Source organism: Streptomyces humicola, from assembly GCF_024436035.1.
In the GTDB taxonomy this organism is placed as follows: Bacteria; Actinomycetota; Actinomycetes; order Streptomycetales; family Streptomycetaceae; genus Streptantibioticus_B; species Streptantibioticus_B humicola.
In genome coordinates, this window is the sequence record NZ_JANFNG010000027.1 from 1 (window position 1) to 57391 (window position 57391).

Annotated in this window: 46 protein-coding genes and 5 pseudogenes (1 of these 51 cut by a window edge); 24 read left to right on the plus strand and 27 right to left on the minus strand. The window is 68.7% G+C overall.

Going from position 1 to position 57391, the window contains the following annotated elements; all coding sequences use genetic code 11:
• Positions 1 to 17 precede the first annotated feature (17 nt).
• Positions 18 to 173: a hypothetical protein gene (locus NGB36_RS25690; RefSeq protein WP_255922886.1), complete on the minus strand. Its 156-nt coding sequence runs from the start codon at positions 171 to 173 to the stop codon at positions 18 to 20.
• On the opposite strand from NGB36_RS25690, the pseudogene NGB36_RS33905 reads away from it, so the two are divergent.
• The 4 genes and pseudogenes from NGB36_RS33905 to NGB36_RS25710 all read left to right on the plus strand — a co-directional run bounded on the left by NGB36_RS33905 (position 145) and on the right by NGB36_RS25710 (position 4138).
• Positions 145 to 502, plus strand: a pseudogene (locus NGB36_RS33905) (universal stress protein). The gene NGB36_RS25690 and the pseudogene NGB36_RS33905 overlap by 29 nt on opposite strands.
• Positions 503 to 1011: 509 nt before the next feature.
• Positions 1012 to 1785: a PspA/IM30 family protein gene (locus NGB36_RS25700; protein WP_255922887.1), complete on the plus strand. Its 774-nt coding sequence runs from the start codon at positions 1012 to 1014 to the stop codon at positions 1783 to 1785.
• Between the two features lie 896 nt (positions 1786 to 2681).
• Positions 2682 to 2888: a hypothetical protein gene (locus NGB36_RS25705; protein WP_255922888.1), complete on the plus strand. Its 207-nt coding sequence runs from the start codon at positions 2682 to 2684 to the stop codon at positions 2886 to 2888.
• Between the two features lie 221 nt (positions 2889 to 3109).
• Positions 3110 to 4138 (plus strand): 6-phosphofructokinase, encoded by a 1029-nt coding sequence (locus NGB36_RS25710; RefSeq protein ID WP_255922889.1) that lies wholly within the window; start codon positions 3110 to 3112, stop codon positions 4136 to 4138.
• An 18-nt stretch (positions 4139 to 4156) separates the two neighbouring features.
• On the opposite strand, the gene NGB36_RS25715 is transcribed toward NGB36_RS25710, so the two are convergent.
• On the minus strand, positions 4157 to 5047 hold the full coding sequence (locus NGB36_RS25715) for a universal stress protein (protein ID WP_255922890.1): 891 nt from the start codon (positions 5045 to 5047) through the stop codon (positions 4157 to 4159).
• Positions 5048 to 5504: 457 nt separating this feature from the next.
• Here NGB36_RS25715 and NGB36_RS25720 point away from each other — a divergent pair, with 457 nt between their 5' ends.
• On the plus strand, positions 5505 to 6194 hold the full coding sequence (locus tag NGB36_RS25720) for a class I fructose-bisphosphate aldolase (protein ID WP_255922966.1): 690 nt from the start codon (positions 5505 to 5507) through the stop codon (positions 6192 to 6194).
• Positions 6170 to 6304 carry a hypothetical protein gene (locus tag NGB36_RS25725; RefSeq protein WP_255922892.1) on the plus strand — a complete coding sequence of 45 codons (135 nt, stop codon included), beginning with the start codon at positions 6170 to 6172 and terminating at the stop codon, positions 6302 to 6304. The genes NGB36_RS25720 and NGB36_RS25725 overlap by 25 nt, the downstream gene beginning before the upstream one ends.
• A gap of 296 nt (positions 6305 to 6600) precedes the next feature.
• Here NGB36_RS25725 and NGB36_RS25735 read toward each other — a convergent pair whose 3' ends face one another.
• From NGB36_RS25735 to NGB36_RS25770, 8 genes are all read right to left on the minus strand, one after another.
• Positions 6601 to 7521: an N-acetylmuramoyl-L-alanine amidase gene (locus NGB36_RS25735; protein ID WP_372509533.1), complete on the minus strand. Its 921-nt coding sequence runs from the start codon at positions 7519 to 7521 to the stop codon at positions 6601 to 6603.
• A 362-nt stretch (positions 7522 to 7883) separates the two neighbouring features.
• Positions 7884 to 10229 (minus strand): glycoside hydrolase family 65 protein, encoded by a 2346-nt coding sequence (locus tag NGB36_RS25740; RefSeq protein ID WP_255922893.1) that lies wholly within the window; start codon positions 10227 to 10229, stop codon positions 7884 to 7886.
• A gap of 48 nt (positions 10230 to 10277) precedes the next feature.
• Entirely contained in the window at positions 10278 to 11555 is a 1278-nt protein-coding gene (locus NGB36_RS25745; protein ID WP_255922894.1) for a CaiB/BaiF CoA transferase family protein, read from the minus strand.
• 164 nt (positions 11556 to 11719) lie between these two features.
• Positions 11720 to 13174 carry an HAD-IB family hydrolase gene (locus tag NGB36_RS25750; RefSeq protein WP_255922895.1) on the minus strand — a complete coding sequence of 485 codons (1455 nt, stop codon included), beginning with the start codon at positions 13172 to 13174 and terminating at the stop codon, positions 11720 to 11722.
• On the minus strand, positions 13171 to 15141 hold the full coding sequence (locus NGB36_RS25755; protein WP_308288924.1) for a glycerol-3-phosphate 1-O-acyltransferase: 1971 nt from the start codon (positions 15139 to 15141) through the stop codon (positions 13171 to 13173). The genes NGB36_RS25750 and NGB36_RS25755 overlap by 4 nt, the downstream gene beginning before the upstream one ends.
• Positions 15123 to 16613, minus strand: coding sequence for a wax ester/triacylglycerol synthase domain-containing protein (locus NGB36_RS25760; protein WP_255922896.1), 1491 nt, complete (start codon positions 16611 to 16613; stop codon positions 15123 to 15125). The genes NGB36_RS25755 and NGB36_RS25760 overlap by 19 nt, the downstream gene beginning before the upstream one ends.
• 1 nt (position 16614) lies before the next feature.
• Positions 16615 to 17640, minus strand: a complete 1026-nt coding sequence (locus tag NGB36_RS25765) for an NAD(P)H-dependent glycerol-3-phosphate dehydrogenase (protein ID WP_255922897.1) — start codon at positions 17638 to 17640, stop codon at positions 16615 to 16617.
• A gap of 20 nt (positions 17641 to 17660) precedes the next feature.
• On the minus strand, positions 17661 to 17873 hold the full coding sequence (locus tag NGB36_RS25770) for a hypothetical protein (RefSeq protein WP_255922898.1): 213 nt from the start codon (positions 17871 to 17873) through the stop codon (positions 17661 to 17663).
• Positions 17874 to 18096: 223 nt separating this feature from the next.
• On the opposite strand from NGB36_RS25770, the gene NGB36_RS25775 reads away from it, so the two are divergent.
• On the plus strand, positions 18097 to 20490 hold the full coding sequence (locus NGB36_RS25775) for a phosphoketolase family protein (RefSeq protein WP_255922899.1): 2394 nt from the start codon (positions 18097 to 18099) through the stop codon (positions 20488 to 20490).
• A gap of 192 nt (positions 20491 to 20682) precedes the next feature.
• Positions 20683 to 22796: pseudogene (pta, locus tag NGB36_RS25780) on the plus strand (phosphate acetyltransferase).
• Positions 22797 to 23697: 901 nt separating this feature from the next.
• On the opposite strand, the pseudogene NGB36_RS25785 reads toward pta, so the two are convergent.
• Positions 23698 to 24575: pseudogene (locus tag NGB36_RS25785) on the minus strand (IS5 family transposase); the annotation flags it as partial.
• A gap of 835 nt (positions 24576 to 25410) precedes the next feature.
• On the opposite strand from NGB36_RS25785, the gene NGB36_RS25790 reads away from it, so the two are divergent.
• Positions 25411 to 27129, plus strand: coding sequence for a sensor histidine kinase (locus tag NGB36_RS25790; RefSeq protein WP_255922900.1), 1719 nt, complete (start codon positions 25411 to 25413; stop codon positions 27127 to 27129).
• Between the two features lie 70 nt (positions 27130 to 27199).
• On the opposite strand, the gene NGB36_RS25795 is transcribed toward NGB36_RS25790, so the two are convergent.
• The 6 genes from NGB36_RS25795 to NGB36_RS25820 form a co-directional block, all read right to left on the minus strand.
• Positions 27200 to 29350 (minus strand): adenosylcobalamin-dependent ribonucleoside-diphosphate reductase, encoded by a 2151-nt coding sequence (locus NGB36_RS25795; RefSeq protein ID WP_255922901.1) that lies wholly within the window; start codon positions 29348 to 29350, stop codon positions 27200 to 27202.
• 38 nt (positions 29351 to 29388) lie between these two features.
• Positions 29389 to 29817 carry a DUF2267 domain-containing protein gene (locus NGB36_RS25800; protein ID WP_255922902.1) on the minus strand — a complete coding sequence of 143 codons (429 nt, stop codon included), beginning with the start codon at positions 29815 to 29817 and terminating at the stop codon, positions 29389 to 29391.
• Between the two features lie 216 nt (positions 29818 to 30033).
• Positions 30034 to 30462 (minus strand): Hsp20/alpha crystallin family protein, encoded by a 429-nt coding sequence (locus NGB36_RS25805; RefSeq protein WP_255922904.1) that lies wholly within the window; start codon positions 30460 to 30462, stop codon positions 30034 to 30036.
• Positions 30463 to 30535: 73 nt separating this feature from the next.
• A complete protein-coding gene (locus tag NGB36_RS25810; protein WP_255922906.1) occupies positions 30536 to 30991 on the minus strand; it encodes an avidin/streptavidin family protein in 456 nt (151 codons plus the stop codon).
• Complete coding sequence (locus NGB36_RS25815; RefSeq protein ID WP_255922907.1) at positions 30988 to 31182, minus strand: sigma 54 modulation/S30EA ribosomal C-terminal domain-containing protein; 195 nt, start codon at positions 31180 to 31182, stop codon at positions 30988 to 30990. The genes NGB36_RS25810 and NGB36_RS25815 overlap by 4 nt, the downstream gene beginning before the upstream one ends.
• A gap of 45 nt (positions 31183 to 31227) precedes the next feature.
• Complete coding sequence (locus tag NGB36_RS25820) at positions 31228 to 31380, minus strand: sigma 54 modulation/S30EA ribosomal C-terminal domain-containing protein (protein WP_255922909.1); 153 nt, start codon at positions 31378 to 31380, stop codon at positions 31228 to 31230.
• Positions 31381 to 32076: 696 nt separating this feature from the next.
• Between NGB36_RS25820 and ftsH the strand changes: the two genes are divergently transcribed.
• From ftsH to NGB36_RS25855, 7 genes are all read left to right on the plus strand, one after another.
• On the plus strand, positions 32077 to 34050 hold the full coding sequence (gene ftsH, locus NGB36_RS25825) for an ATP-dependent zinc metalloprotease FtsH (protein WP_255922970.1): 1974 nt from the start codon (positions 32077 to 32079) through the stop codon (positions 34048 to 34050).
• Positions 34051 to 34098: 48 nt separating this feature from the next.
• The gene (locus NGB36_RS25830; protein WP_255922911.1) at positions 34099 to 34302 is read left to right on the plus strand and encodes a hypothetical protein; all 204 of its coding nucleotides are present in this window, start codon (positions 34099 to 34101) and stop codon (positions 34300 to 34302) included.
• Between the two features lie 134 nt (positions 34303 to 34436).
• Positions 34437 to 34871: an archease gene (locus tag NGB36_RS25835; RefSeq protein WP_255922913.1), complete on the plus strand. Its 435-nt coding sequence runs from the start codon at positions 34437 to 34439 to the stop codon at positions 34869 to 34871.
• A gap of 92 nt (positions 34872 to 34963) precedes the next feature.
• Complete coding sequence (locus tag NGB36_RS25840) at positions 34964 to 36403, plus strand: RtcB family protein (RefSeq protein WP_269470578.1); 1440 nt, start codon at positions 34964 to 34966, stop codon at positions 36401 to 36403.
• A gap of 30 nt (positions 36404 to 36433) precedes the next feature.
• Entirely contained in the window at positions 36434 to 37774 is a 1341-nt protein-coding gene (locus NGB36_RS25845; RefSeq protein WP_255922914.1) for a phosphoribosyltransferase family protein, read from the plus strand.
• A gap of 435 nt (positions 37775 to 38209) precedes the next feature.
• Entirely contained in the window at positions 38210 to 39148 is a 939-nt protein-coding gene (locus tag NGB36_RS25850; protein ID WP_255922915.1) for a ribose-phosphate diphosphokinase, read from the plus strand.
• A 182-nt stretch (positions 39149 to 39330) separates the two neighbouring features.
• On the plus strand, positions 39331 to 39813 hold the full coding sequence (locus tag NGB36_RS25855) for an Hsp20/alpha crystallin family protein (RefSeq protein WP_255922916.1): 483 nt from the start codon (positions 39331 to 39333) through the stop codon (positions 39811 to 39813).
• Positions 39814 to 41056: 1243 nt separating this feature from the next.
• Here the strand turns inward: NGB36_RS25855 and NGB36_RS25860 are convergent.
• From NGB36_RS25860 to NGB36_RS25870, 3 genes are all read right to left on the minus strand, one after another.
• The gene (locus tag NGB36_RS25860) at positions 41057 to 41905 is read right to left on the minus strand and encodes a universal stress protein (protein ID WP_255922917.1); all 849 of its coding nucleotides are present in this window, start codon (positions 41903 to 41905) and stop codon (positions 41057 to 41059) included.
• 20 nt (positions 41906 to 41925) lie between these two features.
• Positions 41926 to 42852 (minus strand): class I fructose-bisphosphate aldolase, encoded by a 927-nt coding sequence (locus NGB36_RS25865; RefSeq protein WP_255922919.1) that lies wholly within the window; start codon positions 42850 to 42852, stop codon positions 41926 to 41928.
• Positions 42853 to 43165: 313 nt separating this feature from the next.
• On the minus strand, positions 43166 to 43339 hold the full coding sequence (locus NGB36_RS25870) for a hypothetical protein (RefSeq protein WP_255922920.1): 174 nt from the start codon (positions 43337 to 43339) through the stop codon (positions 43166 to 43168).
• Between the two features lie 326 nt (positions 43340 to 43665).
• Between NGB36_RS25870 and NGB36_RS25875 the strand changes: the two genes are divergently transcribed.
• Entirely contained in the window at positions 43666 to 44082 is a 417-nt protein-coding gene (locus NGB36_RS25875) for a CBS domain-containing protein (protein WP_255922922.1), read from the plus strand.
• Between the two features lie 520 nt (positions 44083 to 44602).
• Here NGB36_RS25875 and NGB36_RS34080 read toward each other — a convergent pair.
• Positions 44603 to 45669, minus strand: a protein-coding gene (locus tag NGB36_RS34080; protein ID WP_443741613.1) for an IS630 family transposase whose coding sequence is annotated in 2 segments (ribosomal slippage) — positions 44603 to 45189 and positions 45189 to 45669 — 1068 coding nt in all. Because the reading frame shifts where the segments join, the coding sequence is not laid out codon by codon here.
• A gap of 438 nt (positions 45670 to 46107) precedes the next feature.
• Between NGB36_RS34080 and NGB36_RS25890 the strand changes: the two genes are divergently transcribed.
• From NGB36_RS25890 to NGB36_RS25900, 4 genes and pseudogenes are all read left to right on the plus strand, one after another.
• Positions 46108 to 46983, plus strand: a complete 876-nt coding sequence (locus tag NGB36_RS25890; RefSeq protein WP_255922925.1) for a universal stress protein — start codon at positions 46108 to 46110, stop codon at positions 46981 to 46983.
• Between the two features lie 176 nt (positions 46984 to 47159).
• Positions 47160 to 47216 (plus strand): annotated as a pseudogene (locus tag NGB36_RS33910) (hypothetical protein); the annotation flags it as partial.
• Entirely contained in the window at positions 47193 to 47567 is a 375-nt protein-coding gene (locus NGB36_RS34140) for a CBS domain-containing protein (protein ID WP_505016750.1), read from the plus strand. The pseudogene NGB36_RS33910 and the gene NGB36_RS34140, both read left to right, overlap by 24 nt.
• A gap of 7 nt (positions 47568 to 47574) precedes the next feature.
• Complete coding sequence (locus NGB36_RS25900) at positions 47575 to 47727, plus strand: BON domain-containing protein (protein WP_255922928.1); 153 nt, start codon at positions 47575 to 47577, stop codon at positions 47725 to 47727.
• A 600-nt stretch (positions 47728 to 48327) separates the two neighbouring features.
• Here the strand turns inward: NGB36_RS25900 and NGB36_RS25905 are convergent.
• The 5 genes and pseudogenes from NGB36_RS25905 to NGB36_RS25925 form a co-directional block, all read right to left on the minus strand.
• Positions 48328 to 49461, minus strand: a complete 1134-nt coding sequence (locus NGB36_RS25905) for a site-2 protease family protein (protein ID WP_255922930.1) — start codon at positions 49459 to 49461, stop codon at positions 48328 to 48330.
• A 732-nt stretch (positions 49462 to 50193) separates the two neighbouring features.
• The gene (locus NGB36_RS25910) at positions 50194 to 50319 is read right to left on the minus strand and encodes a hypothetical protein (RefSeq protein ID WP_255922931.1); all 126 of its coding nucleotides are present in this window, start codon (positions 50317 to 50319) and stop codon (positions 50194 to 50196) included.
• A 501-nt stretch (positions 50320 to 50820) separates the two neighbouring features.
• Positions 50821 to 53127, minus strand: a complete 2307-nt coding sequence (locus NGB36_RS25915) for a sodium-translocating pyrophosphatase (protein WP_255922932.1) — start codon at positions 53125 to 53127, stop codon at positions 50821 to 50823.
• 225 nt (positions 53128 to 53352) lie between these two features.
• Positions 53353 to 53888, minus strand: a pseudogene (locus tag NGB36_RS25920) (6-phosphofructokinase); the annotation flags it as partial.
• A gap of 134 nt (positions 53889 to 54022) precedes the next feature.
• Entirely contained in the window at positions 54023 to 55207 is a 1185-nt protein-coding gene (locus tag NGB36_RS25925; protein ID WP_255922933.1) for a lysophospholipid acyltransferase family protein, read from the minus strand.
• Between NGB36_RS25925 and NGB36_RS25930 the strand changes: the two genes are divergently transcribed.
• Positions 55206 to 55334 carry a hypothetical protein gene (locus NGB36_RS25930; RefSeq protein ID WP_255922976.1) on the plus strand — a complete coding sequence of 43 codons (129 nt, stop codon included), beginning with the start codon at positions 55206 to 55208 and terminating at the stop codon, positions 55332 to 55334. The two genes, NGB36_RS25925 and NGB36_RS25930, sit on opposite strands and share 2 nt — an antisense overlap.
• Before the next feature lie 248 nt (positions 55335 to 55582).
• Here NGB36_RS25930 and NGB36_RS25935 read toward each other — a convergent pair whose 3' ends face one another.
• A complete protein-coding gene (locus NGB36_RS25935; RefSeq protein ID WP_255922934.1) occupies positions 55583 to 55915 on the minus strand; it encodes an SPFH domain-containing protein in 333 nt (110 codons plus the stop codon).
• Here NGB36_RS25935 and NGB36_RS25940 point away from each other — a divergent pair.
• Both NGB36_RS25940 and NGB36_RS25945 read left to right on the plus strand, forming a co-directional pair.
• Positions 55896 to 56246 (plus strand): SPFH domain-containing protein, encoded by a 351-nt coding sequence (locus NGB36_RS25940; RefSeq protein WP_255922935.1) that lies wholly within the window; start codon positions 55896 to 55898, stop codon positions 56244 to 56246. The genes NGB36_RS25935 and NGB36_RS25940 overlap by 20 nt on opposite strands.
• A gap of 289 nt (positions 56247 to 56535) precedes the next feature.
• Positions 56536 to 57391 carry the 5' portion of a patatin-like phospholipase family protein gene (locus tag NGB36_RS25945; RefSeq protein ID WP_255922936.1) on the plus strand. Its footprint extends 197 nt past the window's final position, so only the first 856 of its 1053 coding nucleotides appear in the window; the start codon lies at positions 56536 to 56538; its stop codon lies off the right edge, out of view.

Consider the following 57391-nt stretch of genomic DNA (forward strand, 5'->3'; position numbering starts at 1 on the left):
TCCACCCAACCCGAAGATCACGACAGACGAACAATCACATCAGCCAACAAGGTCCAACGGGCGTCTGTTCCGCGAATCGTGGTGGGGATCGACGGCTCCGAGCCGTCGAAGGCGGCGCTGCGGTGGGCGGTCCGGTAAGCCGAGCTGACCGGCGGGGCGGTCGAGGCGGTCATCGCCTTCGAGCTTCCGACCGCCTTGCACGGCTTGGTGCCCGACGTCGTGCAACCACTGGAGTGGCAGAAGCAGGCAGAGCAGACCTTGGACCAGGCGATCGAGGAGGCCCTCGGTGGCCCGGACCGGCCGGTCGAGATCCGCAGCCGGGTGGTTAAAAGACATCCGGCAACCGTGCTGGTTCAGGCCGCCGAAGGCGCGGTGCTCCTCGTCGTGGGCAACCAGGGGTCACGGCGGATTCACCGAGGCACTGTTGGGCTCGGTCGGCCAACACTGGGTTGCGCACGCCGCCCCCTGCCCGGTCCTCGTCGTCCGCGGCCCCGTCGCGTGATCATCGCGCCCTCGGCATCGTCCGCCGAACGGATGCCCTCGACCGTCTCGCCGGGAGGGCCGAATGTCCCAGCAACCAGGACCAGCCGACCCCTGCTCTGCGGATCGGGACGGAGAGAACGTGACTGCAACAGCAGGCATCGGGCCGGGTGCCGGTCAGGAGCTCAAGGAAGAGGCCGCAGACGCTGACCGCCTCCCCGCGTACGGCGATCACGGATGGCGCTGCATGGGTGCAGGTGCGACTGCGCGGCGACGCTGCATCCGTGACGTCGTCAGGACGGGAAGGCCATGATGAGGCGACCCGTCCCGCTGCCTGCCCGTTGCCGGCTCGGTCACACCATCGCCTCACCGAGCGCAACGGTCGCGGCCTCGTTGGCCCTGGCACCACGCCCCTGCCCGCCTGCAGCTCGCCTGTGTGGGCGCCGGGCAGTCGCCATGGTGGCCCCGCGGCGGCTCGCCGGGCGGGTTTGCCCACCGGCTGTGCGTCGAGAGAGGAAGGACGTGGGTGAGATGAGCTTGGCGCGCCGCATCGCTGCCCTGTTCAGGACGAAGGTGGGCAAGGCATTGGACCGTGCCGAGGATCCTCGGGAGGTGCTGGACTACTCCTACGACAAACAGCTGGAGATGCTGCAGCAGGTACGGCGTGGCGTGGCCGACGTGGCCACCAGCCGTAAGCGCGTCGAAATGCAGCTGGCGCAACTCGGCCGGTCGGCTGACACGTTGCAGGGCCAAGCCCAACAGGCGGTCGCGGTCGGCCGGGAAGACCTGGCCCGTGAGGCGCTCACCCGCCGCACCGCTGTTCTCGCACAGCGCGGTGAACTGCAGGCCCAGGAGACCTCGCTGCAGGCCGAGGAGGAGAAGCTGACCCTGGCCGCACAGCGGCTACAGACGAAGGTCGATGCCTTCCGTACCCGCAAGGAGACGATCAAGGCCAGTTACACTGCAGCCGAGGCCGAGACGCACATCAGCGAGGCCGTTACCGGCATCTCCGAGGAGATGGGCGATGTCGGCATGGCTATGCAACGGGCCCAGGACAAGACCGAGCAGATGCAGGCCCGGGCCGGCGCGCTGGACGAGTTGCTCGCCTCCGGTGCACTGGAGGACGCCACCTCGCCCGTCGCTCACGACGACCTGCAAAGCCGACTGGACGCCATCACCGCGGGCGGCGAGGTGGAGGCGGAGCTGGCCCGGATGAAGGCCGAACTGCCGGCGACGTCCGCCGCGCCCTCCCCGCAGGACGAGACCGCCGAACGCTCCGGTCCCGAGCAGGAAGCTACGCCATGAACGGGCCGCGGGCCGAAAGCACCATCAGCCCTGAGCGGGCACGCGCAGTGCTGACCGATGAAGGACTGAGCCCAGGGTGAGCGCGATGCGAAACCGACTTTGCCCCGGCCGGCAGCTCACCGCGCACGCCCCCGATCCCCAGGCCTCATCCACGCGCCGCACCACTGCGGCCAGGAGTCCGCAGGGTGACGTAACGACACGCATCACACGCCGCCCGCCACCTCGGAGGCCGAGATGACCGCCGCCTTGGACACCGCCGATGTCCTGACCACAGATGAACTGGCCGCTATGCGGCCTCTGCCTGGTCACGGGTGGGGCGGGTGGCTCCCCGCCGCATTGGTGCCAGGAGCGCTGAACCGGCGCGGAGCGCTGTGGTCCGGGAGGACCGGACAGCTGCTCACGGGCCCGGGCCCAGTCGAACCGCGCGCATTCGCGCTCGTAGTCGCCGAGATTAGGCGCCACGCGCGGGTGCGATGCCTTGCGGATGATCGTCTGCTCCGCCATGGCGAGCCTCCTCCCCTGCGCATAGGACCCACGTCCTCGCCACCAAGCGTCCGACGACGATCGCCCGCGGGGCAGGGGCCGAACGTCCCCGGCCAGGGCCGATCGACGCTAGCCGGTGAGGAACCGACGCCGTCGGCGGGTGCTGTGCAGTCCGTGGCCCCACTACTGGCCGATGCCGTCGGCCGCCTGCACGACAACAGGCCCCTGGACTGACCGTCGAAGCCACTGGCACCGCGGGCCCGCCTTCGAAGTAGTCCAGGTGTCCCAAGGCTCTGTCGGGCACCTGAAACCACGTTCGCCCCCGGCATGCCTATGCGTTGAGGGGGTACGTCTACGTGCCGACGGTGGAATTGACCCTCTCGGCTTCCCGATACGCAGGAAGGGAGGTCGCCATGAGCATCTTCGGACCGTTCGGCAGAAGCAGCAAGGTGCACTGCAAGAAGCACCAAATGAGCGCCGACCCCATCCGCATCAGGCGCCGGCATCAGCACGTGGCCGCCCAGGCCTACACGCACTACCGCGCGCATGGGTCGGCCGACGCATCGGCCCGCCAGATGTCAGGCGATGCGTGGGAACGTGCTGCTGCCGGACGTCTGTGATCAAGGATTGGGCTTCCGCGCACCGGGGCTCTGCATGGCCTCCCGCCTTTCTCCGCGAGCGCCAAACGGGGACACCGTGCGTTCCGCCTTCTAGGGGTTCAAGCTGTAGATAGATCTGCATAACGCCCGGCGGTGCTGCCAAAGGCTGGGCCGAAGCCGTGGCACGTCGCTGCGACGCGATATGCGCGATCACGGTGTGGGCAGGGCAAGGGAGAGAGACCATGCGGGTTGGAGTATTGACCGGAGGGGGCGATTGCCCCGGTCTCAACGCGGTGATTCGCAGCGTCGTACGCAAAGGCGTACAGGATTATGCCTGGAGGTTCGTCGGGATCACGGACGGGTGGCGCGGTGCCCTCAACGACGTGACCATGCCCCTGGACGTCCCGGCTGTGCGCGGGATCCTGCCGCTCGGCGGCACGATTCTCGGTTCCTCTCGAACCAACCCGCTCCGGCTCGAGGACGGTGTCGATCGCATCAAGAACACTCTCAGCGCGCACAAGCTCGACGCTCTCATCGTCATCGGCGGCGAGGACACGCTCACCGTCGCAACCGCGCTGTCCGATGCGGGCGTCAACCTAGTCGGCGTGCCTAAGACCATCGACAACGACGTCGGCGGCACCGATTACACCTTCGGTTTCGACACCGCCGTCAATATCGCGACCGAGGCCATCGACCGCCTGCACACCACCGCGGAGTCGCACAAGCGCACGCTCGTCGTCGAGGTGATGGGGCGCCACTCCGGATGGATCGCTCTGCACGCGGGCGTCGCCGGAGGGGCAAATGCCATCCTCATCCCGGAGCTGGAGTTCGACCTGGACCAGGTGTGTGCCTGGGTGGAGAAACGGTTCGAGATCAACTACGCGCCGATCGTCGTGGCGGCGGAGGGAGCGGTTCCCAAGGCCGGCCAGATGGTGGTCAAGGACGAGTCGCGCGACGAGTTCGGGCACGTGCGCCTGTCCGGGATCGGTGACTGGCTGGCCCAGGAGATCGAGAGCCGTACGGAGAAGGACGCCCGCATGACGGCTCTCGGCCACGTCCAGCGCGGCGGCACACCGACCGCGTACGACCGATGGCTCGCCACACGCTTCGGCCTGCACGCCATCGCAGCGGTCAAGGTCGGCGACTTCGGCACGATGGTGGCCCTGCACGGCACGGACATCGTACGTATCCCGCTCGCGGTAGCGACGAGGGCGACCAAGCGGGTGCCCCCGGAGCTGTACGCGGAATTCGACGTCTTCTTCGGCACCTGACGGTGCCGCGCGTCGACATCAATCGTGGGGTACAACGATCACCGGGCAGTGGGAGTGATGGAGCACCGCGTGGGCCACCGGGCCAAGCCGACGCTCGGCCGCCCGCCGGCTCGAGCGGCGGCCCAGGACGAGCAGGCCGGCTCGGTGGGAGGCGTTCACCAGCGCGTGCGCCGGATGGAGGAGCACGACATCAGGCACCACCGGGACCTCGGGGTACTTGGCCTCCCAACCATGGAGGACGTCGGACAGCCCTTGGACCTCCTGGTCCTCCCACACCGCTCGGTCCTCTTCCGACACAGCAAGCGGAGTCCACGGCGAGGCGAACGGGAGTGTCCACGCGTGCACGGACCGCACACGGGTGCGGCGCAGCTGAGCGGCACTGAACGCGAAGTCCAGCGGCGGGTCGGCGGGATGCCGCGCGTCGACGCCCACGCATACCTCCAAGGGCACGGCTCCAGTGCCCGTCTCCTCCTCGTCGTCCCTTGCCACGGACGGACCACTGGACACCACAGCGACGGGGCAGCACGCGGTGCTCGCTGTCGCCAGCGCCGTTGAGCCCACTGCGAGGCCGTTGAAGCCGCCTTCCCCGCGCGCGCCGACGACGAGGAGTTCGGCCGACTCGGCGGCCGAGAGCAAGGCGGCCACGGGGAAGGCGTCGACCTGGATGCCGTTCATCGCCATGTGTGGATGCCGTGCGGCAATTTCGGCCTCTGCTCGCCGGAGTACGTCCTCGGCTGTCTGCCGCCATGCGGCGGCAACCGGCAGCTCAGCAACATCACGGGCAGGGGCCGGCACGGCGTGCACGAAACGCAGCGGGAGACCTCGAAGGGCGGCCTCCTGCGCAGCCCATTCACCCGCAACGAGGCTGTCCCGGGATCCGTCGATCCCCACCACGAGAGGGCGGGTCATGAGCGCTCCTTCGCGCCGACGCAGATATTCCAGGCCATGTACACCTGAGGTGCGCCTCGCCGCACGTCAGGTCGCCGAACGTTTCGCGTTGCCCGGCCAGGTGACCATTGTGAAACCGGAACCTCAGCGACACCACCGGAGGCGCGACAGGCCCCGGGACTGGCGCCACACGATCTCGAGGGAACGTCCTCGTCGATATGCCCCATACCTCGCCGCGATCAGCGACAGCTTCTGGTCCCGGCATCGTGTCTTCGCCGAGTGGGCGGCCGACCTGTGCGGAGCCGTGCGGTCCCGCCAGCGGGGCCGAACGGCTCTGACGGGCCGGTGGCGCCGCATGTGACCCTCGGGGCATGAAGACGCAACCAGTCATGAACGGCGCAGGGCTCAGCACGGGGAAGAAGACCCGCCTGGCAGGATTCTTCACCAGAACGGCCTGCGCAACGGCACCGCGATCTTCCTGCCCTACGACCATGGTCTGGAACACGGCCCGCGGGACTTTTTCGCCAACCCCGCCGTGAGCGACCCCGGCTACATCATCCGGCTCGCGCTGGAAGGGGGCTTCAACGGCATCGCCCTCCAGATCGGGCTGGCCGAGAAGTTCTACCGGGACTATGCCGGCGAGGTTCCGCTGGTGCTGAAGCTGAACGGGAAGACCGACATCCCCTCCGACGCCGAGGCGCTGTCCCCGCTGCACGCCTCCGTCGCCGACGCCGTCCGCCTGGGCGCTGACGCCGTGGGTTACACGCTGTACGTCGGCAGCCCTGCCCAGGAAACTGACTTCCGGCAGCTGCGGCAGGTCCGGGAGGACGCGCAGCGGTTCGGCATGCCGCTGATCGTGTGGGCCTACCCGCGCGGCGCCGCGGTCGAGGCGAAGGGCGGCAGAGATTCGTTCTACGCGGTCGACTACGCGGCGCGCACCGCCAGCGAACTCGGCGCCGACATGGTCAAGGTCAACTTTCCCCACCCGGAGAAGATGTCCGGGGTCAAAGAGGCCTACCAGCGCGACTTCTCCCCCCAGCAAGCCATCGAAGCGGTGGTGCGGTCGGCGAACCGCACCCTCCTGCTGGTCTCCGGGGAGAGAAGGCAGGCGACGAGGCCATGCTGGACAAGGCACGACAGGCGATGGATGCAGGTGCCACCGGGCTGATCTTCGGCCGCAACGTCTGGCAGCGCGAGCACGACGAGTCGCTTCGGTTCGTGGCCCGCCTGCAGGAAATCCTCGCCAAGTACCCCCAATCCGGTCCCTCCGGCCCCTGAGCGTTCGGCCGAAGGGCGGGGCTTGCCTGTTCCGACGCCATCGGCGGTGATGGGCTACCTCCACCGGCCAGCGCTTTCCTGCGGCTCATCTCAAGCCGCACCGGTCGGGCACCTTCAAGATTTCGAAGGACCCGGCGTTCGCGCAGAAGGTCGCCGACGTGATCGCTCTCTATCTGGACCCGCCGGGCGGCGCGGTGGTGCTGTCGATCGACGAGAAGACGCAGGTGCAGGCGCTGGACCGGACCCAGCCGGTGCTGCCTGTGGCGTTCGCGGCCACCGAGAAGCGCACCCCACGCCTATGTGCGGCATGTCACGACGAACCTGTTCGCCGCCCTCGGCGTCGGCACCGGGGAAGTCATCGGCGAGTGCAAGCCGAACCGGAACGGCGCGACCCTGGCTTTCTTGAAGAAGGCGGTGAAGCACGCGGGCAAGCTCGCTCGCACTGCGGGGAGCACGCCGCAGCGCAACAGGTGCGGGTTACGACACCCGCCGAACGGGTGCGGCCCTGGAGGCGGGCTGCCGTCGCACGGATGCGCGGGAGCAGCGCGTACAGCGCCGGGCCGGGGCAGTCGGTGTAATCGACGTCGAGGTAGCCCAAGATCGCGTCGACGCTCGCGCGGCCGTCCCTGCGGTAACGGCTGCCGGCATCGGTGCAGGTGAGGGCCACTCTGGCGCGGGGGTCGATCCCCGTTGAGCATCGGCTCGGGTACGGCTGCTCCTGCCCGGTAGGTACCGATGGCGGCGATGCCGACGGTTGCGATGTTGAAGCCGCTGGTGTGTGCGCCGATCACCGGCCGGTCGATGCCGCCGCGGCGCCCCTCGTAGAGGGTGCCTTCCTTGTCGACAAGGAAGTTGTAGCCGATGTCGTCCCAGCCGCGCCGGTAGACGTGATCGGAATAGATGTTCCCGATGATTTCGGGGACGTCCCGCCAGCGGTAGTCGTTGCCGCTCTCGGACTGATGGATGATCACCGCCTGGACGGTGGGAGCGTAGTGGGCGGGCGGCAGATGGCGGGGCGCGGGACCAGCTTGCCATTGGTCGCGGGGAACCCCCATGGGTCTGGGCCCGGTCTTCCCCCTGACCGGCGCCTCCGCTGACGGGGCGGCGGTGGGCCGCCGAGAAAGGGCTCCCCCGCAGCCGGCCGTCAGCGCGCTGACGGCCACGGCGGTGGTCGCCTGAGCGAGGCGGTACACCACCTGGCGTCGGCCGAAGGACATGACCTGGACCATAAGCGCGACGCGTCCCACCCGCATCGGCAGCGCCCGTCCGCCACCCGTTCACGTGTGCTTCGGGATGCCCTTCGGTCTGGCATCACCACACCGTCGGCTCATGCGTAATTCGAATGCGGTGAGCGAGGGCATACGCCGGGTGAACGTAGGCCAGTTCCACCCCGTCTGGCGGGCATCCGGATGGGGCAGGAAAATCGGAAGCAATGTGGACTGGCAAACGGCCAGCAAACAGTAGAGTCGTTACCGGCTCGGCCATCGCACTGGCCGCAGCGGGTCTCGCTCACCTGTATGTGGTTCGCCTACGCAGGTGGGAGCCACGTGCCCGCCACAGTGAGCGCCGACTTGGCAGGTCAGTGGGGACGCTCAGGGCGGCGCCCTGGGGGTTGGGTGGGCTCGGGCAGGATGGTCGGCGGGTTAAGAGGGCGGGTTTGCACTGTGCTGTGGGATACCGTGACGGTCTCTCCGAAGTGTCGGATCTGTATCGGTTCTCCCTCTTGCAAGGTGTACGAGGCATGGGAGCCCGTGATCTCGACCCGCAGGCATCGCTGTCGCACGTGTACCGAGAAGGCGAGTCGGCTAAGTTTCTCGGGCAGTCTGGGGGCGAAGTGCAGGGTGCCGGCGCGCCAGCGCATGCCGCCGAAGCCGCATACCAAGGCGATCCAGCTGCCGGCGAGGGAGGCGATGTGCAGGCCGTCCCTGGTGTTGTTCTCCAAATCCGCCAGGTCCATCAACGCAGCCTCGCCCAGGTAGTCGTAAGCGAGTCGTAGGTGGCCGACCTCGGCGGCCAGGGCGGCTTGAACGCAGGCGGAGAGGGAGGAGTCCCGGACGGTCAGCGGCTCGTAGTAGGCGAAGTTGCGCGTTTTCTGTTCCTGGTCGAAGGCGTCACTGAAGATGTACATCGCCAGCACCAGGTCCGCTTGCTTGATCACTTGCTTGCTGTAGAGGTCGAAGTATGGGAAGTGCTGCATCAGCGGGTAGTCATCGGCACGGGTGTCAGCAAAGTTCCATACCTGGCGGCTGGTGAAGCCCCGGGACTGCTCGTGGATTCGCAGTGCGCTGTTGTACGGCAGGGTCATCGCCTTCGCGGCGTTCCGCCATGCCGCGGTCTCCGCTTCATCAACGCTAAGCGCTGCTGCCTGCTGCGGGTGGCGTTGGGCAGCGTCGGCAGCGGCGCGCAGGTTTGCCTGGGCCGTGAGGTTGGTGTAGGCGTTGTCGTCCGCGAGCGCACTGTACTCGTCGGGCCCGGTGACACCGTCGATGTGGAAGCGGCCGTGCGGGTCGTAATAGCCCCGGGAGTACCACATCCGGGCTGTTTCCACCAGCAACTCCACCCCTGTCGCACGTTCGAACTCCTCATCACCTGTGAGAGAGATATAACGTACGACGGCATTGGCGATGTCGGCGTTGACGTGGAATGCGGCGGTCCCCGCCGGCCAGTAGCCGGAGCACTCGGCGCCGTCGATGGTCCGCCAAGGGAAAGCGGCCCCCTTCAGACCGAGCTGATGGGCACGGTCGCGTGCGGCTGGCAGTGTGAGCTGGCGCCAGCGCAGTGCCTCGGCGACGCAGCGCGGATGGGTGAAGGTGAGCATCGGCAGGACGAAGGTCTCTGTGTCCCAGAACGCGTGCCCGTCGTACCCCGAGCCGGTCAGGCCCTTGGCTGGGATCGCACGACGCTCGGCCCGGACGGCGGCCTGCAACACATGGAAGAGTGCGAAGCGGACGGCCTGCTGGATCTCCGCATCACCGTCGATCTCGACATCCGCGTGTTTCCAGAAGTCGTCCAGGAATTCTTGCTGCTGGCCGACCAATCCTTGCCAGCCGACGTGGCGTGCTCCGGCGAGTGCGGCCTCCACCTGATCGCGGAGGGCTGGCAGGGAGCGCGTTCCCGACCAGCCGTAGGAGACCAGCTTTTCCATTCGGAGGGTTTCGCCGGGCTTGAGGTCGGTGATGACGGTGAGCCGGGCGACGTCGTCCACGCTCTCGCTGGAGGTCTGGGTGAACGCCGGCCCCTGCACGGTGTGGTCGGCGGCAGCCGTGATCCGCAGTCCGCTCCGGGCGGTGCGGTGCACCAAGCGCAGCTGCATGCCGCGGGCGAAGTTCTCCTCAGGCTGCAGCGGGGATCCCAGGGCAGCGGCGACCCGGGGATCGCCATTGAGGTGGGGCATGGGCTCATTGGCGACGAGTTCGGACTGGATGACGAGTTGAACCTCGTTGTCCAGCGGCTGCACCTCGTAAGCGATCGCGGCGATCGCCCGATGGGTGAAGGAAACGAGACGGGTGGTGCGGATGCGGATGGTCTTGCCAACGGGCGAGGTCCACTTGCATTTACGGTGCATCAGCCCGTTTCGTAGATCAAGGACCCGCTCATGGGAGTGGGTCTGCCCGTACCGCAGGTCCAGCTGCTCGTCGTCGACCATGAGGCGGATGAGCTTGCCGTCGGTGACGTTGATGACCGTCTGACCGGACTCCGGATATCCGTAGCCCGCCTCCGCGTAGGGCAGCGGATGCAGTTCGTGGACGCCGTTGAGGTAACAACCAGGCAGGCCATGCGGCTCGCCCTCCTCGAGGTTGCCTCGCCATCCGATGTATCCGTTGGACAGGGCGAACAGCGATTCACTCTGTGCCAGGACGTCCCAGTGGAGACCGGTTTCGCGTAGGCGCCAGGGTTCGACCCTGTAGGCGGAATGAGTGATCACGTTCGGTCCCTCCTGCCGAGGCGTTGCGGGTCGGCATTGACCGGTCTCTCAGGTCGTATGTGTGCGCATGGTGGGTTCCGTCAGGGGGTTGTCCGGTTCGCAGTGGTGTGGCGGGATCGCTCCGGCCCCGCGCAGGTTATCGATTCCGGCTGCGTCGAAGCCGAGTTCGCGGAGTATGGACTCGGTGTGTTCGCCCAGGTCCGGGGCCGGACGCGGGCTGACCTTCCGTTCCTGGTCGAGCCGCACGGGGCTGTCTATGGTCAGGTGCGGCTTGGCGCTGCTGTCGTCGATCGGCACGAGAATCTGGTTGGCGAGGAGCTGGGGGTCTTCGGCGCATTCTTCGAGAGTCTGGACGACTCCGTAGGTGACGTCGGCGGCGTCGAGCACCTGGCGCCAGTCGGCGAGGGGATGAGTGGCGAAAGTCTTGTCCAGCAGAGCGGCGATCTCGGCGGCGTGGGCGCGGCGGCTCGCGGTGTTGGCGTAGTGCGGGTTCTCTGCCGCCTCTGGGTGGCCTATGGCCCTGAGGAACAAGGGAACCTGCTTGTCCTCGTTGACGAAGGCCAGCAGCAGCCAGCGGTCGTCCGCGGTGCGGTAGGCGTTTGCGAGCGCGTTGGGCGGGTTCAGCCGGTCGACCGGGCGTGGGTTCTGCGCACCGGCGAGTACGGCTTGCAGCCAGACCCCCGCTGCCCAGGCGCCTTCGGCGATCAGCGAGGCGGTGACGTGTGCGCCCTGGCCGGTCTTCTCCCGGCGGTACAGCGCCGTCATGATCCCGGCGTACAGGCTGACGGCCGTCGCGTGGTCACCCGAGCCCGGCACGTTGATTCCCGGTGGCGTGTCACGCTGGCGGGTCACGTCCATCAGGCCGGTACGCGCCCAGTAGGCGGTTGCGTCGAAGCCGGGCAGGTGTGCGTCCGGACCGGATTCGCCGAAGCCTGTGACGTCCGCGTAGATCAGCCGGGGGTTGAGGGGGGCGAGGTCTGCGTACTCCAAGCCCAGCTTGGCCCGTGTCGGGGGCGGAAAGTTCGTCACCACCACGTCCGCCCACCGCACCAGCCGCTCGAGAACGGCCCGCGCGTCGGGGCACTTGAGGTTCAGCTCGATGCTGCGCTTGTTGCGGTTGGTCAACTGCCAGGCGTAGTTGGCACCTTCAACCTTCGGGTTGGGGGGCAAACGGCTGAAGGCCCTGTATGTGTCTCCGGTGCGTGGCGGTTCGACCTTGACGATGTCGGCACCGAAGTCCCCGAGCACGGTGGCCGCTGCAGGTCCGGCGATGAAGCTGGCCAGATCGACGACGTGCACTCCTTCGAGCAGAGGCGTGTTCTCCATGAGTGACTCTTCCCTTCCGATCTTCGACATCCGCTCGTGAACTTCCCTTACATGAGGCATGAGTCGCGGCCACGGACCCACCGGTGCTGGGTTGAGGACGGGCAGTGTGTGGACTTCCTCGGCTGTACCCGCGTGCGGCCACGCAGCGAGACGAGCACTCACTTTCAGTAATGCATATGGGAGATGTCTCCTGGCCAGTCGGCCAGGGTGTCGAGGAAGCGCTGGCGGACGTATGCGACGTGGTCGTCGAGGTCGTCCGGGCTCCAGCCCGATGTCGGGACGGGCTCGAGCGCCGCGACGTCCACGGTGCCCGGATGCAGCCAGAGCGAGTTGCGCCACATGAGTTCCCCGGTGTTGCGGATGACGATCGGCACGATCGGCACGCCCGCCTGGACGGCGATGTGAAAACCTCCCTTCTTGAACGGGCCGAGCGTCGGGCTGGGGGAGCGGGTGCCCTCCGGTGCGATGGCGATCGAGATGCCGTCGCGTAGCTTGCTGACCGCCGGCTGCAGGGCCTCCTTCGCCTGCTGGGTGTGGGCGCGGTCGATGTAGACGATGTCCACCAGCCACCCGATGGGGGCGAAGCGTGGGTCGTGGGCCAGCTCCTTCTTCGCCACGCCGGTGACGTCGCGGCGGAGGAGGTCGCCGATCACCAGCATGTCGAGGCTGCTTTGATGGTTGAACATGAACACGGCCGGGCGCTGGGCCCACAGGTTGTTCTCGCCGGTGACGTTGAGCGTCACGCCACCGAAAGCCAGGGCGAGGCGACAGCCCGCTCCGGTGCCGACGTTCGCACCGGCCTGCCGGTTGCGGTTGAGCAGGCCGACGCCGATACCCAGCGTTGCGGATGTGCTCAGCGCGGTGAGTGCCGCGCCGGTGCGTAGGGCGGATGAGAGCGTGACACCGCGGCGGGGCGGTTCGAGCCGCACGATCGGCCAGCCTCGCATGTGTGCCATGTCGACGAGTCCCGGCTCGGGGTTCAGCGGCCGTGGGTGGCCGACTGCTTTGAGCATCGGAACGTCCTCGGCGCCGTTGCTGTAGGCGAAGCTGTCGGAGAGGTGGATGCCCTCCTGCTTGGCGTAGTCGGTGATCGCTCGCGCCTTGCCGGGGCCCCAGAGGACGTCGCCGTCCACATCGCCGGTGAGTGTCCCGGCCCGCACCTTCGGGCGCGTGCACAGCACGGTGTCGAAAACCATGTCGATGGCGACGGGATCGGCCTGGAACGGTGTCGCGGACGTCGCCATGACGACCCGGTGCCCGGCCTTGCGGTGCGCGTGGACCAGTTGGCGCGCCTGTGGATAGATCCGGCTGGCGATCTCCTGCCGGAACAGTCGCTCGCCGAGTTCGCTGAGTTCGTCCTCCGTGCGTCCGGCCAGTGCCTCGAAGGCGACGCCGACGAGCGTGTCGAGGGGAGCCTGCCGGAACCGCATGTCCAGTGCGGCGAGTGCCAAACGGCTGAACTGGCCTGGACTGATGTCGGCATGGCGCGCCCGGTCGCGGTAGACGGTCTCTACCGTGTAGCCCTCGATGATCGTTCCGTCGAGGTCGAAGAACGCCGCGGTCGACGGTCCCGGTGGCGCGTCGGCGATGGACGCGAGGAGTGCGGCCACGCTTGTCATGGCCGCCCCCCGGATGCTGGCGGCGACGAGGTTGCCGCGCCGATGTCCCTCAGCGCCAGCGCGCGGGACCGGTGCACCCGCCCGACGAGCGTCTCCAACTCGCGTACGAACGCTGCTCGCCGGTCCGCGACCTGCTTGCCCCCGGGATCGGCCAGCCCCCGGTGGCGGGCGAGTTGCAGCCCGGTGGAGAACAGCTCGACGGACAGCGATTCGCTGCTGGTGATGCGCTGCTGCAGCAGCAGCTGGCGCCCGACACCGAGACATTCAGCCAGAAACGGTCTTTCCTCCACCGGCTCGTGTGACGGGCGAGCGGCGAGCCGCTCCGCCACGACGAGGTATGCCTCCAGAAACGACGTCAGGACCCGGTGGGCCAGGTGCGGACTGACGCGCTCCAGCAGCTCAGCAGCGGCATACGGCGACCGCAACAGCTCGGGCCACTGCTCGTCGATGAGGGAAAGTTCGGATCGCATCTCGTTACGGAAGATCCGCTTGTCGCTGAAGAAGAACTCGAACTTCAGCAACTCCCGCAGCCGAAGCGCTTCTTGCCAGCCGACCGCAACGGGATCCCGGTAGTGCTCCTCGGCCGCGGCCTGAAGCACCAGCTCGGCCACGGCCCGGTTGACCAGGAAGTGGATGATGTTGTTCCGGTAGAAGGCGGCAACCAGATCCTGGTTCTCGGCGACCTGGTACACCGGGTGGGTGCCCTCGCCGTAGCAGGTGATCACGCCACTGGAGATCAGCACCTCCAGCACGCGTTCGATGCCGCCAGCATCCCCAAGGGGCAGTTCGGCGACGCTTGGCAGGTTGCGACGCCGGACATAGTCGAGCAGCGGGCCGAGCTCGGCTTTGATCTCGGCGACCGTCAGGGCCCGGCCGTCGATGCCCAGCAGACACAGCGTGACAAGCCCCATCGCCGTGACCGGTGTGACGGAATCGATGCGGCGCATCACCGCGATCCCCAGCTTCTGGATGGCGCGGCGCCGCTGCACCGGAGGCAGCGTCGCCCAGTGGCGCCCCACCTCACCTGCGAGCGACAACGGCTCCCCGAAAGCCAGGTGCACCTGACCACGCTGCCTACCCTGCGCCCGGATGTACTGCACCACCCAGGACAGGCTCTCAGGCCGCTTAGTCCCGCCGCGCGCCTCCTCCTCCATGGCGCCGACCTCGTACAACTGGTCGTAGGTGATCGAGACCGGGACGATGTAGATGTCGTCCACGCCCCGGTCGCAGAAGGCCTCGGTCAGGTAGGTCAACATGCCGTAGCGGGGAGGACGCAGCTTCCCGGTCCGGCTGCGACCGCCCTCGACGTACCACTCGAGATTGCACCCGTTGAGCAACAGGTGGCCCAGGTACTGGCGCAGTACCCACTTGTAGATCTCGTCCCCCGCAAAACCGCGGCGGATGAACACGTACCCGCTGCGCCGCGCCAGCGGGCCCAGCGGCCAGAAAGAGAGGTTGATCCCGGACAGGACGTAGTTCGGCGCGAAGCGGTTCCGCAGCAGCGCCGGGCGCAGCACCAGCGGATCGAGATAGGAACGGTGGCTGGGAAGGAACACCAGCGGGTGGTGCTGACCGAGCCGCCGCAGTTCGCCCAGGCGCGCACGGGCGATGTCGATCCTGTAGGCGCGGGAGACGTATGCGCCGAACCGACCCCAGCTGTCGATGGCGATCCTGTTCTGGCCGGCCACCATTTCCCGCAGGTACGCGCGGGCGCCTCGGTCGACTTCGTCGCGCGGAAGGCGCAGCCTGTCGGCCAGTTCCCCGACGCCGGACCGGTAACGGACGCTTCTGATGATGTCCTCGCACACCAGGAACGGGATGTCCTGCCGGCCAGCCACGGGATGGTCCTCACGACCCCGGGCCGGCGCGCTGTGCCGCCGCAGGAGCCATGGCAGCGATCCGGCCCTGGACCCGGCCAGGCGGTCCCGCAGCATACTCACACCAACGATCACGACGATGCCTCCCATGCCTTCCGCCACGTGGGCAGGCCCTGGGACGCCGTCCCGCCGCCGACGCGCAGCACCTCGTCCAGGCCCGCCCGCATGCAGTGCAGGAACAGGTCGGGCTCGGTGACCGCGGCCGGGTCCGCGTTGATCCCGATACAGCACACGCCGCAGTGCGACCCCAGGACAACCATGACCGCACACCCGGGCAGCGGCCCGAAAGGGAACATCCGCTCGATACGGGCGCCGGCGATGTAGACCGGCACGGGTATTCCCCGGAAGTTGCTGGCTTGCAGGTCAAGCTGGGCGGACTGGCCGGCGTACCAGTCGGTGAGCAGTGCCGTCGGGATCCGGCTCAATACCGGCGCGAGCACCTGCAGGGAGTCCAGCGCCGGTTCGTGGCGCACGCCCAGGATGGTTTCGTGGATCGCCGCGATCCGTTCGGCGGGATCTTCGACGTCGACCGGGCCGGCGAAGCGCGCGCCGGCGAAGCGATTGCCGCCCATCGGGTTGTCTTCAGCACGCATGCTCACCGGCATCGCCATCGGAATCCGCCCGACGGAGCTGCCCATCGCCCCGTGGTAACGGCGGAAGCCGCCGAGAAGCGCAGCGATGTAGGCATCGTTGAGCGAGCCGCCCCCTGCCTTCCCCGCCCGTTTGAGGGCGTCCACCGTGGTCTCCAGCACCGAGAACCGGTAGGACAGACTCCGACCGCGCAGCAGCGGCGAAGGCGGGCACGTCGGCGGGGCCAGCACACGGCCCAGCGAGCGCGCATACCGGACCGCCGCTGCCGCGCCGGCCGGGCGCGTGGCGAGGGCGGCCAGCGTCCCGGGCGCACGCAGCGCCGTAGTCGCCAGGCGGACCGGCGCGGCACGCACGCCCCTGGTCACCTGCTCGCCCAGCGCGCCCCACGATCCGATCGGCTCAGCCGCTGGCGCCTCGCACCGCCACTTGTGCGGAGTGTGTCTGCGCCGACGGCTGTGCAGCAGGGCCAGCAACTGAATGCCGCCCAGCCCATCGGTGAGGCTGTGATGCGTCTTGAGCAGGTAGACCGCCGGCCCCCCGTCCGGGCCTTCGACCAGCAGCGCCTGCCACGGCGGGCGAGCAGTGTCGAAGGGCTCGCTCACCACGGTCTGGCACACCTGCAGCGCCTGTTCGAACGTCGAAGGCGACGGCAGGTGCTGCCGCCGCACGTGGAAGCTCAGGTCGAAGTTCGGGTCCACCGCCCAGACCGGATTGCCCAGGTGCAGCGGCGTGTTCACAACGCGCATCCGAGCCCGGGGCAGGACCCGGGTGACCCACTCGTGCGCCGCCATGAACCGGTCCCAGTCGGGAGTGCGGTCAAGGACTTCCACCGCGGCCACCGGCGACCGCAGCCGAGGGTCGGCCTCCATGCGCCAGATCGTCGCCTCGAAGTCCGTCATCGTGCGCTGGACGCCCCACTCGACTGGCGTACCCGTCTCGACCGCACTGGCCGGAGGGTCGATCGCGCCCATGTCAGCCGGCCTCCCCCTCGGTCGCGGGCTCGACGTGAAGCAGCCCGCGGAAGGCTTCCCGTGGGGTCCTCCCCTCGTTCACCACGGCATCGATCTCACCGATGATGGGAGCATCCACACCGAACTTCTCCGCGAGCTCACGCGACGCCCGCGAGGCGCGAACGCCCTCCGTCACCATGCGCGAGCTTCGAGTCACCTCGTCTACTGTCTTGCCCTGCGCGAGCTGGACCCCCAGGGTGCGGTTGCGGCTGAGCGGGCTGATGCTGGTCGCGATGGCGTCACCAAGGCCGGTCAGCCCGGCGAATGTGGCCGGATCACCGCCCATGGCGACACCCAGTCGGGTCATCTCGGCCACCCCGCGGCTGATCACCATGGCCCGCGTGTTGTCCCCGGTTCCGAAGCCGTCCGCCATCCCGGCGGCGATCGCGACGACGTTCTTCACAGCTCCACCGACTTCCACACCGATCACGTCGGTGCCCGTGTACACCCGGAACAAGCTGGTCCGCATCAGGCTCTGCAGGCGCTGGGCGACGGAAAGATCCGGCATCGCGATAACGGCCGCCGCTGCCAGTCCCGCAAGAACCTCCTTCGCCAGGGTCGGCCCGGACAAGACGCCTGCGGGATGGCCGGGAAGCTCCTCCGTGATCACCTCAGTCATCCGGTTGTTGGTGCCTTCCTCGAAGCCCTTCGCGAGGCTCACCACCGGGACCCAGGGACGCACGTGAGGTGTCAGCTCCGCCAGGACCTGACGGAACGCGTGCGTCGGCACAGCCATGACGACCACATCCGCCTGCTCGGCGGCCGCAGGCAGCGACGCCGTCGCCTTCAGCTCCGGATGCAACGAATGGCCCGCAAGATAGTCGGGGTTCTCGTGGGTAGTGCTGATCCGCTCGGCCAGTCCCGGCTCGCGCGCCCACAGAAGAACCGGTACATTACGGGCAGCCAGCGACGCGATTGTGGTTCCCCATGATCCAGCGCCGACGATCGTCATCCGCGGCGTACGCTCCCGGTTCGGGCTGACGTGCATTGTTCAGTCCCGCAGCGCGGCTATGTGGCCGGCGGGGCGTGGCGGCGCTGGTGATGTGCGTGCCCGACTCGATTGCCGAGGACCACCAAGCCCACGCCGAGCAGAGCGAAGTACGGTGCCCAGACGATACCGATCAGCGTGCCGATGAAGGTCAGGCAGGCGATGAATGCGAGTGCGGCCAGAATGTAGAGAACGGCCCGATTGATGTCCTGCGGCAATTCGTAGAGCTTCATGACGGCCTCCCTTCCATGCCTCCCCCAGCCTCGCTGCCTGTCCGTCCCTGGAGGAGGGCCGATTGGTCCCTTTTCCAGGGACGGACAGGCAGAACAAAGACGGGCCCGTGGAACTCATGGAATTGGCTATGCGCCCGATATGTGTTGCGCCGCCGCGACTGAAGAGTGGGAAACGCTGGCCATCACTCGAGTCAGTCACCGTCTCTCATCCGGGAGGTAATCCATGCATCCCGAGCAACTCGACACCCCTCGCGGGCCGACGGCCCTGAGCGAGCAGGCGCTCGCCGAAGTGGATGCCCAGTGGCGGGCCGCGAACTACCTCGCGGTCGGGCAGATCTATCTGATGGCCAATGCGCTGCTTCGTGAGCCGCTGCGCCCCGAGCACGTCAAGCCCCGGCTGCTCGGGCACTGGGGCACCTCCCCCGGGCTGAACCTCGTCTACACCCACCTCAACCGGGTGATCAAGGACCGCGATCTTAACGCGATTTGTATCTGGGGCCCTGGCCACGGGGGGCCCGCCGTGCTCGCCGGCTCCTGGATCGACGGCAGTTACACCCAGACCTACCCGGACATCACCCGCGACGAGGCCGGCATGGCCCGCCTCTTCCGCCAGTTCTCCTTCCCCGGCGGCGTGCCCAGCCACGTCGCTCCCGAGACGCCCGGCTCCATCCACGAAGGCGGGGAGCTCGGCTACTCCCTCTCCCACGCCTACGGCGCGGCCCTGGACAACCCCGACCTGCTCGTCGCTTGCGTGATCGGCGACGGCGAGGCGGAGACCGGCCCGCTGGCCGCCTCCTGGCACTCCAACAAGTTCCTCGACCCCGTCCATGACGGCGCGGTGCTCCCGATCCTGCAACTGAACGGTTACAAGATCGCCAACCCGGCGGTGCTCGCCCGCCTCCCCGAGCCGGAGCTCGATGAGCTGCTGCGTGGATACGGGCACCACCCCCTCCACGTCACCGGTAACGACCCGCACGCAGTCCACCAGGCGATGGCCCACGCCATGGACCAGGCACTCGACATGATCGCCGCCATCCAGCGCTCCGCCCGCGTGGAACTCGTCACCGACCGGCCCCGCTGGCCGGTGATCGTGCTGCGCACGCCGAAGGGCTGGACGGGCCCGCGAGAGGTGGACGGTGTGCCGGTGGAGGGCACCTGGCGCGCCCACCAGGTCCCACTGGCGGAAGTACGCGACAACGCCGGACATTTGCGGCTGCTGGAGGCGTGGCTGCGCTCCTACCGCCCCGAGGAGCTGTTCGACGAGCATGGCCGTCCGCGGGAGCAGGTGCTCGCCTGCCTGCCCCCGGGCGAGCACCGCTTGGGCGCCAACCCACATGCCAACGGCGGACTGCTCACCCGCGAACTGCCCGTGCCGCCGCTGGATGAGTATGCCGTCCCAGTCGACAAGCCCGGCACCGTCCTGCACGAACCCACCCGCATCCTCGGCGAGCTGCTGGAACAGGTCATGGAAGCCACCGCCGGGCGACGCGACTTCCGGCTCGTCGGACCGGACGAGACCGCCTCCAACCGGCTGCAGGCCGTGTACAAGGCCACGGACAAGGCATGGGAGGCCGAGGTGCTGCCCACCGACGAGCACCTGGCACGCGGCGGCCGAGTGATGGAAATCCTCTCAGAGCACACCTGCCAGGGCTGGCTGGAGGGATATCTGCTCACCGGCCGGCACGGGCTGTTCTCCTGCTACGAGGCGTTCGTCCACATCATCGACTCGATGGTCAACCAGCACATCAAATGGTTGCGCACGACCCGCCGCCTTCCCTGGCGCGCCCCCATCCCCTCGTTGAACTACCTTCTCACCTCGCACGTCTGGCGCCAGGACCACAACGGCTTCTCCCACCAGGATCCCGGGTTCGTCGACCACGTCCTCAACAAGAGCCCGGAGGCGGTGCGGGTCTATATGCCGCCGGACACCAACACGCTGCTGGCCACTGCCGACCACGTGCTGCGCAGCCGGGGCTATGTCAACGTCGTGGTTGCCGGCAAGCAGCCGTGCTTCGACTGGCTGACGTTGGAAGAGGCCCTGGGGCACTGTGCGCGCGGCGCCGGAATCTGGCAGTGGGCCGGGACCGAGGACGGCACTCGGGAGCCGGACGTGGTGCTGGCCTGCGCCGGCGACGTGCCCACCCAGGAAGTGCTGGCTGCCGCCGACCTGCTCCGCCGCCACCTGCCCGACCTGGCGGTACGGGTGGTCAACGTTGTCGACATCGCCCGCCTCCTGCCCGCCGAGGAGCACCCGCACGGCATGCCCGACAGCGAATACGACGCGCTGTTCACCCGCGACAAGCCCGTCATCTTCGCCTACCACGGCTACCCCTGGCTGATCCACCGCCTCACCTACCGCCGCACCGGCCACCCGCACCTGCACGTGCGCGGCTACAAGGAGGAGGGCACCACCACGACGCCCTTCGACATGGTGGTCCGCAACGACCTGGACCGATACCGCCTGGTCATGGACGTCATCGACCGCGTCCCCGGCCTCTCAGTACGCGCCGCCGTCGTCCGCCAGCAGATGGCCGATGCGCGTGCCCGCCACCACTCCTGGATCCGCGAGCACGGGATCGACCTGCCGGAGGTCGCCAACTGGACATGGCCACACTGACCGCACCTGTCACGATCCCACTGCTCCACTGGTCGCATCCGGCGTTCAGACCGTGCCTGCTGGGCTCCGGCCCCGAGCAGCACGGTCTGGGCGTGCGCGACAGGACGGGGTCGACGAGGAATACGACAATGAGGAATACGACAAGGACGAACGGACGCTGGACCAGCCTGGCACGCAGGATGGAGTAGGCGCGTGACCCGCAGCGTGTATATGACGGGCGTCGGTCGCGGTGACGGCCGGCAGGTCGTCGACTTGGGGATCATGGAGCTGGTGACCCGGCACGTGGACGGGTGGGCGTATACCGCCCGCTGACCCATGAGGGTCCGGACCTCATGTTCGACCTGCTGCGCTCCCGCTACCGGCTTTCCCAGGACCCGGCCACCGTCTTCGGTATGAGTTACGCGGACGGCGCCTCGCTGCAGGCCGAGCAGGGCACCGACGAGCTGGTCTCCCGCCTGGTCGACCGCTTCCGCGCCGTCGCCCGTGAGTATGAGGTCGTGCTGGTCCTCGGGACCGACTACCACGACACCCAGCTGCCCGCGGAGCTGACGCTCAACGCCCGGCTGGCGAACGAGTTCAACGCCTCCGTCATAGCCGTGGTCGGCGGCCTGCGCCAGACCGCCGATTCGGTCGTAGCCGAAGTACACAACGCGAACCTCGCCTTCAGCACGCAGGACTGCGACGTCCTCGCCGTGATCGCCAACCGGGTCGCCCCCGAGGACGCCACGCAGGTCGCCGCGCGGCTGAAGGAGCGGCTGCCGGTGCCGGTCTACGTGCTGCCCGAGGAGGCCGCGCTCGCCGCTCCAACAGTGGCCCAGGTCGTCCAGACGCTCGCCGGCCAGGTGCTGCTCGGTGACGCCGCCGGGCTGGCCCGCGACGTACTCGACTTCGTCTTCGGCGGCGCGATGCTGCCCACCTTCCTGGCCGCCCTGACCCCCGGCTGCCTCGTGATCACCCCCGGCGACCGGGCCGACCTGATCGTCGGCACGCTGGGCGCACACTCGGCCGGCGCCCCCGCGATCGCCGGGGTGCTGCTCACCCTGGGTCAGAGGCCCGGCCCCGACATCATGGCGCTCGCCGACCGGCTGGCACCCGGCACCCCGGTGATCTCGGTGCCCGGAGCCTCCTTCCCGACCGCCGCCGAGCTGTCCACCCTGAAGGGCAGGCTGACCGCGGCCACCCCGCGCAAGGCGGAGACCGCGCTCGGCCTGTTCGAGATGCACGTCGACACCGCGGAACTCACCGACCGGTTCGCGGTGGCCCGCAGCCCCAGGGTCACGCCGATGATGTTCGAGCACGAACTGATCGAACGGGCCCGCTCCAGTCGCCGCCACGTCGTGCTTCCCGAGAGCACCGAGGAGCGCATCCTGCGCGCCGCCGAGGTGCTGCTGCGTCGCAACGTCTGCGATCTGACGCTCCTCGGCGAGAAGATCGCGGTCCGCAAGCGGGTCGCCGATCTCGGTGTCAATCTCGGCCTGGACGTCGTAGAACACAAGGGGAGCGCCATCTGCCGGATCGTCGACCCGCAGACCTCGCCGCTGCGCGAGGATTTCGCCGAGACCTACGCCAAGCTCCGCGCTCACAAGGGCATGACCGTCGAGCTGGCCCACGATGTGGTCCTGGAGGGCTCGTACTTCGGCACGCTGATGGTCCACGCGGGGCTGGCCGACGGCATGGTCTCGGGGGCCGCGCACTCCACGGCGGCGACCATCCGCCCCGCCTTCGAGGTGATCAAGACCGCGGCGGGCGTCTCCATCGTCTCCTCGGTCTTCTTCATGTGCCTGCCGGACCAGGTTCTGGTCTACGGAGACTGCGCGGTCAACCCCGATCCGGACGCGGAGCAGCTGGCCGACATCGCCATCCAGTCGGCACAGACCGCCGCGCAGTTCCACGTCGAGCCGCGGGTGGCGATGCTGTCGTACTCCACCGGGACCTCTGGGTCGGGCGCTGACGTCGACAAGGTGCGCGACGCGACCGTGATCGTTCGCGAACGCCGTCCCGAGCTGCCGGTGGAGGGCCCGATCCAGTACGACGCCGCGGTGGACGCCAGGGTCGCGGCCGCCAAGCTGCCCGGCTCGAAGGTCGCGGGCCGCGCCACTGTACTGATCTTCCCAGACCTCAACACCGGCAACAACACCTACAAGGCCGTCCAGCGCTCGGCCGGCGCGATCGCCATCGGACCCGTCCTGCAGGGCCTGCGCAAGCCGGTCAACGACCTGTCACGCGGCGCCCTCGTCCAGGACATCGTCAACACCGTCGCCATCACCGCGATCCAGGCACAGGGTAAAACCCAGACTCCCGCCTGACGGGCACGCAAGATGGAGCAGAAAGCATGCGACGCGGACGGCGCCGTCTCCCTATGCGCGCAGCGGGACACGCCAACATCGCCGCCGCCCTCCGCGACATGTCCTACGAACCCTTCACCCGCCCGCTCGACCTCCTCAAGATCGACTGACCAGCAGCGATCCAAGATCAAACGATTTTGCAACAGCCCTGTCTACTCAACCAGGGGATTGACAAGCCGGCCGAGGAATCGAACCGGCGGCTACGGTAGATGCAATTCACCCCGCAACACCGGCATGTATACATGGTGCGTGTTCCCCCTCGGTGTTGAACCCCCACCCAGACCGCTGCGGCGATATCACACCGCCACATGCGTATCGCCCCTTCCGCTGCCCTGACCCGATGCCCCCTGCGACTACGCTCGGCCCGAACCACGGCCACGAGCACCCCTGACCGCTTCGCGCCCACCCGCAGTCTCTAGCACAACATCGCAGCACAGATCGGCGTTGGTACAGTTCCCGGTGTCGTCGCCTCCACCTGATCGCTCCGCTACGTGAGTTCATCACGCCCAACGCCGACCGGCTCACCGTGTTCCAGCAAACGTGCGAGCCCCACGCCTGTGATTGTGGTGGTGGACGCGCCAGATGCCGGGGAGTCTGCGGCCAGGGCTTCTGCCGCAGGCTGGGGGAGCTGTGATCGCCGCTGGCAGCTCGCAACGACGGCTGCCGTTTTGGTCGGCCGACCGCGACGGCGGTACGGTCTCCGTCTCACATACCCACAGTCCGGGTCTCCCGGGGATTCACCGTTGCAGCCGAGCCCTGAGCAAGGCCGAGCCCCACCTCCGTCGAGATCCCCAACCGCCGGCAGCTGCCGGGCACGTGGACCCCACTGTCCCCTCCTATTAGGGCGTGTTCTGACTTGAGATCACGGGAGGGCTGGCAGGCTGCGTAGCCAGAGGATGGATCCGCGCAGGTGGAGTCCGGCGGTGTAGCTCTCGGGTGTCTTGTCGTAGCGGGTGGCCAGCCCTCTCCATTCCTTGAACCTGTTGATACCGCGTTCGACAGTGTTGCGGTCTTTGTACAGCGTGGCGTCGTGGCTGACCGGGCGGCCGCCGGAGCGTCCCTTCTTCTTGCGGTTGGCGGCCTGATCGGTCTTCTCCGGGATCACCGCCTTGATGTTGCGTCTGCGCAGGTGGGCGCGGTTGGCACGGGACGAATAGGCCTTGTCTCCAGCCGCTGCATCCGGCCGGGTCCTGGGGCGCCCGACCCGCCCGCGCACCTTGATCTTCTCCAGGACAGGGATGAAGCGCGGGCTATCCGCGGCCTGTCCGGCGGTGAGGATGATCGACAGCGGGCGGCAGCGCCGCTCGACGGCGAGGTGGACCTTGCTGGTCAGCCCGCCCCGGGAGCGGGCCAGTTCGGCGGCCCGCAGTCGAGCCCTGCGACGTCGGCGCAGGTCCCGGCGCTGTTCTCGCTCGGGGTCTTCCTGGCCCTCGGGCACCTCGCCTACGGAGTCGCTTTGTTTCTTTGCCGCAGCCCCTTTTCCTCCGCCACGGCCTTCTCCAGGTCTTCAAGGAGCTCTGGGTCGACCACCATGCCTGCCGCATGGTGATGCGCGCGGGCGACGGTGGAGTCCACGCTGACCAGGCTGAGGTCGATATCGTCGCGGGCTGCCCCCTCGGCGATCATCGCGTCCATGAGGGCCTGGAAGACCTCGTCGCGCGCCCACATCCGGAATCGGTCATAGATCGTCGACCAGGAGCCATAATGACCGGTCAAGACCGACCAGCGCGACGCGAGGCGCCTGGCCAAGCTGCTGCGCCTGGACGAGCTGCCCGGCGTGCGGGTACCGACACTGGGTCAAGAAGCCGCCCGGGATCTGATGCGGGCCCGGGAGGATGTCCGGGCGGATCTGATGCGGGCGCGGCACCGGTTGTCCAAGCTGCTGCTGCGGCACGGCCTGGTCTACAACGGAGGCAAGGCATGGACCGCCGCCCACCACCAGTGGCTGGCCGGCCACCACTTCGAGCAGATTGGGCTGCGCCTGGCCTACGACGAGGCGCTCGATTCACCGACGCCGGATCCGGGCAGGACAGCGTCATCTACCGCGCCGAACCCACAGGCTACCGGCTTGCGGCGAGTTCGGCGATGGCGGCATCGAGTCGGTCCCGGCGCGCGTCGAGGTCCGGGGTATGGTCCCGCCGGATTCGGTCGATCAGGTGCAGGCCAGGGTGCAGTCACTGATCGGCCGATCGCCGGAACCGGTCGAGTTCGCCCGGATCAAGCTCCATCCTGGACTTCGGGAGTCTGCCGGTTTGCCGAACGCGTCATGGCATCCTCCTCACGCCATCACCTCCAGGCTCACCACGGGACCCGTCGAACAAGCGAGGGCCGAAGGTCCTCGACGGCGGGCGGTCGGCCCATCTGCCTGGATGCACCGGCACAGAGCGTGGGCGCGGACCCGCCCGGTACGGCTGCCCCGGTGCCATCCAGCGCCGCGCGGAGAGTAGCGGCTGGCAGAAGCGGGCAGCTCTCGGGCCGTGCGGTGGACAGCCGCGCGTCGGCGGAATGTACTGGATCACGCCCGCCTTTTGGGAACAGGGTTCCTTGAAGCCCTCCGGCAGAGGGGTCAGCGACCGTGCCAACAGACGACACAAAGGGTCCAGACGATCTGCCCCGCCTGCAGCTCGATGAGCTGCTGGAAGAGCTGCAGGCACGGATCAGCGCCGCACGGAACGCACGGGACCGGATTCACCAGCTGCTCCAAGCCGTGCTCTCCGTTGGCCGCGATCTGGATGTCACGCACGTCCTGCGCCGCATCACGCAGGCCGCCGTCGAGCTGGTCGACTGCGAGTACGGTGCGCTGGGAGTGATCGGTGCGGACGGCAAGCTCGCCCAGTTCGAGCCGGTGGGCGTGACCGAGGAGCAGATACGCCGGATCGAAGCCTTCCCCTCAGGCCACGGCGTGCTGGGCGAACTGATCCGCGACCCCAAACCGCTGCGCCTGCGCGAGCTGTCCGAGCACCCCGCGTCCTACGGGTTTCCGCCGCACCACCCGCCGATGCACTCGTTCCTCGGAGTGCCCGTCCGGGTGCGGGGCGAGGTGTTCGGCAACCTCTACCTCACGCAGAAGCAGCGGGCCGATGAATTCGCCCCGGAGGACGAGTCCCTGCTCCAGACGCTGGCGGTGGCCGCGGGCGTCGCCATCGAGAACGCGCGGTTGTATCAGGAGACCACCGACCGGCAGCAGTGGCTGGAGGCAAGCGCCGAGGTCACCCGCCGCCTGCTGTCCGGTGCCGACGAGCACGGCGTGGTCGAACTGATCGCCGAGAGCGCACGGCGGATCCTGTCCGCGGATCTGGTGCTCCTGGCGCTGCCGGTCAAGGGACGCGACGATCTCAAGGTGGCCCTCGCCTCAGGTATCGATGCAGAGACCCACCGCGGCCTGGTGCTGCCGCGCCACGGCACCTTCGCGGGGGAGGCCTTCACCGCAGCCAAGCCGGTGACAAGCCTCGACATCGAGCGGGATCCCCGAATCACGGCAGGGCCGCCACGCTGGAAGGGGTTGGGGCCCGCAGTCGCGGTACCAATGATCACCGGCGAGGCCGTGCGGGGCGCAGTGATGCTGGCTCGCGCCACGGGCAAGCCCGCGTTCACTGACGAGGAGACGGCGCCGCTGGCCGGCTTCGCCGGACAGGCAGCGCTGGCGATCGAACTCGCCGAGCACCGCCGGGACGCCGAGCAGATCGCGCTGCTGGAAGATCGTGATCGTATCGCCCGGGATCTGCACGACCTGGCGATCGAGAAGCTGTTCGACATGGGCATGACGCTGCAGAGCGCGGTTCCTCTCGCTCAGCATCCGGAGCTCCGGGAGCGGTTGCTGCGGACGGTGGACGAGATGGACGAAACGATCAAGACCATCCGCTCGACGATCTACGGGCTCCGGGCGCACCAGCGTCGGCCCGGACGGTCGCGGCTACGAGAACGCGCATCCAAGACGGTCGAGAAGGCCGCGGCGACCCTGGGCTTCGCCCCTTCCCTGAGCGTCGAGGGGCCCCTCGATACCGAGGTGCCGCCGTCGCTGGTGGAGGACGTGACGGCAGTACTGGACGAGGCACTGTCGGACATCGCGCGGCACACGCACGCACACACAGCCGATGTCCGCCTCACCGTTGATTCCGGTGAGGTGAAGCTAACGGTAACGGACGACGGAGTGGGCATCCCTCCCGGCGACCGACGCGACAGGTCCAGACATCTCGCCGAGCGAGCAGCCGAGCTCGGGGGCGAATTGATCATCGACGCCCCGCCCGGCGGAGGCACACGAGTGACCTGGCACGCCCCCCTTCCCACACGATGACGCGCCTGGTCTACCCGGGTCGGCCGATATCGCGGCGGCAATTGCGCTGCACAGTTCTCCGCGACGGTGGTCAGAAGGCACAAGTGTGTCCGCTGCAGCCGCCACTGTACTCGTCGTGGATCTTCACCGTGGCTCCTGGCGCGGTGCCGGGGTCGGCCAGGGTGAGGACCTGGCCGGGGCGGGCTCCGTAGCGGTAGACGGTGATGCCTTTCACCCTGGCCTGCCAGGCTGCCAGGTAGATCGCGCGGATGTCTGCCGCCGTGGCCTGTTCCGGCAGGTTGATGGTCTTGGCGACCGCCGCGTCGACGTGGCGTTGCACAGCGGCCTGCATCTTCAGATGCCACTCGGGCGGTATCTCCAGGGCGGTCACGAACGCGGTACGCACATCGGGGGGAACGTGCGGGATCTGGCGTACCATGCCTGTACGGTCGAGCTCGGCCCTGAGCTGGTCGGACCAGAACCCCCGGTCCCGCGCCAGGCGTTCGAAGTGAGGGTTCACCTCGGGAAGCTGGCGGCCGAGGATGTGACGCACGTAGGACAGGGCGAACATCGGCTCGATCCCCGAGGTGGTTCCGGCGATGAGCGAGATGGTGCCGGTCGGGGCGATGGAGGTGAGCTGGGCGTTGCGCAGGGGCCTGGTGCCTTGCCCTGCGTAGCGGCTGTGCTGGTAGAGCGGGAAGGGGCCGCGCTGGGCGGCGAGTTCGGCGGAAGCCTGGTGGGCTTCCTTCTCGATGACCGCCAGTACGCGGCCGGCGAGGCGGATGGCCGGCTCGGAGTCGTAGGGGATCCCCAGGACGGCCAGCAACTCGGCCAGCCCCATCACGCCAAGGCCGACCTTGCGGGAGTCGTGCGCCGGGCGCTCCAGCTCGCGGATGGGGTAGCGGCTGACATCGATGACGTCGTCGAGGAACCGCACCGCCAGCCATACAGCCGCACGCAGGCGCTCGAAGTCGACCTGGCCGCCGGATATGAAGCGGGCCAGGTTGAGCGATGCGAGGTTGCAGGACTCATACGGCAGGAGCGGCACCTCTCCGCAGGGGTTGGTCGCCTCGATGCGCCCGGAGGAGGGCAGCGGGTTGGCCTGGTTGATCCGATCGAGGAACAGCAGGCCGGGATCTCCACTGCGCCAGGCCGCCCGGCAGATCCGGTCGAAGAGCTCCGTCGCGTCGATGCGTGCCACCGCTTTGCCGGTGCGCGGGTTCACCAGGCGGTGCCCGGTGCCGCGGAGCACTGCCCGCATGAAGCGGTCGGAGACCGCCACCGACACGTTGAAGTGCTCCAGCCCACCCGCGGCCTTGGCTTGGACGAAGTCGACGATGTCGGGGTGCGATACGTCCAGTACGGCCATGGAGGCCCCGCGACGTCGTCCTCCCTGTGCCAGGACGTCTGCGGCTGCGTCGAATACGGACAGGAACGACACTGGGCCGCTGGCGGCTCCTCCCGTACTGGCAACGGCATCGCCACGCGGGCGCAACCGTGAGAAGGAGTAGCCGGTTCCTGCGCCGGCCTGGTGCAACAGGGCGGCGTGCCCGAGCGTGCCGAAGATCGAAACGAGCGAGTCCTCGAGCGGGAGCACCACGCATCCGGACAGCAGCCCCAGGCTCGTCCCCGCATTCATCAGCGTCGGAGAGTTGGGCAGGAACTCCAGCCGGCGCAGTGAACGGGAGAACGCCTCCACCCAGCGCTGCGCCGACCCCGGTGACCACGCCTCCTCCGCCTGCGCAACATGACGGGCGACGCGGTCCATCATCTCCCCAGTCGACTCGGCGACCCTTCCGTGGTCATCTCGCAGCAGATAACGCTCTTTGAGCACGGCAACCGCGCTCAATGGCAATTTGAGGTCATCTCGCACGCCGAGGAGCAGCTTCGCGCGGCGCAGCTCAGCGTGCTCGCGGCGGTAGACGATGAATGCGCGGGCCACGTCCGCGAAGCCGCCCCGCATAAGCGCCTGTTCGACGGCATCTTGGATGTCTTCCACCCCGGGTGGGCGGCTGCCGAAGCGTCTGGCCAGCTCGGTACTGATGGCCGCGGTCACCGTGGCGGGCAACGACGGGTCGCGCCGCCCGACTTCGCAGGCCGCCCGGGAGATTGCCGCTTCGATCCGGCCAGGATCGAATCCGACGATCGCTCCGTCGCGTTGCCGCAGCCGAGGGGGTGTCGCGGCTTCCGACCAAGAGTGACCTTTGGGCTTCGTGATTGTCTTCTGCTGCCGGCGAACCATTGCGTCAGCTTCCCGGCCGAGTAGATTGCGTGGCGTGTCTACGGTTCGGCGGACAGCAGCTCGCGCACATCGTGCGGAAGTGCCTTGAAAACTTCGTCGAGTTCACCCTTGGACAACTGGTGGTGCATAGCGGTGGTGACGGCTCGGGCCGCGCCTTCCACCTCGGATTCGCTGAGCGAGGACTCATGCGCGAACCGCCTCACGTAGGCCTTCCGGTCGTACTTCACCGGTACGCCGCTGGGGTCCCAGCCGTCGTAGTACACACCGCGCAGGAGCACCGGCAACTGGGCACCGAGTTTCGCGGCGACATCCACCGGTAGCCGGTCGCGCAGGGTGTGCAGCCAGGCGCGCATGATGCGGTACGCGCGATGGCGGTCGGCATTCCCCGAGGTCTTCTCCACTTCGGCCAGCCAGGTGTTGGCGGTCTGGATGGTGTGGTCGAATGCTGGGAGTCCGGTAGTAGGCATCGGCTTCTCCTCTTCGTCTTCGTCCGATCTGCGGTGGACACGAGGATCACTGTCTGAAGGGCCGCCCGCCGGGTCGGTGGGCCTCTTTGGCAGGGCACTCCGGTTCTGCGGCCCTTCGGTGGGAGCCCGGGCAGCGCGGGGAACGCGATCGAGGGCCGGCGACCGGGCCGCTCGTGAGCCCAGCGCCAGGCCCTGCACGAACCCTGTCATTCGCGGTCAGCCGACCTGGCCGATCGGGATGTGGCGGGCGGAGGGTGCGACCTCGCTGAGGGGAGCCTTGACGGTGAGGATGCCCTTGTCGTAATGGGCGGTGATGTCCTCCTCCTTGATCCCGTCGGGAAGGGGGATGCTGCGCGTGAAAGAGCCGTAGTGGAACTCGCAACGCCGCTTGTCCTTCTCCTCTTCGGTGCGCTCGGCGCTGATGGTGAGCACGCCGTGCTCGAAAGTGATCTCCACGTCCTTGGCGGGGTCGATGCCGGGCAGTTCGGCCCGCACCACATAGGTGCCGTCTTCCTGGTACTCCTCGACGTGGATGAAGTGCGTCTGCGGGGCGAAGGCCCGGATGATGGGGAACAGGTCCACCACGCCGGCGAGTTCCGGGTGGCGGTTCATGAACGGGGTCGTCCTGCGTTCCATGGCGGTCATCGGGACCTCCAGGTGATTGCGTTGCGGGGTTGGGCCGTTTGCTGGTGTTGCGCTCGTGCGCGCCGGGGCGGAGTCATCGGGTCGGCATAGCGGTCGTGTCTGCCGGATGGTCGGCGGGTTCGGACAGCGTGCCCAGCCGGATGTGGAGCGCGGCCTGATCGAGCTCGGGCACCTGGCGTGTGAAGGTGTCCTGGCCGACGGTGGTGCATTCCCAGGCGTTGGTCTCGGTCGCGACGGTGGTGAGCAGCCAGGTGGCGTAGATCCGTTCGTCGCCGCCGTCGTCGAGGTACATGCCGTTCCAGCTGGTGACGGACTCGGCGTCGCTGCGGTCGTTGTGCCAGGCGACCGTCCAGCCCAGGACGGTTCCGTAGCCGGGTCGTGTGGTCGTCTCGTACCGGCCCACCAGCGCGTACGGGCCGGCCGAGTGGCCCGTGGCTGAGACGTACGTACCGATGATGCCGCCGAGCGGGTCGGTCGTCATGCGCATGTGGGAGCCGAGTTCGTTGTACCAGTCGCCTGCGACGTTCATGGTGGCTTCTCTTCCTGCTGCTCGACGGGGGTGACCAGCCCGTAGCACCCGTCGTAGCGGTGGTAGAGGACGTTGCCTCGCCCGGTGGCATCGGCGAAAAAGACAAACGGGTACCCGCTCGTCTCCAGCCACCGCTTCGCCTGCTCCAGGGTCATCGCGCGGGCCGGGATGGTGCTGAGGGTCAGCGGCACGGCACGCGGGCCGAGGCCGTCCGGCGGGGTGCCGACCTGGGCGAGTCAGTAGCCGGTCGGCCCGGCCCGGTAGATGACGCTGTCGCGTCCGGTGTCGAGGTCGGTGAACAGGTGGAAGTCGTAGTCCATCGCCTCCATCTCGAAGGCTGCCTCGTCCGGCGTCTCCCGGGCCAGGGAGAAGGACTTGTGCCGCACCACGCGCCGCTCCTCGACAGGACGCGGGTAGAAATCGGGCCGGTGCGCGGATTCGCTTGCGTGGCGCCACCTCGTGCGCCGCGGCCTCCGGCACGCCGCCCCGCCGCGCCTCCCAGTCCCGGCTCAGCCGCGCGAGCCGGTGCTCCAGCCGGTCGCGCAGCAGGTTGACCGCCTCCGGCATCGACGGAGCGGCCACGTGAGCCCGCGCCGGCCGGCCGTTGACATCCAGATTGGCCTGCGCCATCGCCGACCTGCGCACGGCCGGGTCCCGTCCCTGGGTGAGCTTCACCCTCGCAAACAGCACGGGCTCATGGGCTCGGCCGGCAACCGCCAACACCTTGGTTCGCGCGTCCTCCACGCACTCCGGCGGGACGTCTCCTTGGACCTTCACCTGGATCTCGGGGGCTTGCTGGGTGGCCGAACGGTTCATGCTCTCCTCCCGCATCTCCATCGCTGCGCGATCACTACGGACTGGTTTCCTCCGACGCTTTCCTTCCACGATCACGCGTGGCGGCCGGTTGTTGGAGGGCCGAAGGTCCCCGCTGAGGGGAACTGCGTCCCGCCCTGGCCGGATGGTCCTCTGCGGGGCCGTTCGGCCCCTGCCACGGGGGGAGCGGAAGCTTTGAGGCTGGTTGGCAGGAGTTCACTGCGGAATGGGCGGAATGGAGGGTGTGAGTTGCTGTGATCACACGAGCGCGGATGCCGCACCGGCATCTGACGCCGCCCGCCAAGCCCGGGCCTCCGCGCGAGCCACCTGGGCCGACGGGCCGGCCGCCGCAGCGGGGCGGAGCGGGTTGGATCTTGTGGTGGATCGTGATGCTGCTTGCGATCGTGCTGCTGATGTCCCGCGCACCGTCCGGGCCGCACGCGACCGCGCTGTCCTACAGCGACTTCGTCGGCAAGGTGGGCGCCAGCCAGGTGCAGACCGTCGACATCAACGACAAGGGGGCGGTCAGCGGCACCCTGAAGGACGGCACGAAGTTCACCACCCAGATCCCCACCGCGCTGGGCACCGGCAGCCAGCTCCAGCAGCAGTTGACCTCCCACCACGTGCAGATCACCGCAAGCCAGAGCAGTAGTGGTGGCTCCTCGATCCTGGCCATCGTGTTGTCTTTCCTGCCGTTCCTGCTGCTGATCGGCTTCTTCCTGTGGATGGGACGCCGGGCCGCAGGATCGCTGACCGGCGGGCTGAGCGCCATCGGCCGCTCACGGGCGAAAATCATCGAGGCGGAGCGGCCCACCACCCGGTTCGACGACATCGCCGGATACGACGGGGTCAAGCAGGAGATCAGCGAGGTCGTCGACTTCCTGCGCAACCCCGCCCGCTACACCGCCGCCGGCGCCAGGGGCCCCCGCGGCGTGATCATGGTCGGGCCACCCGGCACCGGCAAGACGCTGTTCGGGCGGGCGGTCGCCGGGGAGGCCGATGTGCCGTTCCTGTCGGTCACCGGCTCGGCATTCGTCGAGATGTTCGTCGGCGTCGGCGCCTCCCGGGTGCGCGACCTGTTCGAGGAGGCCCGCAAACGCGCCCCCTCCATCATCTTCATCGACGAGATCGACGCCCTCGGATCCCGCCGCGCCGGCGGGCCGCGGCTGGGCGGCAACGACGAGCGCGAACAGACCCTCAACCAGCTCCTCGCCGAGATGGACGGCTTCGACCAGTCCACTGGCATCGTCGTCCTCGCGGCCACCAATCGGCCCGACGCCCTCGACCCGGCTCTGCTGCGGCCCGGCCGCTTCGACCGCCAGGTCACCGTGCCGCTGCCCAACCAGGCCGAGCGGGCCGCGATCCTCGCCGTCCACGCCCGCGACAAGATCCTCGCCCCCGATGTCGACCTTGATGCCGTAGCACGTGCCACCCCCGGCTTCTCCGGCGCCGACCTGGCCAACCTGGTCAACGAGGGGGCCATCAACGCCGTGCGGGACAACCGCACCCGGATCGAGCCGCACGACCTGGACGCCGCTCGTGACCGTGTGCTGCTCGGCCGCCGCGAGAGCTCCAACGCCCTGCTGCCCGAGGAACGCCGCTCCGTCGCCGTCCACGAATCCGGCCACGCCCTGGTCGCAGCCCTGTGCGAGCACGCCGACCCGGTCGCCAAGGTCACCATCCTCCCGGCCGGCGTCACCCTCGGCGTCACCGAACAACTCCCCGAAGCCGAACGCCACTTGTACAGCGAGAGCTACATGATCGACCTTCTCGCGGTGCGCCTGGGCGGCCGGGCCGCCGAGCTCGTCGCCTTCGGCGAGGGCTCCACGGGTGCCGCCAACGACCTGGCCGGAGCCACCCAGATCGCCACCCGCATGGTCCGCGAGTTCGGCCTCTCCCCCGAACTCGGCCCGATCGGCTACGCCTCATCCCACCCCCACTACCTCGGCGAGAGCGCTGAAGAACTCGTCCGGCCCCCGTACTCGGAACAGACCCAGCGCATCGTCGACGAGGAGGTCGCCCGCCTGCTGCGCCAGGCCGAACAGCGCGCCGTCGCCTTGCTGCGTGACCACCGGCCGGCCCTGGAACGCCTGGCCGAACTGCTCGTCGCCAAAGAGACCGTCGACGGCTCCGTCGTCCTCGACGTCCTACGGCAGGAGCAGACCCAGGCGAACGGTGGCCGCGACGCCGTCGAGGCCGACGAGCTCAGACACACCCCTCCTTGGGACACGTACCCCCGGCCATGAGGCCCGCATCAGCAGGCAACCCGAAGCCGACCCGGAAGAGGAAGCATCATGGAATCGATGGTCACCGAAATGGAGCTCAATGAGCGGCTGAACGTCCTGGAGACGCGGGTGCGAACCCTCGCCCAGGCAGTGCGGACACTCGCCGATGCCCTGGAGCGGCTTGAGGGACTCATCCCCCGGGATCCCGAAGAAGAACAGCTCAGCCGCGCTGCCCGGCTCGCCCACGAGATCCTCCTCGCCCAAGGACTCTAGGTGCCACTCAGCGGGCAGGACCGCCGTGCTCGTCGTCTTCGGCAGGGCCCGAAGCCAACGCCCTGGCGGTCGGCTACTTCGGCGCCGGAACAAGGGCGGTGGGTCCGCGGGTACCAGCCCACGGAAGGTATGCGATGAATCCGGCAGATACGGTCCCATCCAGTGGTCACCGCAGCGTTCCGCACACCGCCGACCTGCGGGTCGAGGCATGGGGTGCGACCCGCGAGGAGTGCCTGGCGGAGGCGGTGCGCGCGGTGGTGGAGTCGTTCGTGGACCTCACTGAAGCCACGGCGCAGACCAGCCGCGAGGCCGAAATCACGGCGAACAGCGACGAGGACTTGCTGGTGGCGCTGCTGGAGGAGCTCGTGTACTGGCTCGACACCGCCTCCGAGGTCCCGGTCGCCGTCGATCTGGATGCGATGCCCGGCGGTGTGCGGGCCCGCTTCCGGATGGCGGATGCGGACTCACTACCCGTGACTGGGGCAACGCCCAAGGCGGTGACCCTGCACCAGCTGACCTTCTCCCGTGGCCCGGACGGCTTTCGCTGCTCGGTGACGCTCGACGTCTGAAGGCACATGCGATACCCGCGCGATGCAACGGATCACGACTTGTCGACAGCCGATCGTGACGTTCAGGCACGGCGCATAAGGAGATGATCGTCATGAAGACGGCGGAAGTAGCCGGGATAGAGATCGTCGAGGACGGCCCGTTCCGCTACCGCATCCCGCAGCACGGACCAATGCGCGTGCCCGGCGTGGTCTTCGCCAGCCGCTACGTGCTGCCGGAGGCGGCCGGGGACCAGGCGCTGCAGCAGGTGGTGAACGTGGCCACGCTGCCGGGCATCGTGGAGGCGTCCTATGCGATGCCGGACGTGCACTGGGGCTACGGCTTCCCGATCGGCGGCGTCGCCGCGACCGATGTCGGCGCCTCCGGGGTGATCTCGCCGGGCGGCGTCGGCTTCGACATCTCCTGCGGGGTGCGGCTGCTGGCCGCCGGGTGCGACCGGCAGGAGCTCGCGCCCCGGCTGCAGGCGCTGATGGACGTGCTCGGCCACCGCACCCCGCGGGGACCTGGCCGCGGCGCCGTCTGGCACGTCGGCCGCAGCCAGCTCGACCACATCCTTGAAGACGGCGCCCGGTACGCGGTCGAGTGCGGCCACGGCGTCCAGCGCGACCTGAACCGGTGCGAGGACGAGGGGAGGCTGGCCGGCGCCCTTGCCGCCCAGGTGAGCACCCGCGCGATCGACCGCGGGCTGTGCCAGGTCGGCAGTCTCGGCTCGGGCAACCACTTCCTTGAGGTCCAGGCGGTCGAGGCCGTCTACGACCCGGACGCGGCGCGGGCGATGGGGTTGCACGAGGGCCAGGTCACCGTGATGATCCACTGCGGCTCACGCGGTCTGGGCCACCAGATCTGCACCGATCACGTCCGCACGATGGACCAGGCGATGTCGCGCTACGGCATCAGCGTGTCCGACCGGCAACTGGCCTGCGTTCCGGTGGAATCGCCCGAGGGCCGCGCCTACTTGGGCGCGATGGCCGCGGCCTCCAACTATGCCCGGGCCAACCGCCAGTTGCTCGCCGAAGCGGCCGGCGACGCCTTCGAGGCGGTCTGCGGCTGCGGTCTGGATCTGGTCTACGACATCTCACACAACACAGCCAAGACCGAAATCCACCGGGTCGACGGCAACCCGCTGCGGCTGTGCGTTCACCGCAAGGGCGCCACCCGCGCCCTGCCGCCCGGCCACCCCGACCTGCCGCACGATCTCGCCACGGTGGGCCAGCCGGTGCTCATCCCCGGCACCATGGGCACCGCCTCCTACGTCCTGGTGGGCGTGGCCGGCGGCGGCGCCTTCCACTCGACCTGCCACGGCGCCGGTCGGGTCCGCAGCAGACACGCCGCGGCCCGCGAGGTGGACGGCCGGCAGCTGCGCGCCGACCTGGAAAGGCACGGCATCGCGGTGCGCGGGACGACACTGCGCGGGCTCGCCGAGGAGGCGCCGCTCGCCTACAAAGACATCGACGCCGTCGTGCAAGCCAGCGAGGGCGCCGGCCTGTGCCGCAAGGTCGCCCGACTGGTGCCGCTGGGCGTCGTCAAAGGCTGACGTCGACGGCTGAAGGCAAGGAGGCGCATCGTGATATTCACAGACCGCACCGATGCGGGACGGCAGTTGGCGGCCCGATTGGACCACTTCAAGGGCGAGAACCCGGTCGTGGTCGGCCTGCCCCGGGGCGGCGTGGTCGTCGCCGCACAGGTCGCACAAGCGCTGGACGCACCGCTGGACGTGTGCCTGGTGCGCAAGCTAGGGGTGCCGTTCCAGCCGGAGCTGGCCATGGGCGCCATCGGAGAGGACGGCGTGCGGGTGGTCAACGACGAGGTGGTACGCGGCGCCCGTGTCTTCGAGGACGAACTGGCCGCGGCCGAGGCCCAGGAGCGCACCGTGCTGGAACGCCGCGCCTACCGTTACCGGGGCGAGCGGCCGCCCATCGAGCTGACCGGCCGCACCGTGCTCGTGGTCGACGACGGCGTGGCCACCGGCTCGACGGCGCGGGCCGGCTGCCGCATCGTCCGCGGCCGGGGAGCCGGGCGGGTGGTACTTGCGGTGCCGGTGGCGCCACGGGGTTGGACGGCTTGGCTCGGCCAGGACGCCGACGAGCTGGTCTGCCTGCACACGCCGGTGCATTTCTATGCGATCGGCCAGTTCTACGCCGACTTCCGCCAGACCACCGACGACGACGTCGTCGACTGCCTCCGGCGGGCGGCGCGCCGCGCAGACGGACAGACGCCCGCGGCCCCGCCGACCAGGTCGGGCGATCCGCCGCCCGCAGGGCGGGAGGTCGAGGTGCGGGCCGGAACGGCCCGGCTCGGCGGGCACCTGACCGTCCCCGAGAACGCTACGGGGATCGTGGTCTTCGCGCACGGCAGCGGCAGCAGCCGCCACAGCCCGCGCAACCGCTTCGTCGCCGCCGGACTCAACCAGGCCGGGCTGGGCACCTTGTTGTTCGACCTGCTCACCGAGGACGAGGGCATGGACCGCGCGAAGGTGTTCGACACCGAACTGCTCGCCTCGCGCCTCGCCCAAGCCACCGACTGGCTGTACGCCGAGCCCGAAACCAAGGCCCTGGCGGTCGGCTACTTCGGCGCCAGCACCGGAGCAGCCGCCGCACTGTGGGCGGCGGCAGAACCCGGCGCGTGCATCGCCGCCATCGTCTCCCGCGGCGGACGACCCGACCTGGCAGGCCCCCGCCTCCCCCAGGTCACCGCGCCCACCCTGCTGATTGTCGGCGGAAACGACACCCTCGTGCTCGAGCTCAACTGGCGGGCACAGGCACAACTGTGCTGCGAAAACCGGCTGGAGGTCGTCCCCGGTGCCACCCACCTCTTCGAAGAGCCGGGCACCCTGGAGAAGGTCACCCAGCTGGCCAGCGACTGGTTCACCAACCATCTCGCCCCTGCACCGCAACCCAGCGGCTGACCGGACTGCCCGCCAACAGCAGGGGGTCGATGAGAAGCGTTGGCCGGCTGCGCACCTGCCAGGCGGGGGTCGGCGTGACGTGACACCGACCCCACCCTGGAGATCATGCGAACAACTCACCAGCAGCGCCATCACTACTTAACGCAGCGGTGAGTCCTGGTGTCGTAGTGGTAGCCCTTCTTGCAGTGCACCTTGCTGCTTCTGCCGAACAGTCCGAAGACACTCATGGCGACCTCCCTCCTGCATATCGGGCTTATCGTGCCTAAAAGGACCAATCACCCCGTCGCCACGTAGCCGTACCCCCTCAGCGCCTGGGCATGCCGGATGAGAACGTGGTTTCAGGTACCCGACAGACTGTTTGCGAAGTACCGCGGCCACCGCGTTGAAGGCAGGCGCGCGGTACCGGCCCTTACCCAGCGTGCAGGAGGAGGAATGATGGGCGCTTGCATCGTCGCGGGAACGGCCCATCGGGCGCTTGCCGATGCTGTGGCGGCAGCTATGGGCACCGCGCCTGTGGCCTGCCAGGTGGAGCGGTTTCCGGACGGCGAGCTGCGGCCCGTCGCGGGGCTCGTGCGGGGTGGTGATGTGTATGTGCTGCAACCCACCGGGCCTGCAGTCAACGAACACCTGATCGAGTTGCTCCTGCTGCTGGATGCCTGTCGTCGCAGCGGCGCCGACAGGCTCACCGCTGTGGTGCCGTACTTCGGCTACGCCCGGCAGGACCGCCGCACACAGGCGGGGCAGGCGGTCGGCGCCCGGGTGGTGGCCGACGCGCTCACGGCCGCAGGTGCAGACCGGCTGGTCGTCGTGGACCCGCACACTGCTGCACTGGAGGCCGTGTGCAGCATCCCGGTCGAGATGCTCACGGCAGTGCCCCTCATCGCCGCTGCCCTCGTCGGCAGCACACCCGGTACGGCCGTGGTGGTCTCGCCCGACCTCGGTGCCGTCAAGCTGGCCGAGCACTACGCCGGACTGCTGCGACGCCCTACGGCCGTGGTCCGCAAGACCCGCACATCGGGCACAAGCGTGCAAGCAGACGAACTCGTAGGGGACGTCGCCGGCCGACCCGCGGTCATCGTGGACATGATCAGCACCGACGGCACCGTGGAAGCGGCGATACCCGCCCTGCTCGACGGCGGAGCCGCTCCCGACATCACCGTGGCCGCCACCCACGGGCTCTTCACAGGCTCCGCCCAGGAACGGCTGGGGCGGCTCCCGATCCGCCGCCTCCTCGTCACCGACACGCTCACTGCCCACCAGACGCAGAACCTGCCGCTGCCGCTCCAGGTACGGTCCGTGGCCCCGCTCCTGGCCGACGCCATCGGCCGTCTGCACGACAACCGGCCCCTGGACGCCCTGCTCATGCACGCCTGACGCGTGGGACGAAGCCGAGCCCAAGCGGCGCTCCGGCATGCCCGTCGACGAGGATGCGCCGCTCCGGCAGCCTGGTCCGGGCCGGCATCTCGCGCCGCCTGGTGCTCAACTCGCCACGCACGCCACCACCGCGCAGCATGGAAGGAGCCCAACTATCACTCCTTCATCGGAGGTGCGCCGCGATGACCATGCCCGTCCATCGCCAGCCCGGCCGGATGCTCGAACGGGCCTTCTCCGGCCTGCGTGAACCCATAACCGCCGAACTCGATGATCTGTACGAACGCATGGAACGGCTGCTGGAATCCGCAGCCGCCATGCCGTCGATAGCCGTCAGAGGCGCCTGGGCGCCGCTGGCCGACCTGCGCGAGACCGATGACAGTTACGTCGTCGAATGCGAGGTACCCGGCATCCCCCGCGAGGACATCGACGTCCAGGTCAGCGAGCGGGAACTGGCCATCACCGGAGAGCTCAAGGAGCGGGAACGCGAGGGCGAGCTGCGCCGCAGCACCCGTCGCACGGGCCGCTTCGAGTACCGGGCCATACTCCCCACCGAGGTGAAGGCCGACAAGGTCAGCGCGTCCCTGGCCGACGGTGTGCTGACGGTGACCGTCCCCAAGGCGCAGGCCGCCAAGCCGCGGCACATCAAGATCAGCGGCCCGTCCTGAGACGATCGCAGCCGCTCCCGGCGCAGATGAGGCGGGCAACAGAGCCCGCCTCACTCACACACGAACTGACCAGTCGGCGCGGTCATCGCCTCTCAGGACGGTGACGACCGCCAGGAACGGCCTGTGCTGCCGTTGACCACGGACACCAGTTCGCCCGCCGATCTCGCGGAGGCGCCATGACCACGGTGGGAGTACCACGACGACAACCACCTCACTACCAGCAGCTCAGGGGCGTCCCGGGCCAGTTCCTCCAGGGCGGCTCGCGCCTTCGGCGACCGGTTCCAGCCTTTTCTATGTCATCTTCACCGAAAAAGAACTCAGGCCCAGACGGATCCGCGTCGCGGCGCACTTCATAGTGCGTTCGCCCGTGACGGTCCTGCGTGACGTCGACGACAGCGCCCTGCTCAGTCCTGTTCGTCGCATTGGGCCGGGGAGAGAAACGCACACGGTCACCCTTGTTGAACGGCATGAGACTCCTGCCTTTCGCCTAGGTCAACGCGGCTGGCCTGCCTGCTTTGGCAGATCCGCCGCAGGGCCCCAAGACCGATCGAGCCCGATGCCAGCGAATCAGAACCTGCGTTCTACGGCGATCGGTGTGGGTCGAACGAGTGATGTGTGCGCTTCATTCGGATCACGTGGCGAGGGACAGGTCGAGCTGAGCTCGAATCCACCGGCTGAGGGTAGCTGTTCAGCTGAGGTGACAGACCATCACGTGCCCCGGATCTTTCGCCAGTGCGATCTATGCGCGTCCACGCCCGCTGAACAGCTACGGCTGAGGGATCGGCTCATGTGGACGTGATGATCCCGAGTCAATGTCCGCGCGGTTCTGGGCGGCCGCGCTTGCGGTCCGTCTGCCCCGGAATTCTGCCGGGCGCCCCCATGCCTCTTACGCGATCTCGCCGTTCCCGGCCAAAACGCCCGGTGCGCTGCCCTCTTATAGCGAGCATATACGGGAGGGATGCCTGCAGGTGAGCGGATGTAAGGTCGGCAGGGTGCGAGCGTACCAGTCGTGGGTGTTGGTGACGCCGGGCGGGAGGTGGAAGTACGCGCCGCCGAAGGGCTGGACGTACTCGACGAGGGGTTCATTGATCAGGCGGGTCTGGACGGTCTCGAACTGCCGCTGCGCGCGGCGAAATCGGTCACTTCAGGTGGCCCACGCGAACCGCACGGTGCAGCCTGCGGCTCGTGCGTGCCGAGTTCCAGGCTGCATGAGAGCCGTCGGCCGACGAGGACAGACAAGGCTTTAAGGACGAGGGCGAACGACCGCCAGCGGGCAGAGTGAGAACTGCAGCAGCGCATGGCTGACCGATCCGAGGGCCAAGCCGTGGAAGCCGCCGCGCCCGCGGGAACCGACGACCATCAAGTCGGCCCGGTCGGAGGCCCGGGCCAGGGCGAGAACCGGCGCCTCCTGCACCAGGTCCTCCACCGCCTTCACGCCCGGATACTCCTGGCGCAGCGGCGCCAGCCACTCCTCCAGCGCGCGTCGGCGTTCCGAGAGCGCCTCGGCCACCGTGGGGTCGGAGCTGACCAGGGCCGGAGGGCCCGGCGGGCTCCAGGCATGCACCGCCTGCAACTGGTCGCCGCGCAAGGACGCCTCGCGGAAGGCGTACGCCAAGGCAGCTTGGGAGTGAGCCGAGCCGTCGGCGCCGACGACGATGCGATGGTTGCCGGTGGTGACGTGGTTGACGATGACCACCGGGCACGCCGTGTGTCCGACGACCTGCACGGCGACCGACCCCAGCAGCAGGCTGGCGAAACCGCCCATGCCCTTGGCCCCGAGGACCACCGTGTGCGCGTGCTCGGACTCTGACAGCAGTACGGCAGCCGGAGAGCCCGAGGGCAGGTCAGAGGTCACCTCCAGGTCGGGGTGGGCCTCCCGGGCGATCGCGGTGGCCTCGTCCACCACGCCCCGGTCGCGTTCATGTGTCCGGGAGGCACGCGCTCCCGCGGACAGGCCGTATTCGTGTGCCCCGGGCAGGACGTGGATGACGCGCAGTGCGCATCCGTGCAGCACCGCCTCGTGGCTGGCCCATGCCAGCGCACGCAGACTGCGCCCGGAGCCGTCCACCCCGACGACGATCGGACCAGCCATCGTTCCTCCCGATGTGGTACTCAAGCCCGCAGAGCACCGGGCTGAGGGTATTTGGCGAGGATGTCCTGGAGCCGGGCCACGAACCGAAGTGATTCGTCGTGCTCACGCTGCCACACGTTGCGCCCGAAGATCAGACCTGTCGCTCCCGCCTCCATCGCCTGGCGCGCCTTCTGCAACATCGCCTCGTCGCCTTGTTTCTCCCCTCCTGAGACCAGCAGCAGGGTGCGGTTCGCCGACCGCACCACAGCATCGATCGCCTGCTGCGCGGAGAAATCGCGCTGATAGGCCTCCTTCACGCCGGAGGTCTTCTCCGGATGGGGGAAGTTCACCTTGACCATGTCGGCCCCGAGTTCGCTGGCGATGCGCGCCGCGTAGTCGACCGCGTAGAACGAATCCCTGCCGCCCTTCGCCTCGACCGCGGCACCACGCGGGTACGCCCACACGATCAGCGGCATGCCGAACCGCTGGGCGTCCTCGCGTACCTGCCGCAACTGCCGGAAGTCCGTTTCCTGAGCGGGACTGCCCACATACAGCGTGTAGCCGACGGCGTCAGCGCCCAGGCGTACGGCGTCCGCGACGGAGGCGTGCAGCGGGGACAGCGCCTCGGCGTCGGAGGGGATGTCGGTCCTCCCGTTCAGCTTCAGCACCAGCGGAACCTCGCCGGCATAGTCCCAGTAGAACTTCTCGGCCAGCCCGACCTGGACCGCGATGCCGTTGAAACCGCCATCGACCGCCAGCCGGATGATGTAGGCCGGGTCACTCACCGCGGGGTTGGCGAAAAAGTCCCGCGGGCCGTGCTCCAGCCCGTGATCGTACGGCAGGAACATCGCCGTGCCATTGCAAAGGCCGTGCTGGCGGAGAATCCGATTCAGGCGCGTCTTCTTGCCCGGGCCGAGCCCGGCGCCATTGATGCCAAGTTGCGTCTTCATACCCCGACGGTCGCGCACAGCACCGCAGACCCGGCAGAGCCAACCGGCCCCGCCGCCAGGTCCGAAGGGCTATGTCGACTGCCGGGCCGGAAGCCGAGCTCATACCCGAACCACCGCAGACGCGCAGACAGCAAACGCACAGACAACAGCGCAGGCCGCAGTTCCTCCTCAGATAGGCGAGGCCAGCACGCTGGGCATCCATGCCGGTCCCGCCCATTTTGGGATCACCCGCGCCGGGATGCCGACGCGCCGCATACCCGCAGCGCCCGTGGTCCGCCAGAAACGATCTGTGCGGGTGCGACGCTGGAGGAGCTGGACAAGGTCCGTGCTCTCATGGCGATACCCGAGGAGGACGACGCCTCGTCTCCGGCAGCGGCTCATTCCCCTTCTCGCGGGCGATGAGCAGGTTCGGGCCGACCGCGAGGACGCGGCGGCCGGACAGGACGGTGTCGGTGAGCTCGCCGAAGCCGAGCAGCGGGGCGCCCAGCGAGGGCATGCGCGCCAAGCTCAAGCGCCTCGTCGGCCGCGGCATCCTCACCGAAGCTGAGCCCGGCTTGTTCGTCCAGCCGCGTCCGTAGCGCGGCAGCAAGCCCGCGTCAGGGCCCTTCACCCAACCCTCAACGGTGAAAGCGACAACAACTCACATACTGCCCTCTCGCGCTGCCCCTCCAGTGTGCATGGACTCCTGACGGGGGTATCGAAATCCGGGCCGGGGCGGGTCGGTGTAGTCGCGGACCACGAGTCCGTACGGTCGCGCGACCACGCGTACCGGGGTGAGCATGGAAGCGGACGGATATTTCTTCACGGAACGCATTCAGGCAGGAGGCGGCCATGACCACGGCCAAGGACATCATGCACCCTGGTGCCAAGTGGGTATACCGCGAGGAAACGCTGGACCGGGCGGCCCAGTTGATGCGGGAACTCAATGTGGGCGCCCTACCAGTCAGCGACCAGAACGAGCGGCTGTGCGGCATCATCACCGACCGCGACATCGTGGTGAAGTGCGTGTCCAAGGGCCATAACCCCGCCGAAACCAGGTGCGCCGAGCTGTGCGAGGGCACACCACGCTGGATCGACGCGGATGCCGACGTCAGCCAGGTGCTGCACGAGATGGAAAGTCACCAGATCAAGCGGATTCCGGTGATCGAGAACAAGCGGCTGGTCGGCATCATCAGCGAGGCGGACGTGGCCCGAAACCTCACCGACGACCAAGTCGCGGAGTTCGTCGAGCACGTCTACGCCAGATAGCGCCGCCGGCCAGCGCGGTTGCCCTCCGACACCCATCAGACCGCGAGGCGCCCGGCGGCGGCAACGTCGGCCGGACGTATCGACGGCCGCAGGGCGGCTCCAGTCCCGCCTATGCCTGCGCGGCGACATTGCGCAGGGTGGCTCGGCGGCAGTGCGCATCGCGGCCCGGACCACAGTGCTCTGCTACTGGTGCCTGACGTCGGGGCCGCCGCCGACAGCCCGCCCCGACGTGTGCGCACTTGGAACAATAGGGAGCCGCTGACCTCCTCGGCTTTCACCTCGGCGGGCAGCAGCGCCCGGTACTCAAAGCGCCCGGCGCGGCCGGTTGCGCGCCGCACGGTGCCTGCGCGCTGCTCCTGCCTCTGGGCTGAGCCGCGTGCGCAGAAGCCGTGTGCGCTGCTATGACGCCGTTATCCGAGGCTGCGGGCGGACGCCGCAAGTGGCGCTGGGAGAACTGCACTGCAGGAGGCTGCGGCTGACGGGTCCGAGGGCAACTGAGGCTTGCGTGTTGGGGTGACGGTCAGGGTGGGGCGAGGCTCAGTCCGGTCTCAGCGATGAATCCGTCGAGGAGGTCTGCGCGGTATTGCATCCTCTTCAGCCGTGTCCGGGACTTGGTTGCGAGCTGGCCGGTTGTGCAGGGGGCCAGGCTGGACAGGGACTTCTTCAGGTGCGCCCACACCCCTTCGGCCGGGTTGAGGTCCGGAGTGTACGGCGGGAGGTAGAAGACGGTCAGCCATGCGCTGCGGGTTTCGAGCAGCTCGCGCATCGCGGCGTCCTTGTGCTGGGCGGCGTTGTCCCACAGCAGGACGATCTTGCCGCCGAGCTGCTGGCTCGCGGCGTCAAGCAGGCGCGCAAGGTCGTCTTCGCGGAAGCCCTTCTTCTCGTTCTTGCGGCCGGTGTGCGTCAAGGTCCGGTACAACAAGCGGGTGCGCTGCCCGGGCCGAGCGCACACCAGGGCGGCCAGCGAGACCCGTCCGGAGCCCTTCCCAGTCACTTTGATCACCGGTGTGTGTCCGCGGCGGGACCAGGTGCGCGCTTTGGGCGGGCGGAGGCTCTGCCCCAACTCGTCCTCGAAGATCAACCACGCCCCCTGGTCCCGCACCGTCTTTCCACCGTCGGCCACACCTGCCGCATCCACCGCTCCACGGCCTGCGGATCGCGCTCGGCGGCTCGGTGCACCGGCACCTGTACGCTCCACCCCATCTTGTGCAAAATCCGGGAGACCTGCGCGGTACTGAACCGGACATAGAACCGCCGGGCGATAAGCAGCGCGATCCGCGGCAGCGTCCAGCGCTGCACCCAGCCATGCGCGGCCGGCCCCTGCTCCAGCGCCTCGTCCAGCCACGCCCGCCATTCCGGCTTCATCCGCGACGGCGGCCCGCTGGGCCCCTTGGACCGCAGCGCCTCCACCCCGCCCCCACTCCAGAGTGCGTGCCAGGCATACGCGGATTTCCGCGACACCCGCAACCGCCTGGCCACCACCGGCGGGGGCACCCCCTGCTCTAACATCTCGGCAGCCTCGAACCGCACCCGTTCCCGCCGAGCCCGCTCCTGCGCGGACAGGCCACCCCCATCGGGATACCGCATCTACCAGCAATACAGCCAAACTGACGAGCTGTCACCCCAACCAGCAAGCCTCAGAAGCCGTGAAACGCCGCGTCCGCGGGAGCCGACGACCATGAGGTCTGCCTGGTCGGAGACCCGAGCCAAGACCAAGGCAGGAACCGGGGCGTCTCGGACCAGTTGCCCGGGTTCGCACCGGCCGCTCATGGAAGGCACCCTCCTTCTCCTTCCACCGTCCGAGCAGGCCGGCAGCGCACTTTGGGAGACGTACGACACAAGCTGGCTTGCCCCGACCTGGCCGGCACGGGTGGCGCCCGGCCGTCTGCGCGGTTCCGTACCAGGCGCACCGTTCCGCTCGATGTCGGGGCCGATCGGCCCCTGTGCCCGGGCGTCGCCCAGGTGAAGAGTGCAAGAAGGAGGTGTCCGGGGCTCGGACCGGCAGACCACGCTCTGGGAGCGCTGATGGGAGACGATGCGGCGGTTCACGGAATCGTGGTGGGAACCGACGGCTCAGCGGACGCCGACGGGGCGGTGGACTGGGCTGCGGCAGAAGCCGCGCGGCGGCGCTGTCCGTTGCAGGTCGTGCACGCCACCGGCCTCGGCGCCGGAAACGCACACCCCCGGCTGAGCGAGGCGCGGCAGCTCACCGTGCAGACCGCAAGGAAGATGCTGGACGATACACGTGACCGCGTCACCGCCGAGCACCCCGGCCTCCAGGTGGACACCGTCATGTCGGACGATCGACCGGCCGCTGCCGTGCTCGCCGCAGCCGACAGTGCCTCGCTCGCTGTTCTGGGAACCAGGGGCCACGGTGGCTTCGCCGGCCTGCTGCTCGGATCGGTGAGCCTGCGAGTGGCCGCGCATGTCACCTGCCCGCTCGTCGTCGTACGGCGCAAGGGCACCCTGGGGAGCACCGGAGACGTGGTCGTGGCCGTCCAGGACCGCCGCGACGTCGAAGCGATCAGGTTCGCTGCCGCGACCGCGAGGGTGTGGAAGGCATCGCTGCGAGCCCTCCATGCCTGGCAGCCACTCGACGAGGTGGGCCGCACGGTGACGCAGGTCGACACCGTCCGAGAGCTTCGTCATGAGCACCTGGACCTGCTGACCGAGGCCGTCGACGCGGCGGAGCTGTCGTCGCTCTCGCCGGACGTCTGCGTCGATCGCCTCCTGGTCGACGGCGGTGCGGCGGCGGCACTGATCGACTCCTCGGCCGACGCCAGCCTCCTGGTCGTCGCGGCACACCGGCCGCGCTCCCCCGTCGGGCTGCGCCTGGGACCAGTCGTCCACGCCGCCTTGCACCATGCCCAGTGCCCAGTCGCCCTCGTGCCGGACCGCTGACGAGTTGCTGCGCCGGCACCCGATCGGACCTCAACCATCGAGAACGTCCAACAGCAGGAGGTCGCCCTCATGACTGGCACCAAGGTCCGGGACGTCATGACGAAGGACGTAGCGGCGGTGCGTGTGTACACCCCGTACCGGGAGGTTGTGAGAATCCTGAATGACCGCCAGTTCGTGCGCTGCCGGTCCTCGACGAGGACGGCGGACTCGTGGGCCTGGTCTCGGAAGCGGACCTGCTCGGCAAAGAGCCCTGCGCGCGTCCGTCCGGGCCGCTGCGCATCTTCCGCCCCCGGCTGCGTGAGACGGCGCGCAAGTCCTGGAGGTTGTCAGCTGGAGCTTTGATGACCGCGCCACCGGTCGTCGTCGACGTCGACGCGGGTGTCGCCGAAGCCTCACGGATCATGGCCCGCCGGAACCTCAGACACATGCCCGTGGTGGACGCCGGGCAGCTCGTCGGCATCATCAGCCGGCGCGTCAAGCGCTACCTGCGGTCGGACGCAGAAATCCGGGAAGAGGTGGTGCGCGACGTATTCATTCGGGTGCTGTGGGCGGAACCGGAGGCGCTTCGATGTAAGGGCGTCTGACGGCATTGTGACGCTGAGCGGAGTCCTGGAACACCGCAGCGCGATAGCCGTCGCGGTGCGGCTGACCCAGGGCGTCGACGGCGTCGTGGAGGTCATCAACAAACTCACCTACGAGATCGACGACACCCACGGCCGACTCGCATCCCGCGGCACCAGATAACGGTCGTAGCCACCCCATCGGCCCTGAACGTCCATCACATTTGGGCCTGCTGCCCTGGTCAAGGGCGAACGCGCCGGGCAGCCCGGCGAACTGGGAGACGACGAGCACAGACCGCTCCCCGCGGGCTACGCGAACGGCCGCGACCTTCTGCGGCACGCGCTGGTCCGCCTTGAGACCGTCATCGCTCGGCACCTTGGGATCGGGGCGGCCGCCGAAGAGTGCGGCGCAGGGGTGCCCAGGGCGCCGGGCGTGCCTGGGTGGTCCGGCTTGGAAGTGACCGAAAAGCCTGACCGCGGTGCAAGTGAGCCGCTATGACGCTCCCCGGACCCGATCGACCTGGCCTTCTTGCGTCGCCCGGAGTACACCACCTCACCAACTCCGCGGTGCGCCCGAAGTAGGTACGGGTCCTTGCTGGCGGGCCTCGGCGATCGCGGGTCTGGTTCGCGCACCCCGAGGTCCTTCCCGGCGCTGCCGGGCCCGCACCGCAAGCCGACGGCGCAAAAAGCGCCAGGGCATCTCCACCCGGCCCTCCTAGCGCCCCCGAGGACGCCAACGTGCGCGGGTGAAAGGCCGTTGACCGGGAGCTCCGCGGTCAGCTTCTCACCGCCTCGGGGCGGCGTGCATCAGCCAGGTCACCGTACGGCTGATGTCCGACAGCGACAGGATCCCGACGAGTCTGCCCTCGTCCATCACCAGGACGCGGTGCTCGGCGCCGGGCTCCATGCGGGGCAGCAGATCCGCCAGTGAGTCGTCCGGACCCGCGACGGTGGTCCGCGACAGCGGCACCATCACCTCGCCCACCGTCACCGCCCCGCTCCTCTCAAGCGGCACCTGCCTGGCGCTGTCGAGCGTCACCAGCCCGACCGGTGACCCGTCCACACCGGTCACCGGAAACGCCGAGTGCCGGTACCGGTACAGCGGGTCGGCCAGAAGGTCCGCGACCGTCAGGACTGCGGGCACCGTGAGCGGATCCCTTGTCATGGCGTCACGCACTGGGACACCGGCGAGCACGCCGCGCAGCTGTGCCTGCCGTCCCTCAGCGGTGGCGGCCGCGATGAGGAACCAGCCGATCAGGGCCAGCCAGAGCCAGCCGAACCCGCCGCCCCTCATGAACACCACAAGCCCTAGCACCATGAGCAACCAGCCAAGGACGCGTCCCGCCATGGTGGCCCCGGCGGTCGCCCGCAGCCGGTCTCCGGTACGCCACCACAGGAAGGCGCGCAACAGCCGCCCGCCGTCGAGCGGAGCGGCGGGAAGGGCGTTGAAGACAGCAAGCAGCAAGTTGATGCCCGCAAGCCAGGCCACATCCTCGACCAGGAGCCTGGGCGCGGACACCAGGGTGAGCAGCCAGGTGCCCAGCACGAAGAGCCCGCCCAGCAGGAGGCTGACCAGCGGGCCGACGCCCGCGATCCGCAGTTCCGCCGCCGGGCTCGACGCCTCCGACTTCAGCCGGGCCACCCCGCCCAGCAGCCACAGCACAATGTCGTCCACGACCACCCCGTTGCGCCGCGCCACCACGGCGTGCGCCAATTCGTGGGCGAGCAGAGAGGCGAAGAAGACCACGGCAGCCCCAAGGCCCGCCACCCAGTACACCACCGGGGCATGGCCCGGATACACCTGGGGGAGACGGCCCTGCGCGAGGCCGAACGCGATGATGCCGAAGATGAGCAGCACGCTCCAGTGGACCCCGATCCGGACCCCCGCGATCCGCCCCAGCGTAAAGGTCGCCCGCACAGCGTCTCTCCCCTGCTCGAACCCACCCCAGGACGGACCGGCGGTGGCCGCTCCCGGCCAACGCCGAGGGCGCCGACACCGACGTCCTGAAATTCTCGTGTGAGTGGTGCGAGCCCGCAGACAAGCACCCCCGACATGAAAGAGGCGGAAACGGCACCCTTCGACCGCGCGGCCGCGTCCTCGCTCCATCCATCCTCGCCCAGGAAAGCCCGATCCGGGCTTCGATACAGTGCCGAACGGGCGTCACCAGGGCCATCCGGGCCCAGCTCACAGTCCGTGTGCTGTGCCGGGGGCCCCCGACTCCGCTCTCCCGCCCGAGCCGGCTCGCGCCGACTCGCGGGGCGTGCTGTCAACAGCCACGTAGTCGCCCAGCCCGCGCTCGCCCAACTCACCTACGCGCTCACGTGGCACCCCGGTTCGCCGGGACTGCACCGAGTTCCGTTCCCGGGCTCCCACCGCACGACGAGCACCGGAGGAGCTGACCGTCCGCAAGGCCACCCGGCTGATCACCCCCGCACCGGACAAGCTCAATGGGAGCAACACGCTCAAGCTCAAGCAACGCCTGCGCTTCACCCCGCAGCGCCGCGTCCCCTCCCCTTTCGTGTCGAACGGTCGCGTCGGGCCTGAGTGGCCGGGCCTCGTCGAGGCTGCAGGGGCGTGCAGGCGCGTGGCCGAGGACGCCGACGAGGAGCTCCCCAGCTGCTGCCACCACCGCAAGCGGTCGTTCGAGTCCTACGGGTTCGTGCGGCAGACCGCGCCGATGGCCATGTCGGCGAGGGCAAGGGCGGCCACGGCCCACCGCGGGGCGTGCATCTCGGCGAGCAGCGCGGGGCCCCACTTGGAACGCCCGGAGCGCATCCGCACCGTCCTGGACTGGCAAGGCCATAACAGTGCCGATGCCGCCCTGGCGCTGTTCTCCCAGCCGGCCGGCCTCACCCCGCCGCTCCGCGAGGCGGCAACCCGCCGTGATGACGTCCACATGATTGATCTCGCCACGCTGTATGGGCGCAACAACCTGTGCCGTTCAGAAATGCGTCGCCGCAGGCCGTACGGGGTCTGGTGGGATCCGCGGACGCGCTGGGGCCATGTCCCGGTGCCTGTTTCGCCGGCGTATCGGGCGACGAGGAAGCTGCTCTCTGTCTCGGCTGTGCTGTCGCGTCGACAGGTGGCCAACGGCGCCGAGCTACTGCTGCTCCGGCCCCTCGGCGGCACGGCGGCGGCTCCACTCGCGGGCTCAGGCGGGACGGCTGCGTACCGCGATTCGGATCCTGGCCGACATGGAGCTGCCGCCCGATCAGCTGCTTGTCCGCCTGGACGGCTTGGTGTGCCGTTCCGTGGACGTCCCTTCCACGGTGTCGTCTACCCCTCGGGAGGGGCGGGCGCCTGGCCATCCCCGGCGGGCGTGAGTCGGTGTGTGCGTCGCTTGGCGATGGTGATCGCAGCGACCACGATCAGCAGGGCGGCGGCGGCGGTCGCGGCGCGGACCGCCGGGTTGGTGCTGTAGGTGACGACGCTGGGGGCGATCAGGAGTGACACCAGGTTCATGACCTTCAGCAGTGGGTTGATGGCGGGACCGGCGGTGTCCTTGAACGGGTCGCCGACCGTGTCGCCGATGACGGTCGCGGCGTGCGCCGGGGAGCCCTTGCCGCCATGGAAGCCGTCTTCGACGAGTTTCTTGGCGTTGTCCCAGGCGGCGCCGGAGTTGGCGAGGAAGATGGCCATCAACGCACCGACCGCGATCGCACCGGCGAGGTAGGCGCCCAACGGTGCGTACCCGAGCGCGTATCCAACCGCGATGGGGCCCATGACGGCGAGCAGTGCCGGGGTGGCCAGTTCACGCAGGGCGTCGGCGGTGCAGATGTCGACCACGCGGGCGTAGTCGGGCAGTTCGGTGCCCTGCATGATGCCCGGTTTGGTACGGAACTGGTTCCGTACCTCGATCACCACCCGCCCTGCGGATCGGCCTACCGCCATGACCGCCAAGGCGGTGAAGAAGAACACCACCGCAGCGCCGACGACCAGGCCGACGAGCGCGTTCGGCTTGTCGACGGAGAGGCTGAAAGAGGACGCCGTACGGCCGGCTTTGGCAAGGTTGTCCTCGACCGCGGTGCGGAAGGATCCGAACAAGGCGGTGGCGGCGAGCACGGCGGTGGCGATGGCCATGCCCTTGGTGATCGCTTTGGTGGTGTTGCCGACCGCGTCCAGATCGGTGAGCATCTCGGCGCCCGCACCAGTGACGTCGCCGGACATCTCCGCGATGCCGTGGGCGTTGTCGGTGGCCGGGCCGTAGGAGTCCATCGCCACGATCACGCCGACCGTGGTGAGCAACCCGGTCCCGGCCAGTGCCACCGCGAACAGGGCCAGCGTGGTGTTGCCCAGCCCGAGGATGAATGCCCCGTAGACTGCGGCGCCGATCAGCAGGGCCGAGTACACCGACGACTCCAGCCCGGTGGCAAAGCCCGACAGGATGACGGTCGCCGGGCCGGTCAGCGAACTGCGGCTGATCTCCCGCACCGGCGCGCGGGTGTTCTCGGTGAAGTAGCCGGTGAGCAACTGGATGGCACTGGCCAACGCCAGCCCGATCAGCACCGCGGCGATGGCGACCAGGCGCGGATCCCCCGCGACCGTCCTGATCGCCACGGCTGTCCCGGCAAGCTCAGAGAAGCGGCCCGGCAGGTACGCGAAAGCGGCGACAGCCACGCCAATCGCGGAGACGACGGCGGAGATGAAGAAGCCACGGTTGATCGCGCTCATCGCGGTACGGTCCCGGCCGCGCGGTGTCACCGTCAGAATGCCGATCACCGCCGTGGCCGCACCAATCATGGGAACCAGCAGCGGAAACACCAGTCCGTCGGTGCCGAATGCAACCTTGCCGAGGATCAACGAGGCGACCAGCGTGACGGCGTAGGACTCGAACAGGTCTGCGGCCATCCCCGCGCAGTCACCGACGTTGTCCCCGACGTTGTCGGCGATCACCGCGGCGTTGCGCGGGTCGTCCTCGGGGATGCCCTCCTCGACCTTGCCCACCAGATCCGCCCCGACGTCGGCGGCCTTGGTGTAGATACCACCGCCGACCCGCATGAACATCGCCAACAGCGCCGCGCCGAATCCGAAACCCTCCAGCACACCCGCCGAGCTGCCTTGGAAGACCAGTACCACGACCGCGGCCCCCAGCAACCCGAGACCGACGGTGAGCATGCCGGTCACCCCGCCGGTACGGAACGCGATCCGCACCGCCCGCTTCTCTCCGGCCTCACGGGCCGCCGCCGCCACCCTGACATTGCCGCGCACCGCCAGCGACATGCCGATGTAGCCGACGCATCCCGAGAACACCGCTCCGACGACGAAGAACGCCGACCGGCCGATCCTCACCCCGGCCGACTCGGCCGGTAGGAGGAGCAGTACGAACGGGATCACGATGACGAAGACGACCATCGTCTTGAACTGCCGTGCCAGATAGGCGGCAGCTCCCTGCTGGATCCCGGCCGCGATGGCCCGCATCCTCTCCGTGCCCTGCCCGGCGGCCAGCACATCGCGCAACAATGCGACCGCGACGGCAATGCTGAGCACCGCCACCCCCGCCACAATGCCCACCAGAACCAGATCGCCGCCAGGCAGCGAACCCGCACTGGCGGCCAGGCAGAAAGCAAACACGCTGTGCGGCATGACGACTCGCCTCCCGGACGTCGGCCGCGAACTCACTGCCGGGTGTGGTGCCGTTCTCCGCAGCAACTGGCACCGGCCAGGGAGGGAGGACCGCAACAACCGACTCACACCCAACAGACAGCGGCGGCGGCCAGCACCCCCATCCTCGGCCCACAGGAAGAAAGCCGCCACTCACCAGCCGGATGGCACACAACAGCGACCGTCGCCCTGGCGCTCTGCCCATCAACCGCTCATGCGATCGGCGTGCCGCCACGACAGCCAATCGCCGATGCCGGACAGGCACACGTGCCCGAACTCGTCGCGCGGCCCGTCCTTGATTACCATCTGTCCGGCCTTGGGAACCGCTCCCTCTGCCACCACGACGATCGGCGCGCAGTTGATCTCGAAATTTCCACCCAGGCGCACACCTGGTCGAGGTCGAACTCCTGCTCCGGTATGAGGATGGTGTTGACGCCTCCGGCGATGCCGGCGTGCAGAGCAATCCATTTGGAGTGGAGCCTCATCACCTCGACGACGAACGTGCGCTTGTGCACGTCCCCGGTGGTGTGCAGGCGGTCAATGGCTTCGATCGCGATACTGACGGCCGTGCCGAAGCCGAAGGTGTAGTCAGTGCCGCCGTCGTCGTTGTCGATGATCTTGGGGACGTCGACCGGATTGGCTCCCGCATCGCAGAGCTTGCCTGCGACGCTGAGCGTGTCCTCGCCGCCGAGCACAACGAGGGCCTCGATCTTGTGCACGCTCAGAGATGAGGAGATCGTCCGGCGCTACGGTAGCAGGTGTTCTATCAAACAGGCAATCAAGGACGGGAGATCTGCTCGGCACCGGCGAGGCGCGCAGCCGTACCCGCCAGCGCAACGCAGCAGCTCCCTTCGCAGCGCCGTCCGGGCTTCAGGTTTCAGAAGAAGACCGAACGGCGCTGCACAAGCAGCTTGTAGAGCGTGTGCTGGATCGTCTCGCGCACCTGGTCGGTGAGGTTGAACACCAGCATCGGATCGTCCGCCGCCTCCGGCGGGTAGTGGTCCGTGGGGATCGGCTCACCGAACTGGATCGTCCACTTCGTCGGCAGCGGAATCATCCCCAGCAGCCCCAGCCAGGGGAACGTCGGCGTCACAGGGAAGTACGGCAGACCCAGCAGCCGCGCCAGCGTCTTCGCGTTGCCCACCATCGGGTAGATCTCCTCGGCCCCGACGATCGAGCACGGCACGATCGGCACCCCGGTGCGCAGCGCCGTCGACACGAAGCCCCCTCGCCCGAACCGCTGAAGCTTGTAGCGCTCCGAGAACGGCTTGCCGAGCCCCTTGAAGCCCTCCGGCATGTCGCCGACAATTTCGCCGTTCTCCAGAAGCAGTTGCGCGTCCTCCGGGCACGCCAGGGTGTGCCCGCCCTTGCGCGCCAGCTCGTTGATGACGGGGAGCAGGAACACCAAATCGGCGGCGAGCAGCCGCAGATGGCGGCGGGCCGGGTGGTGGTCATGGACGGCGACCTGCGTCATGAGCGCGTCCCACGGCAGCGTCCCGGAATGGTTGCAGACCACGAGTGCCCCACCCTGCGACGGGATGTTCTCGATGCCCTTGACCTCGATCCGGAAGTAGTTGTCGAACAGCGGGCGCAGCAACGACATGAACACCTGGTCGGTGAGCTCCTCGTCGTAGCCGAACTCATCGACCTCGTAGTCCCCCGTGATCCGGCGGCGGAGGAACGACAGGCCGCCAGCCGCCCTGCGCTCCCAGCGGCCGCCGAACAGTCGGTCGACCGCGCTGCCGAGCGCGTCTGTGAGCATCCTGACCGGCAGCCGCCGCAGTAGCGGCGACCCAGCCTGCTCACCCTGTTCCTCGCCCGCACCGCCGACATCGCCTCCACCGGCGGTGCCCCGGGCGGTGTCCGGTCCATCGTCCGAGCGGGCCGCCGCGCGCTGCGCCCCCTGGGCGTCCGGGGTCTCGACGGCCGGCACGGTGGTGAGCCCCGGCTCTCCGGCGGGCGCGCTCTTGCGCCGCGCACCGGACGCCCGTCCCCCGGGCCGGGCCCCGCCCCTACGCGAACGGGTGTCCTTGTCGAGCGGGATAATCTTCCCGTCCGCCATGATTCAGCTCCTCCTCCTACAGGCGCTGGAGACCGCCCCGGGAAGCACCGCGGCGAGCCTGTCGACGGCGTGGGCGAGCCGGTCCGGCGGCAGCAACCCGGACCCCCGGCCGACGGCGAAGTCGTGAAAGGTTTCCGCAGTGGTGAATTTCGGCGCGAATCCGAGTTGCCCGGCCGCCTTCATCGGTCCCAGGCAGTTTCAGACAAACGCGCCCGCACCGGTCCCGCTAGGGCCAAACAGCCCTGATCGCAACGATACGAAACCGTACGGATGGCTCTGCCGGAGCCTCGGGAGCCTCCGCGCGAAAAACGGTCCGCGCGATCTGCCACGTGCTGCTGCGACTCCCCTACCTCGCCGTGTCGAGCGTGTTCGCCTTCATGCGGTTGCTTCCGATGAGCAGTGTTGACGAGGAGATCGAGGAGGAAAGGCGCAGGTCGCGCTGATCGACTCGGTGCTCGTCCCGAATCGGGCGACAGAATCCCGCAGCGGGAGCTCGATGTCTTTCAGCTCCATCGGCAGCACGTACACGCCCCACTGCCGGGTGAGGCCGTCAAGGATCTCCTTGATCTGCTCGTTGATCGTCTCGCTGTCGGTGAATACCTGATCGAGCAGCGAGCGGCCGACGACGTTGCGGACCGCGGTCCGCGTGATCTGCCCGATCGCGCTCGACACATCCTCGATCTCCACGATGGACTTGACCGGGTCCACGCGGGCGGAAGTACGTGACCGCCGCGAGTACCAACGCGGGGTGGTGTTCCGGCTCGGCCGACTGCAGGGGGTCCGCGATCCCGGTATCCGCTTCATGATCCCGCTGGTGGACCGGATGTGGAAAGTCACTCTCCGTACCGTGACCATGCCCATCCCGTCGCAGCAGGTCATCACCCGGGACAACGTGTCCATCGCACGATCGCGACTCCCAGATTCGGCACGGCGACCGCCCTCCTCGACGCCAGAGTGCCTCCCGCGTGCAGCACCACCACCGCCGCCGCAGGCTTGGGTCGTGCAGCCCACACCCAGGGCAGGGCCGTTCGGCCCTTGAAGCGGTGCGTGCCGGGGGGCAGCATCGACTATCGATTCGGATGCGAACTCCCGCTTCGGCGCGCTACCCGGACCCTGCGCGGACGCGTCGGCCGTTGAATCGTCGGCAACCCGTCACCTCTACGTGCCCGAAGTGAGTGGCACCGTAGCCGAGCAGTGTGGGGTGCGGATCGCCCATTCGGGAAGAAGTCTGCAGGGAAGTTCTGATATGCCGCGTTGCGTTTTGTCGTATACAACGGTCGGCGGCAGGGCGCCGGCCGGCGAACGCGACGGAGAGGCGGTGGCTGGGAATGACGCCCCAGGCGGCGGGTCACGAAGACCGCCGGGATCCGGGCACGTCGAGTTCGCCTTCCGATGTGCGCCGGGGCCTGGTATTCGGCGGCGGAGGGTCTTTGGGGGCTGCGTGGGTGATCGGCGCGCTGTGTGCGCTGGAGGACGCCTACGGATGGGATCCGCGTACCGCGGACATCATCCTGGGCACCTCCGCGGGCGCCATCGTGGGCTCCCTTCTGACCCTCGGCGCGCGCCCGCGTGACCTCCTCGACCACCAGCGCGGTGACGCAGCGGCGTCCGGGGTCCGCGTGGATTACGACACATGGGTGGGTGGCGCACTGCCGCGCATCCCCAAGCCGGGGATCGGGTCGCTCAAACTGCTGGGGGACATGGCCAGGCGCCCGCACAGGGTCCCGTTCACGATGCTGCTCGCCGCCTGCGCACCACCCGGGCGGGGAAGCCTGAGCGGCGTGCGCGACCTGTTCCGTCAGCTTCGGATGGCCGACCGCTGGCCGGACAACCCAGCTCTGCGCGTGGTCGCGGTGGACCTCGACAGCGGCGCGCGCGTCCTGTTCGGGGCCCCGGACGCGCCGCGCACCGACCTCGCGTCGGCCGTGACCGCCTCATGCGCCCTACCCGCATGGTTCGCCCCCGTGGAGATCGACGGGCGCCGTTTCGTGGACGGCTGTGCCTGGTCGGACACCAACCTCGACCTGCTGTCCGGTGAGGGCCTGGATGAGGTGTTCGTGCTGGCGCCGACGTCCGCCCGCCGGATGGACCACCCGCGCAGTATCCCCGCACAGGTGGAACGCGGACTGCGGCGCATCGCGACCCGGCGCCTGCTGCACGAGGCCCGGCAGGTACGGGATGCGG

Excerpts from the sequence above, each read along its gene's own strand:
- NGB36_RS25690 (WP_255922886.1), bottom strand. The coding sequence starts at position 173 with ATGACCGCCTCGACCGCCCCGCCGGTCAGCTCGGCTTACCGGACCGCC.
- NGB36_RS25700 (WP_255922887.1), top strand. The coding sequence starts at position 1,012 with ATGAGCTTGGCGCGCCGCATCGCTGCCCTGTTCAGGACGAAGGTGGGC.
- NGB36_RS25705 (WP_255922888.1), top strand. The coding sequence starts at position 2,682 with ATGAGCATCTTCGGACCGTTCGGCAGAAGCAGCAAGGTGCACTGCAAG.
- NGB36_RS25710 (WP_255922889.1), top strand. The coding sequence starts at position 3,110 with ATGCGGGTTGGAGTATTGACCGGAGGGGGCGATTGCCCCGGTCTCAAC.
- NGB36_RS25715 (WP_255922890.1), bottom strand. The coding sequence starts at position 5,047 with ATGACCCGCCCTCTCGTGGTGGGGATCGACGGATCCCGGGACAGCCTC.
- NGB36_RS25725 (WP_255922892.1), top strand. The coding sequence starts at position 6,170 with ATGGATGCAGGTGCCACCGGGCTGATCTTCGGCCGCAACGTCTGGCAG.
- NGB36_RS25735 (WP_372509533.1), bottom strand. The coding sequence starts at position 7,521 with ATGTCCTTCGGCCGACGCCAGGTGGTGTACCGCCTCGCTCAGGCGACC.
- NGB36_RS25745 (WP_255922894.1), bottom strand. The coding sequence starts at position 11,555 with ATGGAGAACACGCCTCTGCTCGAAGGAGTGCACGTCGTCGATCTGGCC.
- NGB36_RS25750 (WP_255922895.1), bottom strand. The coding sequence starts at position 13,174 with ATGACAAGCGTGGCCGCACTCCTCGCGTCCATCGCCGACGCGCCACCG.
- NGB36_RS25755 (WP_308288924.1), bottom strand. The coding sequence starts at position 15,141 with ATGGGAGGCATCGTCGTGATCGTTGGTGTGAGTATGCTGCGGGACCGC.
- NGB36_RS25760 (WP_255922896.1), bottom strand. The coding sequence starts at position 16,613 with ATGGGCGCGATCGACCCTCCGGCCAGTGCGGTCGAGACGGGTACGCCA.
- NGB36_RS25765 (WP_255922897.1), bottom strand. The coding sequence starts at position 17,640 with ATGCACGTCAGCCCGAACCGGGAGCGTACGCCGCGGATGACGATCGTC.
- NGB36_RS25770 (WP_255922898.1), bottom strand. The coding sequence starts at position 17,873 with ATGAAGCTCTACGAATTGCCGCAGGACATCAATCGGGCCGTTCTCTAC.
- NGB36_RS25775 (WP_255922899.1), top strand. The coding sequence starts at position 18,097 with ATGCATCCCGAGCAACTCGACACCCCTCGCGGGCCGACGGCCCTGAGC.
- NGB36_RS25795 (WP_255922901.1), bottom strand. The coding sequence starts at position 29,350 with ATGGTTCGCCGGCAGCAGAAGACAATCACGAAGCCCAAAGGTCACTCT.
- NGB36_RS25800 (WP_255922902.1), bottom strand. The coding sequence starts at position 29,817 with ATGCCTACTACCGGACTCCCAGCATTCGACCACACCATCCAGACCGCC.
- NGB36_RS25805 (WP_255922904.1), bottom strand. The coding sequence starts at position 30,462 with ATGACCGCCATGGAACGCAGGACGACCCCGTTCATGAACCGCCACCCG.
- NGB36_RS25810 (WP_255922906.1), bottom strand. The coding sequence starts at position 30,991 with ATGAACGTCGCAGGCGACTGGTACAACGAACTCGGCTCCCACATGCGC.
- ftsH (WP_255922970.1), top strand. The coding sequence starts at position 32,077 with ATGCCGCACCGGCATCTGACGCCGCCCGCCAAGCCCGGGCCTCCGCGC.
- NGB36_RS25830 (WP_255922911.1), top strand. The coding sequence starts at position 34,099 with ATGGAATCGATGGTCACCGAAATGGAGCTCAATGAGCGGCTGAACGTC.
- NGB36_RS25835 (WP_255922913.1), top strand. The coding sequence starts at position 34,437 with ATGAATCCGGCAGATACGGTCCCATCCAGTGGTCACCGCAGCGTTCCG.
- NGB36_RS25840 (WP_269470578.1), top strand. The coding sequence starts at position 34,964 with ATGAAGACGGCGGAAGTAGCCGGGATAGAGATCGTCGAGGACGGCCCG.
- NGB36_RS25850 (WP_255922915.1), top strand. The coding sequence starts at position 38,210 with ATGGGCGCTTGCATCGTCGCGGGAACGGCCCATCGGGCGCTTGCCGAT.
- NGB36_RS25855 (WP_255922916.1), top strand. The coding sequence starts at position 39,331 with ATGACCATGCCCGTCCATCGCCAGCCCGGCCGGATGCTCGAACGGGCC.
- NGB36_RS25860 (WP_255922917.1), bottom strand. The coding sequence starts at position 41,905 with ATGGCTGGTCCGATCGTCGTCGGGGTGGACGGCTCCGGGCGCAGTCTG.
- NGB36_RS25875 (WP_255922922.1), top strand. The coding sequence starts at position 43,666 with ATGACCACGGCCAAGGACATCATGCACCCTGGTGCCAAGTGGGTATAC.
- NGB36_RS25890 (WP_255922925.1), top strand. The coding sequence starts at position 46,108 with ATGGGAGACGATGCGGCGGTTCACGGAATCGTGGTGGGAACCGACGGC.
- NGB36_RS25910 (WP_255922931.1), bottom strand. The coding sequence starts at position 50,319 with ATGCGCTCCGGGCGTTCCAAGTGGGGCCCCGCGCTGCTCGCCGAGATG.
- NGB36_RS25915 (WP_255922932.1), bottom strand. The coding sequence starts at position 53,127 with ATGCCGCACAGCGTGTTTGCTTTCTGCCTGGCCGCCAGTGCGGGTTCG.
- NGB36_RS25930 (WP_255922976.1), top strand. The coding sequence starts at position 55,206 with ATGATTCAGCTCCTCCTCCTACAGGCGCTGGAGACCGCCCCGGGAAGC.
- NGB36_RS25925 (WP_255922933.1), bottom strand. The coding sequence starts at position 55,207 with ATGGCGGACGGGAAGATTATCCCGCTCGACAAGGACACCCGTTCGCGT.
- NGB36_RS25940 (WP_255922935.1), top strand. The coding sequence starts at position 55,896 with ATGGACTTGACCGGGTCCACGCGGGCGGAAGTACGTGACCGCCGCGAG.